This is a genomic window from Marinomonas sp. ATLA20 (assembly GCF_057180105.1).
Window position 1 is genome coordinate 1 of the sequence record NZ_JBXUKU010000019.1, and the last position, 57,671, is coordinate 57,671.

General features: G+C 45.8%; 50 protein-coding genes, 2 rRNA genes, 1 pseudogene and 1 riboswitch. Of the genes and pseudogenes, 39 read left to right on the forward strand and 14 right to left on the reverse strand.

The window, feature by feature from the left end:
* Positions 1-202, forward strand: a 23S ribosomal RNA gene (locus AC2A4J_RS19430); the annotation flags it as partial.
* Between the two features lie 170 nt (positions 203-372).
* Positions 373-487 (forward strand): 5S ribosomal RNA (gene rrf, locus AC2A4J_RS19435).
* A gap of 897 nt (positions 488-1,384) precedes the next feature.
* Here the strand turns inward: rrf and AC2A4J_RS19440 are convergent.
* Positions 1,385-2,911 carry a GtrA domain-containing protein gene (locus AC2A4J_RS19440; protein WP_484177171.1) on the reverse strand — a complete coding sequence of 509 codons (1,527 nt, stop codon included), beginning with the start codon at positions 2,909-2,911 and terminating at the stop codon, positions 1,385-1,387.
* A 146-nt stretch (positions 2,912-3,057) separates the two neighbouring features.
* Here AC2A4J_RS19440 and AC2A4J_RS19445 point away from each other — a divergent pair, with 146 nt between their 5' ends.
* Positions 3,058-4,053 carry a phosphotransferase gene (locus AC2A4J_RS19445; RefSeq protein ID WP_484177172.1) on the forward strand — a complete coding sequence of 332 codons (996 nt, stop codon included), beginning with the start codon at positions 3,058-3,060 and terminating at the stop codon, positions 4,051-4,053.
* On the opposite strand, the gene hrpB is transcribed toward AC2A4J_RS19445, so the two are convergent.
* The gene (gene hrpB / locus AC2A4J_RS19450; protein ID WP_484177173.1) at positions 4,039-6,567 is read right to left on the reverse strand and encodes an ATP-dependent helicase HrpB; all 2,529 of its coding nucleotides are present in this window, start codon (positions 6,565-6,567) and stop codon (positions 4,039-4,041) included. The two genes, AC2A4J_RS19445 and hrpB, sit on opposite strands and share 15 nt — an antisense overlap.
* 47 nt (positions 6,568-6,614) lie before the next feature.
* On the reverse strand, positions 6,615-6,911 hold the full coding sequence (locus AC2A4J_RS19455; protein WP_484177174.1) for a 2Fe-2S iron-sulfur cluster-binding protein: 297 nt from the start codon (positions 6,909-6,911) through the stop codon (positions 6,615-6,617).
* Positions 6,912-7,024: 113 nt separating this feature from the next.
* Here AC2A4J_RS19455 and AC2A4J_RS19460 point away from each other — a divergent pair, with 113 nt between their 5' ends.
* From AC2A4J_RS19460 to AC2A4J_RS19505, 10 genes are all read left to right on the forward strand, one after another.
* On the forward strand, positions 7,025-7,759 hold the full coding sequence (locus AC2A4J_RS19460; RefSeq protein WP_484177175.1) for a response regulator: 735 nt from the start codon (positions 7,025-7,027) through the stop codon (positions 7,757-7,759).
* Complete coding sequence (locus AC2A4J_RS19465; RefSeq protein WP_484177176.1) at positions 7,760-10,291, forward strand: PAS-domain containing protein; 2,532 nt, start codon at positions 7,760-7,762, stop codon at positions 10,289-10,291.
* A 154-nt stretch (positions 10,292-10,445) separates the two neighbouring features.
* Entirely contained in the window at positions 10,446-11,477 is a 1,032-nt protein-coding gene (locus AC2A4J_RS19470) for a substrate-binding domain-containing protein (RefSeq protein ID WP_484177177.1), read from the forward strand.
* 111 nt (positions 11,478-11,588) lie between these two features.
* Positions 11,589-12,671: an ABC transporter permease gene (locus AC2A4J_RS19475; protein WP_484177178.1), complete on the forward strand. Its 1,083-nt coding sequence runs from the start codon at positions 11,589-11,591 to the stop codon at positions 12,669-12,671.
* Positions 12,671-13,468 (forward strand): ATP-binding cassette domain-containing protein, encoded by a 798-nt coding sequence (locus AC2A4J_RS19480; protein ID WP_484177179.1) that lies wholly within the window; start codon positions 12,671-12,673, stop codon positions 13,466-13,468. Before AC2A4J_RS19475 ends, AC2A4J_RS19480 begins: the two co-directional genes overlap by 1 nt.
* A 67-nt stretch (positions 13,469-13,535) precedes the next feature.
* Positions 13,536-14,528: a substrate-binding domain-containing protein gene (locus AC2A4J_RS19485; protein WP_484177180.1), complete on the forward strand. Its 993-nt coding sequence runs from the start codon at positions 13,536-13,538 to the stop codon at positions 14,526-14,528.
* Positions 14,529-14,596: 68 nt separating this feature from the next.
* On the forward strand, positions 14,597-15,484 hold the full coding sequence (locus AC2A4J_RS19490; RefSeq protein WP_484177181.1) for an AEC family transporter: 888 nt from the start codon (positions 14,597-14,599) through the stop codon (positions 15,482-15,484).
* 24 nt (positions 15,485-15,508) lie between these two features.
* Positions 15,509-16,072 carry a mechanosensitive ion channel family protein gene (locus tag AC2A4J_RS19495; RefSeq protein WP_255827094.1) on the forward strand — a complete coding sequence of 188 codons (564 nt, stop codon included), beginning with the start codon at positions 15,509-15,511 and terminating at the stop codon, positions 16,070-16,072.
* Positions 16,073-16,159: 87 nt separating this feature from the next.
* Positions 16,160-16,435 carry a hypothetical protein gene (locus AC2A4J_RS19500; protein ID WP_072842024.1) on the forward strand — a complete coding sequence of 92 codons (276 nt, stop codon included), beginning with the start codon at positions 16,160-16,162 and terminating at the stop codon, positions 16,433-16,435.
* A gap of 126 nt (positions 16,436-16,561) precedes the next feature.
* The gene (locus AC2A4J_RS19505; RefSeq protein WP_255827093.1) at positions 16,562-17,392 is read left to right on the forward strand and encodes an ion transporter; all 831 of its coding nucleotides are present in this window, start codon (positions 16,562-16,564) and stop codon (positions 17,390-17,392) included.
* 24 nt (positions 17,393-17,416) lie between these two features.
* Here AC2A4J_RS19505 and AC2A4J_RS19510 read toward each other — a convergent pair whose 3' ends face one another.
* The gene (locus AC2A4J_RS19510; RefSeq protein ID WP_484177182.1) at positions 17,417-18,313 is read right to left on the reverse strand and encodes an EamA family transporter; all 897 of its coding nucleotides are present in this window, start codon (positions 18,311-18,313) and stop codon (positions 17,417-17,419) included.
* A 292-nt stretch (positions 18,314-18,605) separates the two neighbouring features.
* Here AC2A4J_RS19510 and AC2A4J_RS19515 point away from each other — a divergent pair, with 292 nt between their 5' ends.
* The 5 genes from AC2A4J_RS19515 (at position 18,606) to AC2A4J_RS19535 (ending at position 24,801) form a co-directional block, all read left to right on the forward strand.
* A complete protein-coding gene (locus tag AC2A4J_RS19515; protein ID WP_255827091.1) occupies positions 18,606-19,277 on the forward strand; it encodes a response regulator transcription factor in 672 nt (223 codons plus the stop codon).
* Positions 19,270-20,700, forward strand: a complete 1,431-nt coding sequence (locus AC2A4J_RS19520) for a sensor histidine kinase (RefSeq protein WP_255827090.1) — start codon at positions 19,270-19,272, stop codon at positions 20,698-20,700. Before AC2A4J_RS19515 ends, AC2A4J_RS19520 begins: the two co-directional genes overlap by 8 nt.
* Complete coding sequence (locus AC2A4J_RS19525) at positions 20,690-21,793, forward strand: ABC transporter substrate-binding protein (protein WP_484177183.1); 1,104 nt, start codon at positions 20,690-20,692, stop codon at positions 21,791-21,793. Before AC2A4J_RS19520 ends, AC2A4J_RS19525 begins: the two co-directional genes overlap by 11 nt.
* A gap of 106 nt (positions 21,794-21,899) precedes the next feature.
* A complete protein-coding gene (locus AC2A4J_RS19530; protein WP_255827088.1) occupies positions 21,900-22,838 on the forward strand; it encodes a TAXI family TRAP transporter solute-binding subunit in 939 nt (312 codons plus the stop codon).
* 10 nt (positions 22,839-22,848) lie between these two features.
* Positions 22,849-24,801, forward strand: coding sequence for a TRAP transporter permease (locus AC2A4J_RS19535; protein ID WP_484177184.1), 1,953 nt, complete (start codon positions 22,849-22,851; stop codon positions 24,799-24,801).
* Between the two features lie 92 nt (positions 24,802-24,893).
* On the opposite strand, the gene AC2A4J_RS19540 is transcribed toward AC2A4J_RS19535, so the two are convergent.
* The 3 genes from AC2A4J_RS19540 to AC2A4J_RS19550 are packed head-to-tail and all read right to left on the reverse strand — an operon-like array spanning position 24,894 to position 27,501.
* On the reverse strand, positions 24,894-25,031 hold the full coding sequence (locus tag AC2A4J_RS19540; RefSeq protein ID WP_181858564.1) for a hypothetical protein: 138 nt from the start codon (positions 25,029-25,031) through the stop codon (positions 24,894-24,896).
* On the reverse strand, positions 25,031-26,044 hold the full coding sequence (gene cydB, locus AC2A4J_RS19545) for a cytochrome d ubiquinol oxidase subunit II (RefSeq protein ID WP_484177185.1): 1,014 nt from the start codon (positions 26,042-26,044) through the stop codon (positions 25,031-25,033). Before cydB ends, AC2A4J_RS19540 begins: the two co-directional genes overlap by 1 nt.
* On the reverse strand, positions 26,041-27,501 hold the full coding sequence (locus AC2A4J_RS19550) for a cytochrome ubiquinol oxidase subunit I (protein WP_484177186.1): 1,461 nt from the start codon (positions 27,499-27,501) through the stop codon (positions 26,041-26,043). The genes cydB and AC2A4J_RS19550 overlap by 4 nt, the downstream gene beginning before the upstream one ends.
* A gap of 351 nt (positions 27,502-27,852) precedes the next feature.
* On the opposite strand from AC2A4J_RS19550, the gene AC2A4J_RS19555 reads away from it, so the two are divergent.
* Entirely contained in the window at positions 27,853-29,769 is a 1,917-nt protein-coding gene (locus tag AC2A4J_RS19555) for an ATP-binding protein (protein WP_484177187.1), read from the forward strand.
* The gene (locus AC2A4J_RS19560) at positions 29,756-31,120 is read left to right on the forward strand and encodes a sigma-54-dependent transcriptional regulator (protein ID WP_484177188.1); all 1,365 of its coding nucleotides are present in this window, start codon (positions 29,756-29,758) and stop codon (positions 31,118-31,120) included. The genes AC2A4J_RS19555 and AC2A4J_RS19560 overlap by 14 nt, the downstream gene beginning before the upstream one ends.
* A gap of 24 nt (positions 31,121-31,144) precedes the next feature.
* Here AC2A4J_RS19560 and AC2A4J_RS19565 read toward each other — a convergent pair whose 3' ends face one another.
* A complete protein-coding gene (locus AC2A4J_RS19565; protein WP_484177189.1) occupies positions 31,145-32,044 on the reverse strand; it encodes a LysR family transcriptional regulator in 900 nt (299 codons plus the stop codon).
* Positions 32,045-32,151: 107 nt separating this feature from the next.
* Between AC2A4J_RS19565 and AC2A4J_RS19570 the strand changes: the two genes are divergently transcribed.
* A complete protein-coding gene (locus tag AC2A4J_RS19570; RefSeq protein WP_484177190.1) occupies positions 32,152-33,555 on the forward strand; it encodes a M20 family metallopeptidase in 1,404 nt (467 codons plus the stop codon).
* A 121-nt stretch (positions 33,556-33,676) separates the two neighbouring features.
* On the opposite strand, the gene AC2A4J_RS19575 is transcribed toward AC2A4J_RS19570, so the two are convergent.
* Together AC2A4J_RS19575 and xseA are read right to left on the reverse strand one after the other, a co-directional pair.
* Complete coding sequence (locus AC2A4J_RS19575) at positions 33,677-34,972, reverse strand: MFS transporter (RefSeq protein ID WP_484177191.1); 1,296 nt, start codon at positions 34,970-34,972, stop codon at positions 33,677-33,679.
* Between the two features lie 280 nt (positions 34,973-35,252).
* Positions 35,253-36,593 (reverse strand): exodeoxyribonuclease VII large subunit, encoded by a 1,341-nt coding sequence (xseA, locus tag AC2A4J_RS19580; RefSeq protein ID WP_484177192.1) that lies wholly within the window; start codon positions 36,591-36,593, stop codon positions 35,253-35,255.
* 93 nt (positions 36,594-36,686) lie between these two features.
* Here xseA and guaB point away from each other — a divergent pair, with 93 nt between their 5' ends.
* Positions 36,687-38,153 (forward strand): IMP dehydrogenase, encoded by a 1,467-nt coding sequence (guaB, locus tag AC2A4J_RS19585; RefSeq protein WP_484177193.1) that lies wholly within the window; start codon positions 36,687-36,689, stop codon positions 38,151-38,153.
* 129 nt (positions 38,154-38,282) lie between these two features.
* Positions 38,283-39,860: a glutamine-hydrolyzing GMP synthase gene (gene guaA, locus AC2A4J_RS19590; RefSeq protein WP_484177194.1), complete on the forward strand. Its 1,578-nt coding sequence runs from the start codon at positions 38,283-38,285 to the stop codon at positions 39,858-39,860.
* A 72-nt stretch (positions 39,861-39,932) separates the two neighbouring features.
* Here guaA and AC2A4J_RS19595 read toward each other — a convergent pair whose 3' ends face one another.
* The gene (locus AC2A4J_RS19595) at positions 39,933-40,136 is read right to left on the reverse strand and encodes a hypothetical protein (protein WP_484177195.1); all 204 of its coding nucleotides are present in this window, start codon (positions 40,134-40,136) and stop codon (positions 39,933-39,935) included.
* Positions 40,137-40,683: 547 nt separating this feature from the next.
* Between AC2A4J_RS19595 and AC2A4J_RS19600 the strand changes: the two genes are divergently transcribed.
* The 3 genes and pseudogenes from AC2A4J_RS19600 to AC2A4J_RS19610 all read left to right on the forward strand — a co-directional run.
* Positions 40,684-41,238: a class I SAM-dependent methyltransferase gene (locus AC2A4J_RS19600; protein WP_484177212.1), complete on the forward strand. Its 555-nt coding sequence runs from the start codon at positions 40,684-40,686 to the stop codon at positions 41,236-41,238.
* Between the two features lie 198 nt (positions 41,239-41,436).
* Positions 41,437-42,528, forward strand: coding sequence for an NADH:flavin oxidoreductase (locus AC2A4J_RS19605; RefSeq protein ID WP_484177196.1), 1,092 nt, complete (start codon positions 41,437-41,439; stop codon positions 42,526-42,528).
* A gap of 43 nt (positions 42,529-42,571) precedes the next feature.
* Positions 42,572-42,889, forward strand: a pseudogene (locus tag AC2A4J_RS19610) (GMP synthase (glutamine-hydrolyzing)); the annotation flags it as partial.
* Between the two features lie 169 nt (positions 42,890-43,058).
* Here the strand turns inward: AC2A4J_RS19610 and AC2A4J_RS19615 are convergent.
* The gene (locus AC2A4J_RS19615; RefSeq protein ID WP_484177197.1) at positions 43,059-43,643 is read right to left on the reverse strand and encodes a TetR/AcrR family transcriptional regulator; all 585 of its coding nucleotides are present in this window, start codon (positions 43,641-43,643) and stop codon (positions 43,059-43,061) included.
* 105 nt (positions 43,644-43,748) lie between these two features.
* Here AC2A4J_RS19615 and AC2A4J_RS19620 point away from each other — a divergent pair, with 105 nt between their 5' ends.
* From AC2A4J_RS19620 to AC2A4J_RS19630, 3 genes are read left to right on the forward strand one after another with little or no spacing between them, the layout of a single operon-like run.
* Positions 43,749-44,975: an MFS transporter gene (locus tag AC2A4J_RS19620; protein ID WP_484177198.1), complete on the forward strand. Its 1,227-nt coding sequence runs from the start codon at positions 43,749-43,751 to the stop codon at positions 44,973-44,975.
* Positions 44,972-45,178, forward strand: a complete 207-nt coding sequence (locus AC2A4J_RS19625; protein ID WP_484177199.1) for a hypothetical protein — start codon at positions 44,972-44,974, stop codon at positions 45,176-45,178. The genes AC2A4J_RS19620 and AC2A4J_RS19625 overlap by 4 nt, the downstream gene beginning before the upstream one ends.
* Positions 45,175-46,545, forward strand: coding sequence for an amidase (locus AC2A4J_RS19630; protein ID WP_484177200.1), 1,371 nt, complete (start codon positions 45,175-45,177; stop codon positions 46,543-46,545). The genes AC2A4J_RS19625 and AC2A4J_RS19630 overlap by 4 nt, the downstream gene beginning before the upstream one ends.
* Before the next feature lie 309 nt (positions 46,546-46,854).
* Here AC2A4J_RS19630 and AC2A4J_RS19635 read toward each other — a convergent pair whose 3' ends face one another.
* Positions 46,855-47,811: an AraC family transcriptional regulator gene (locus AC2A4J_RS19635; protein ID WP_484177201.1), complete on the reverse strand. Its 957-nt coding sequence runs from the start codon at positions 47,809-47,811 to the stop codon at positions 46,855-46,857.
* A gap of 99 nt (positions 47,812-47,910) precedes the next feature.
* Between AC2A4J_RS19635 and AC2A4J_RS19640 the strand changes: the two genes are divergently transcribed.
* Positions 47,911-49,119 (forward strand): MFS transporter, encoded by a 1,209-nt coding sequence (locus AC2A4J_RS19640; protein ID WP_484177202.1) that lies wholly within the window; start codon positions 47,911-47,913, stop codon positions 49,117-49,119.
* 161 nt (positions 49,120-49,280) lie between these two features.
* Here the strand turns inward: AC2A4J_RS19640 and AC2A4J_RS19645 are convergent, their stop codons facing one another.
* A complete protein-coding gene (locus AC2A4J_RS19645) occupies positions 49,281-50,186 on the reverse strand; it encodes a LysR family transcriptional regulator (RefSeq protein WP_484177203.1) in 906 nt (301 codons plus the stop codon).
* 119 nt (positions 50,187-50,305) lie between these two features.
* Between AC2A4J_RS19645 and AC2A4J_RS19650 the strand changes: the two genes are divergently transcribed.
* The 9 genes from AC2A4J_RS19650 (at position 50,306) to thiM (ending at position 57,656) form a co-directional block, all read left to right on the forward strand.
* Positions 50,306-51,358, forward strand: a complete 1,053-nt coding sequence (locus tag AC2A4J_RS19650) for an aldo/keto reductase (RefSeq protein ID WP_484177204.1) — start codon at positions 50,306-50,308, stop codon at positions 51,356-51,358.
* A gap of 16 nt (positions 51,359-51,374) precedes the next feature.
* Positions 51,375-51,731 carry a DoxX family protein gene (locus AC2A4J_RS19655; RefSeq protein ID WP_484177205.1) on the forward strand — a complete coding sequence of 119 codons (357 nt, stop codon included), beginning with the start codon at positions 51,375-51,377 and terminating at the stop codon, positions 51,729-51,731.
* 67 nt (positions 51,732-51,798) lie between these two features.
* Entirely contained in the window at positions 51,799-52,401 is a 603-nt protein-coding gene (locus tag AC2A4J_RS19660) for a flavodoxin family protein (RefSeq protein ID WP_255827069.1), read from the forward strand.
* 144 nt (positions 52,402-52,545) lie between these two features.
* A riboswitch (TPP riboswitch) is annotated at positions 52,546-52,644 on the forward strand.
* 97 nt (positions 52,645-52,741) lie between these two features.
* A complete protein-coding gene (gene thiD / locus AC2A4J_RS19665; RefSeq protein WP_484177206.1) occupies positions 52,742-53,614 on the forward strand; it encodes a bifunctional hydroxymethylpyrimidine kinase/phosphomethylpyrimidine kinase in 873 nt (290 codons plus the stop codon).
* Positions 53,604-54,383: an ABC transporter ATP-binding protein gene (locus tag AC2A4J_RS19670; RefSeq protein ID WP_255827067.1), complete on the forward strand. Its 780-nt coding sequence runs from the start codon at positions 53,604-53,606 to the stop codon at positions 54,381-54,383. Before thiD ends, AC2A4J_RS19670 begins: the two co-directional genes overlap by 11 nt.
* Positions 54,376-55,176: an ABC transporter permease gene (locus AC2A4J_RS19675; RefSeq protein WP_370646852.1), complete on the forward strand. Its 801-nt coding sequence runs from the start codon at positions 54,376-54,378 to the stop codon at positions 55,174-55,176. Before AC2A4J_RS19670 ends, AC2A4J_RS19675 begins: the two co-directional genes overlap by 8 nt.
* A 21-nt stretch (positions 55,177-55,197) precedes the next feature.
* Positions 55,198-56,148 carry an ABC transporter substrate-binding protein gene (locus AC2A4J_RS19680; RefSeq protein WP_484177207.1) on the forward strand — a complete coding sequence of 317 codons (951 nt, stop codon included), beginning with the start codon at positions 55,198-55,200 and terminating at the stop codon, positions 56,146-56,148.
* A 34-nt stretch (positions 56,149-56,182) separates the two neighbouring features.
* Positions 56,183-56,845, forward strand: coding sequence for a thiaminase II (gene tenA / locus AC2A4J_RS19685; protein ID WP_484177208.1), 663 nt, complete (start codon positions 56,183-56,185; stop codon positions 56,843-56,845).
* Positions 56,846-56,864: 19 nt separating this feature from the next.
* Positions 56,865-57,656, forward strand: coding sequence for a hydroxyethylthiazole kinase (gene thiM, locus AC2A4J_RS19690; protein WP_484177209.1), 792 nt, complete (start codon positions 56,865-56,867; stop codon positions 57,654-57,656).
* Positions 57,657-57,671 lie beyond the last annotated feature (15 nt).

Genomic DNA, 57,671 nt, shown 5'->3' on the forward strand with positions numbered 1-57,671 from the left:
GCCAGTGGCATTGCCGGGTAGCTATGTTCGGACGGGATAACCGCTGAAAGCATCTAAGCGGGAAGCCTCCCTTAAGATAAGATCTCACTGGGACATAAGTCCCCTAAAGAGCCGTTCGAGACTAGGACGTTGATAGGTTGGGTGTGTAAGTGCTGTGAGGCATTGAGCTAACCAATACTAATTGCTCGTGAGGCTTGACCATATAACACCAAAGTAGTTTTAACGAAAACGTTAAAAAGACACATAATACGATCCGGTTTAATACTTGATACACGTTATTTCAAAAAAAGAATTGTTAAAGATCCAAGCACGTATTCGCGTGTTTTGGTGAGACTGACACAGTCCAGCCAGAACAAAACGCAAAACGAATTGCTTGACGATCATAGAGGCGTTGAACCACCTGATCCCATCCCGAACTCAGAAGTGAAAAGCGCCATCGCCGATGGTAGTGTGGGAGATCCCATGTGAGAGTAGGTCGTCGTCAAGCTTTAAATTAAGAGAAACCCCATCCTGCTACGCAGGGTGGGTTTTTTTCGTTTTGGGGAATCACCATCGACGATGGTCGTCCCGCAAGGGGATAAGCACGTGGGGCTCTTTATAGCAGACAAGCATGGTGACAGTAGGCATAAGTCGTTAAGCTTTATATTAAGAAAGCCCTGATAGCTAACGCTGTCAGGGCTTTTTTTCGTCTGAAGAAAACTGAAATACGAAGAGACGAAACCACCTGCTCCCATTCCGAACTCAGAAGTGACTCTTTACAAGCCACGGGCGCTCGCCATCGCCGATGGTAGTCCCGCAAGGGGATAAGCATCCCGCAAGGGGATAGATATGCGACAGTAGGCATAAGTCCATAGCGTTCCAAGAAGAGTGTCTAGCTGGAGCTTCAATCAGCGCGACTCTTGCGTTAAATTGATTTTGCTCCGATCAAAAAACAAACGAAATGAACAAAATAGGGACTATGGATACTTTAAAACTAAATCCAACTCAAACACAAGCAGCCGTTGATCAGTGAACCGCTCAGCTAGAAGCCTTAAACAAGCTCATGGAAATAGTGCTAACTAGCTTGATTAAGGCTGTATCTCGACGCTGCTTAATCCGGTAATAAAGCCAATGTCTATCGTGTTATCAAAAGATTCGGCATTGACGATTCATTGGCTCTGCAAGTCTGAATAGATCGAACCGATTGAGGCTTTTTAAACCGATCTTACTCAACATAATGAAGTATCTAAGTGGTGGACTCGTATAGCTTGGTTGAGATCTGTGTTTCTTTGTTAACAATGAGTGACAAGATGTGTTAAATCATCTTGGGGATAAGCGTTGTTTTTATACACATAGCCCAACTTGAAGTTGGGTTATGTGTATAAAAAATTAGAATGCCTCTAATTCAGATTTGAGTTTCAATAGAGCCTAGGCTTCTTGCAGCACTTCTATTTTCAGATTGATCTTGCTCGTCATCTTTTGCATAGATACGTTGCATATAAATTCCTGCAATTGCTAAGAAAACACCCGTTACGGCACTAATAAATGCAAGAGATGAAAACCATATTAAGGCAACAAGTCCGACGGTCGATTTAGGCACGTCGATGGCTTGTTCCTTATCACTAACATAAGCCGCCAGTCGATAGATTTGATTAGAATTTACTAGGCGGTTAATTTCGTGTTTTATGACGCTTTGTTCTTGGTTGATACCATAAATTTCTTTATCTATGGCTTTTACCTCTTGTTGAATTAGATCGTATTCAGACAATAAAGTATCTTTTTCTTTTGCAGCTCTATTTATTGAGCTGCTGCGTAATTGTTCTGCCTGTTGTGCTATTTTGTCAAAGCTTGCGCGGAAATTCTGTCGCTTTTGTTCAGTATCGAGAGAATGTTCGAGTATCTGTTTTTCTAGATAAGCAACCCGAGAGCGGCCTAAGTCGATACGTTTTTGGTAGTCTTGCCCTAGCACTTGTAATTGATTTTGTAGCTGTTTCTCACTTTGTGTTTGTTTGTCCAGTGCTCCGCTACCGGTAGATCTGTCAGCTACTGAGTAAAGTCGTTCTTCTTTATCAGCAATCAGCTTACGATATTTTGCTTCTACTTGACCACGGGTAAAGAACCCAGCTTCAGACAGTTGTTGTTGCATTTCTTCTTTTAAATCGTCTAGTTCTGCTTGAAGTTTTTGTTTTTCATTTTGTGTGCCAGCTACATAGTTATTGAGTAATCCTCTGAGGCGCTTCTGTAGTTCATCACGTTCTCGATCCCATGCCTCATAAATATCGCTTTCTTGAGTATGAAGCTCGTCTATCTCTAATTGATATTGTTTATTGTTATCTGATTCACGATTAAGTTGTGATATTTGCTGGTTAATGTGATCTCGTTCTTTGTCGAGCGCAATATAATAGGCATTGTTGGCCGATTGAACATTGATTCGATAATTATCGTCGACCTTTTCAGGGTTAATAATATTGATTTCTTTTTTTCTGTCTTCTAAAACACTTATTTTGTCTTGGAGTAGGAGGGATTCGTTTTTCTTGTCATCAATTGTGATATTCAAGCCGGAGAAGTTACGCTCGAAACCGTTTAGCATGGTTTCAAACGTAATCGTTGCTAGAAGAACTAGGCCGATAAAAAACAAGACGCGCCAAGAAAAGTGCTTGGCGTACATGAGCGCCGTGGCTACTGGGATTTTTGCTGCTTCAACAACTGCTACTAATACAAAAGGTAAGGCGGCTACGAGTATGCTGCTATAATCACCAAAAGTAAGAGCGCGGTCTGTTTTGTTCAATTCAGCATAAACTGAAAAAGACACAATAATTGAAATGAGGAAGCCAATAGTGACGGCTAGAATCTCGACAACCCAAGCGAATTTGACGAGCTTTACACCAATATTAAAAAGTTTTTGATTAGATAGCTTATTGTTGGATTCCATGAGAAGAAACGAGTTCCTTTGCATTTAGTTAATTATCTCGAAATTAAAGCATGTGAGTGTGAGAGGTACATGACTAAAATGGTGACCAAATGACGAGTGTGTTATTTATTTGTTACCTTTTGTAAAAATTATTTTGAAGAAGGTTTATGTCTCCGGAAATTTTTATTAAACGCGCTTTGCATGCTACTCAAGTTACTCGAGAGAGTTTAGTCCAGAGTTTATGGAGTGGTTATGGCGAGGTAGTTCGCTTTTCTGTTCAAGGCTCTGAAATCGCCAATAGTGTTGTACTTAAATCTATTCAGTTTGGTGAAATGAAGGCGCATCCACGAGGTTGGCAGTCGAGTTTTGCTCACGAACGTAAAGTTCATTCTTATCAGGTGGAAACAAACTGGTATCAAGGTTGGGCCGAGTGTTGCCAAGACAGTGAAAGAGTGGCGAGGTGTCTTGCGTCATGGCAACAAGAAGGTCAGGTGTATATCTTGTTAGAAGATTTAGATGAGGCTGGGTATTCTAGACGTTGTTCCACTTTAGAATTAGAAGAAGCGAGCGTTGTGCTTTATTGGTTAGCGAATTTTCATGCCCGTTTTTTACAGTCTGATCGACTGTATGACTGGCCAGAAGGATTGTGGCGGCGAGGTACTTATTGGCATTTACAGACACGCCCAGATGAATGGAAAGCCATGATGGATTCACCATTAAAGCAGTGCGCTGAAAAACTGGATGATGCAATCAATACAGCGTGTTACCAAACGCTTGTGCATGGTGATGCAAAGCTGGCTAACTTTTGTTTTACTGAAGATTTAAGTGCTGTCGCAGCGGTCGATTTTCAATATATTGGTCGTGGTATTGGTGTCCAAGATGTCGCGTATTTTTTAGGAAGCTGTCTAAGCGAGAATAAGCTAAGCCAGCATTTAGAATATCTTTTGGATATCTATTTTTCTGAGTTGTCTCGTTGCCTGATTGCTATGGGGGAATCACCGGATTTCGCCGAAGCTGTGGCTCAAGAGTGGCATGACTTATTTCCTATTACATGGGCAGACTTCCACCGCTTTATCATGGGGTGGTCACCTGCTCATCCGAAGAACACATCTTTTAGCCAACAACTTACCGAACAAGCATTAAAACAATTAAGACGATCTTAGTGCTCGGTTGGTTTTTGCCGTGGCTTGGGCGCTGAGAGGGTCTTCTGGCCATGGGTGTTTCGGATATCTTCCGCGCATTTCTTTGCGCACTTCTGGGTACGCTTCACGCCAAAAGAAGGCCAAGTCTTGTGTCACGGCAAGTGGTCTTTGCCCCGGTGAAAGCAGTTCGATACGTATGGTTTGATTAAGCACGGTTGGGCTATTTATGTAGCCAAACATTTCTTGCAGTTTAACCCTTAGGGTTGGCTGTTGCTCACAGTAATCAACGGCATGACTTGACCCAGATGGCACCGTGATGCGCGAGGGGACTTTTTGATTGAGAAATTGCTGTTGGTTCCAATCTAGTCGACTTAACAAAATATCGTTTAACGGGAGCTTGCTCATGGCTTGTTGATTGGTTACCTTGCCAAGATACGGCCCGAGCCATTGTTCTAAGTCATTTAATAAGGCGTCGTCAGAGCAATCTGACCAGAGGTTTTGTTTATCGTACATATAGGCAAATTGTAGGCGCGCTCTTAGTTGTTCACTGGAATCGTTCCAAGGCAAAACCGAAAGACCGCCTTGGCGAATGTGCTGACAAACTGCTTGGCTGATGTCTGCTTCTGATGGCTTGCTCAGTGTTTGTTTATCAATGCACAGTTTGCCAATCCAACGTTGTGATTCACTTAACAGGCGAGCGTCTTTTTTTGACCAAGCAAGATGGTTTTTGATGATTAATAAATCGGCAAAATCATCTATCAACGTGGAAAGCTTGATCGGGTAGGCGAGGAAAATACGATCTTCTTCTTGGCCATGATGGCCGCCGATATCCAGCGCAATAAGCCACTCGCTTTGCGCACAAGGGTCGAGTGACGATAGACTCGCCATGCGTCCATTGGCCAATTTATAGCGGGTCTTGTCATGATCTTGTCCAACGCGTTGAGCAATGCGGTCGGCAAAGGCTCGAATCAATAAAAAGGCGACTTCCTGTTGATTATTCGCCGAAGTTTGTTGAATGCTGATTTGCTGACTACGTTTTCGCCATTGTTGCTGAGCTTTTAAGTAGTTCTGTCTTGGTCGTTTGCTCTGGGCTTGATTATGACCAGCTAACCAATTTAATCGATCTGATAAATCGCTATGATGATTCGCAAAGGGATCGCCTTCCGACAGTATGGTGCAGATGGCGCTGGCTGCATCACTGTCACCATGTTGTTTACCATCTATAAGCAATCGAGCCAGCCTGGGGTCGATGCCGAGGTTGCTCATTTGCTCACCGAGATCACTCAACTCTAAAGAAGGTTGCGATGTTTGATTCTGTTCTAGGGCTTGTAAGTTAGTTAGCAAGTCGATCGATTGTTGCCAGTGGCTGTTTGGTGGCGGTGTAATCCAATCTAATTCAAGACGTTCTTGTACACCCCATTTCGCCAAATCCATCACCAAACTGCTGAGGTCGCTGATTTCTATTTGCGGCTGAGCCTGAGGCGCAAGCTGATGTTGCTGGCCTTCGCTCCACCAACGATAACAAATACCGTCTTCTGTACGTCCTGCTCGGCCCATACGTTGGGTCGTTTCTGCTTGAGTAGCGCGGCGAGTATGTAAACGTGTCGTCGCTGTGCTGGCATCAAAGCGCGCTTCTCGACTTAAGCCGCTGTCAATCACCACTCGGATACCATCAATAGTTAAACTGGTTTGCGCAATGGCAGTGGCGAGTACAATTTTTCGATTGGGCGCTGTCGTTGGCTCAATGACGGCTTCTTGTTCTTTTAAGCTTAATTCGCCATACAAAGGCAAGATGCTTAAATATGGTTCATGACCTAAACGTTGTTGTAACTGGCTGGCTGCTTGGCGAATTTCTTTTTGACCTGGCAGGAAAACCAACAGGCTGCCGCTTTCTTCATTAAAGGCTTGGCAAGTGAGACGCACCACTTCATCGGTGACTTGAAAGGTCTTAAGTGTCTTATTGCTGTAACGGGTGGTAATTGGAAAGCTACGTCCTTGGCTGGTTAGAGTCGGGCAACCAAGTCGTGTTTCGAGTGCTTCTGTGTCTAGCGTCGCAGACATGACCAATAGCTTGAGTGGGTCTTCGTCGCGATACAGCTCGCGTGCTTGTAAACATAAGGCAAAGGCTAAATCTGAGTGCAAATTACGTTCGTGAAATTCGTCAAAGATCACCAAAGCAATGTCATCTAAGCTGGGGTCATCGTGCAACATGCGGGTTAGCACGCCTTCGGTGACCACCAAAACTTGTGTCTGAGCACTTTCTTTTCCTTCGTGGCGAATCCGATAGCCAACCCGTTGTCCAAGTGGCTCTTGCAAGGTATCAGCAAGGCGCTTTGCGGCCGCTTTCGCAGCCAAACGTCTTGGTTCTAACATGATGATCTTGCGACCTTTTAGCCAAGCTTCATTCATTAAAGCCAGCGGCACTACCGTGGTTTTACCTGCACCGGGCGCGGCTTCTAAAATGGCCTCGTGGTGATGCAAAAGCTGGTTTTTTAGCTGGGGAATAAGTTGGTAAATCGGTAGTTCGTTAGACATAAGACCGCTCATTAATACGCTGTGATAATGATAACGTTTTTAAGTGGTTAACGCAGTCTCACTTTCGGTTTGCCAATAGCTATATCGGTTTTGCAGGTAGCGATGCAGGGAAGGAAAAAGCCATTTTGCTTTTCTTTGTTGTTTAAGCCATGCGGCAAGCGTTGAGCGTAATCAATTTCACCAGATAGCAAAGGGGTGAGACAAACGCCACATACGCCATTGGTACAGGCTTGTTTAATTGGAACGCCTGCGAATTTCAGGGCCGACATGATGGTTTCTTCAGGTTCTGCTTGAATGGATTGCTCAGGATCTAAGAAAGTCAGCTGGATGAGTTTCGACGTCACAAGAAGCTTTTCCTTTTGTTAATTGTCTATTAACTTTAACATGATATTAATAGCCCAATAATAGCCGCTTCTCTAGCTTTTAATAACAACGATAATGGATTCCAACCCAGACAATGACAGAACAACATAAAAAGACTTTATTGGTAGTGGATGACGATCAAGATATTCGTCAGTTGCTTTGTGACGCTTTATCGCAAAAAGGTTACAGGGTATTGGAAGCGGAAAATGGCACCCAAATGTGGCTTCATCTCGAAGCGGAACCTGTCGATTTGGTGCTGATGGATTTATACCTTCGAGAAGAAGATGGTTTGAATCTGGCTCGGGAAATTCGCGAGCGGTTTGTGATGCCAATCATGATGTTAACTGGCAAAGGCGATGAAACAGATCGAATCTTAGGGCTAGAGTTAGCTGCAGACGATTACATGATGAAGCCGTTTAATTTACGTGAATTGACGGCGCGAATTCATGCTTTGTTACGTCGTTCTTATCAAGTCCCACCAACAGCGGGAAGTACGATTAATCAAGATCACGACTGTTTGAAATTTGGCAGTTGGGCGTTGGATCTAACCGCACGCCTTTTACATGACCCAAGCGGCAAGTTGGTGACCTTGACCTTAGGTGAATTCTCGCTGTTAGAGGTATTAGCGCGTCATCCAGATCGTATCTTTTCTCGTGAGCAACTTATAGAGCAAAGCCGAGGCTTAGAAACTGAGGTATTTGATCGAACAGTTGATGTGCTGATTCTGCGCCTAAGGCGAAAAATAGAGAGCAACCCAAAAACGCCTGAGTTCATCAAGACTCAACGAGGGCTTGGTTATTTTTTCCAAGGCCCAGTACGGATTAATTAAATGCGTTTTACCAGTATTCGTCAAAAAGCCTCTTTGTCTATTTTAGCAATTAGCTTGGTGGCGTTTTTTATGGTGGGTATTGGCTGGCAATCCATGCGTGTCAGTGAAGCCTCTTTGTCAGAATTTGAGTCAGAAACACTACCTGAAATCTCGACCTCTTTAACGCTCGCCGAAGGCGTTGCGCAATTGGCCGCGATAGCACCTTATACCGCTGGTTCTGGGCGTCCTTTCCAATTACAGACCGAATCTGAGCGCATTCATCGTCGTATTCTTGAGCTTCGTGGAGTCGCTGATAGTTTGACGGATTCTGCCTTTCAACAGGATATCGATAAACGATTAGATGATCTGCAAACCACCCTTGAGGAGCTTGTTGCCTTGGTGCGGGAAGAGTTGTATCTACGAGAAGACAGCTTGGCACAACAGTTTCGGATTCGACAATTACCTTTGGATGAAAAGGACTCCGCGATTGTTAGTAGTCGCCAAGGGTTGGTTTGGTTATTGCAATTACTTGAGTCACCTAGCTTGGTTCCGGAAAGTATGCTGGAAAGTTTAAAACTTTCTAAGCAAAACGATCAGGTGGCAAGCATTGCTGAAGACTTGCTGATGGCACATCGTCGTTTGAATCAAATACAAGAGCGCAAAAATTATTTGCTGATTGCAATTCGAGCTAAGTCGGAACAATTGAGTAAGCATGTCAGTGATTTCGTTGGTGGATTGCAAAAGAAAGTGAGCCGCCAACGTCAGGAGGTATCGACCTTTGTAGCCCGTGGTCAGAACTGGATTATCGGAATCTCTGTGTTTCTTTTATTGGGTCTGACGCGTTTGTATTGGTACAGTCAGCGGATGACGAAAGATTTAGGTGTGGTTACCAACGACATGGAACAACTGTCTTTGGGGCGTGTAGATTCAAAGCATACGGGAATACGCCGTAACGATGAAATTGGTACCTTGGCTGATACCTTTGAGGTCTTTCGTCGAGATGCTTTAAGGCGTTTGGAAGTCACTGCCGAGCTATCGGAACAAAAACGTTTGCTTGAAACCATCTTCGATAATATGAACGATGGCTTGAGTGTATTTTCCGCAAAAGGGGCTTTGGTAGCTTGGAACGTGGGTTATCAGAAGTTGTTTGATTTGTCGGACGATGACTTGCATGTCGGTATGGCGATTGATGACGTACAAAACCTGATTAATCAAGGCCAACATAAAAACCTTAACCTAGAAAACCAGCAAGTTCATATGGAAGAAGTGAACGTTTCTCGTCATTTGCGTTTTCAAAGTTTTGAGCGTCATTTTGATTCGGGGAAAATTATCGAGTTTCGTTCCAAGCCAATGCCAGAAGGCGGCTTTGTTACCTTATACACGGATTTAACTGAACGTAAGAGTGTTGAAAGCCAGCTTCGTCAGGCGCAAAAAATGGAGATGTTAGGGCAGTTAACAGGCGGCGTTGCTCATGACTTTAATAATCTATTAGCGGCGATTATGGGGAATCTACAAATGCTGTCTGACTCTCGCCCACAGACAGAAGATCAAGCGCGATACATAGAACGCGCTTTGGTCGTTTCTGAGAAAAGCAGCAACTTGGTACAGCGCTTATTGGCCTTTAGTCGTCGTCAGCAACTCTTTCCCGTATCAATTGGGATTGATGACTTGATTGAAGGCATGCTCGATCTGGTTGAGTACAGTGTGGGTTCGCATATTGTCGTCGAAAGTGATTTGCAATGCCCTGATGTGGTGAGCTTGATAGATCCCTCTCAGCTAGAAAATGCCTTGTTGAATTTGTCCTTAAATAGCGCCAGCGCCATGCCGGATGGAGGGCGTTTAGCCTTTTCAACTAAGTTGTGTACCTTGCCAGACAGCGACGTGCCAGCCATTCGTATTCGAGTGGAAGACTCGGGTGACGGTATAGATGACGACGTAATTGGCCGCATATTTGAGCCTTTCTTCACTACTAAGCCTGTCGGCAAAGGCAGTGGTTTGGGTTTGAGCATGATCTATGGCTTTGTGAAACAAAGTGGTGGTGAAATCAAAGTCACCTCCGAAAAAGGCAAGTGGACGCGTGTTTGCTTGTTTTTGCCTCAACAAATTACATCGCCTGACTTGATTTTAGATAGTGGCGAAGCGGCTGAAGAGAAAGGCCTCAATCAAGGCGTGATAATCTTGCCCGAATTGAGCTTGGTGTGGCTGGTAGAAGACGACGAAGAAGTATGTCGAGTCATGCGTGAACAATTAGAAAAAATGGGCTTTATGGTGCAAACCTTTGAATGCGCCGAAGCGGTGATGAATGCTTTGAATAAAGCCATTGTGCCGGATGCTATTGTGTCGGATGTTAACTTAGCTGGAACCATGAGCGGTGTTGAGCTGGCACACAATCTGAATTCTGATTTATCTGGTTTTACTGGGCCAATATTGCTGATGTCTGGTTTGCCAAAAGACGAATTAAAACAAAAATATCAATTAAAAGACGACGATTTATTTATTTCAAAACCTTTTACTATCAAAGAGTTGAGCAATATATTTAAAATCGAGCGTTGAAATATTACAAATATTACAAAAAAAGATTAAATGATGAAATTATTCATTAGTTTTTTATCTTCATAGTGTTTTATCAAAGCAGAGTCGGGGCTGGATCTGTTTTTGAATGGCATCACTGCCAATAATAAAAACAAAAATTGGAGTTATAAAAACAATGAAATTCATGCATCGTATTCCGTACAAAAAATTGGCTTGTCTAGTGGCTGCAGGCACACTGTCCACTGTCGCTATGGCAGAAACCCCAATCATCGGTTTGATCACCAAAACCAACACCAACCCATTCTTCGTAAAAATGAAAGAAGGCGCACAGCAAAAAGCTACAGAGCTTGGTGTTGAATTGCGCACTTTCGCTGGTCGTTACGATGGCGATAATGAAACTCAAGTTCAAGCGGTAGAAAACTTAATTGCCGCGGGCGCGAAAGGCATTCTTATTACACCAAGCGACACCGCAGGTATTGTTCCGACGATTCAAAAAGCACGTGATGCAGGTTTGCTTGTTATCGCGTTAGATACGCCTTTAAGCCCTGCTAGTGCAGCAGACATGACCTTTGCAACGGATAATTTCAAAGCCGGTGAAATGATTGGTATGTGGGCAAAAGCAAAAATGGGTGATAAGGCTAAAGATGCGAAAATTGGTCTGCTAGATTTGAGCACCAGCCAAATTACCGTAGACGTTGCACGTGACCAAGGATTCTTACAAGGTTTCGGTATCGACCTTAAAGACCCAAAACGCATGGGCGATGAAACAGACCCTCGCATTGTTGGTAATGATGTGACACAAGGCTCTGAAGAAGGCGGTCGTCGCGCGATGGAAAACCTACTTCAAAAAGACCCAGAAATTAACTTGGTTTACACCATTAATGAACCTGCTGCTGCGGGTGCGTATGAAGCATTGAAATCGTTCGGACTTGAAAAAGACGTGTTGATTGTTTCTGTCGATGGCGGTTGTCCAGGTGTGCGTAATATCAAAGATGGCGTGATCGGCGCTACCTCTATGCAATTCCCTCTTAAAATGGCCTCTGAAGGCGTCACTGCGATTGTTGAGTTTGCTAAATCTGGCTCACGTCCTTCGGCATCAAATGGTCTAGATTTCTTCGATACCGGCGTTCAGCTCATTACTGATGAGCCAGTAAAAGGCGTTCAATCTGTTTCGTCTAAAACTGGCTTGAGCATGTGTTGGGGCTAATCAATCTCTTATGATAGATGGGTGTGAAGGCGCCCTTATTTGCCGTTAGTCGAGCTTTTGGCTAACGGCACTTTTTCTATCTAGCGCAATGTTTCCTCTCTGGAGTAGTCTATGAGTTCTACCAACACAAAACCGTCTACAGCGGTGCTTGATCACGACAAAGTTGCGGATCAAGCCAGTACCTATGTTGCCAAGTTCGAGCGTAAAGAAACCTTTGTGCAGCGTTTCCAAAAGTTTCTTCATCATTATCCAATTGCAGCGCCAAGTATTGTTCTTTTATTGGCCATTTTTTGCTTTAGTTTGATTGTCGGTGATCGCTTTTTATCACCTTTTAATCTGTCTTTAATTCTGCAACAGGTCACTATTATTGGTGTGATAGGTGTTGCTCAAACGTTAATTATTTTAACCGCGGGTATCGATTTATCTGTGGGTGCCATCATGGTGTTAGCGTCCGTAGTCATGGGGCGCATGGCGATGGATTATGGCTTTGAAGCTTGGCTTGCCTTGTTGATCGGCATTGGCGTTGGTGCGATTGCAGGGTTTATTAATGGTTTGCTGATTACGCGCATGAAGTTGCCGCCTTTTATCGCAACGCTTGGTTCATGGAACGTGTTTTTCGCCTTGAACTTGTGGTATTCAAAAAGTGAAACCATTCGTTCTCAAGATATCAGTGCGGCGGCGCCTTTATTGCAGTGGTTAGGTGAAACCATCAACGTCTTTGGTGCCAGATTAACCTATGGTTCTTTGTTGATGTTGGCGATCTTCTTTGTGATTTGGTATGCGCTAAACTGGACTCCATGGGGACGTCACGTTTATGCCACGGGCGACGATCCTGCTGCGGCAAAATTGGCAGGTATCCGTACGGATCGTATTTTGTTGTCTGTGTATATTTTGGCTGGCGTGGTGTGTGCCATCGGTGCGTGGGTCTTGATTGGTCGTATTGGTTCGGTTAGTCCTCAAGCGGGTTACACCACAAACTTAGACAGTATTACAGCAGTGGTTATTGGTGGTTGTAGTTTGTTTGGTGGTCGAGGCTCTATCTATGGCACCTTGATTGGCGCCTTAGTGGTTGGCGTATTTCGTAATGGTTTGGCACTCGCGGGTGTTGATGTGTTATGGCAAGAGTTCACCGTCGGTATTTTGATTATTGTTGCCGTTGGTGTCGATCAGTGGATCCGAAGAGGGACAGCATAATGGTAGCTCAATACGATAAAACTCCCGTGTTACAAACAAAGAATTTGGTAAAACGTTATGGCAGTGTAACGGCGATTGATCATGCTGATTTTGAACTCTATCCTGGTGAAATATTAGCGGTCATTGGCGATAACGGTGCCGGTAAATCTTCATTGATAAAAGCCTTGTCTGGCGCTTTGATTCCGGACGAAGGGGAAATCTTGTTGGATGGCAAGCCGGTGCATTTTTCTTCACCAATGGAGGCTCGTGCGTTAGGCATCGAAACGGTTTATCAGAATTTGGCGGTCTCGCCAGCCCTAAACATTGCTGATAACTTGTTCTTAGGGCGAGAGTTATTGAAGCCGGGTATTTTAGGTTCTGTCTTTCGTATGCTGGATAAGAAAGAAATGGAGCGACGCGCTAAGGATAAAATGACCGAGCTGGGTTTGATGACCATTCAAAATATTAGTCAAGCCGTTGAGTCGCTTTCAGGTGGTCAGCGCCAAGGTGTGGCGGTTGCTCGCTCAGCTTTGTTCGGCAGTAAAGTGGTGATTATGGATGAGCCAACAGCGGCACTTGGGGTCAAAGAGTCTCGCCGAGTATTGAACTTGATCAAGGAAGTTCGTGACCGTGGACTGCCCATTATCTTGATCAGCCACAATATGCCGCATGTATTCGAAGTGGCCGACCGTATCCATATCCATCGGTTGGGTAAGCGCGCGGCGATTGTGACACCTCAGACCCATAGCATGTCGGACGCCGTCGCCATTATGACGGGTGCTATGGCGGTTGGTGAGTCAGAGGAAGAAGCGGCCTAAGCCAAACCGCTATTTTTATCTGCCATCAGGTAGGGCAAAATAGCGGCCTTTCATCAGGGGAAACAACATGAGCCTAATTAAACAGTCAATGTCGAGTTTTCAGAAAGCACGACAGCTTTGGAAAGGCTATCGCCTAATGCCAAGCCTATTGGCGGTTTCGATTGTCGCCGTTTCGCTTTCTCCTTTGGCCTCTCAATCCTCAGAGCCGGAATCTTCAGAGCGGCAACCCCTTAAATCAATTGGTATTAGCGTAGCCGATTTGGGGAATCCTTATTTTGTTCAGCTGGTGGAGACTGTATCTGCAAAAGCGGAGGAGTTAGCGGGTGCGCCCGTTAAAATGCTGATTCGCTCAGATGCGTATGATTGGCAACGACAAATAGGTCAAATCAATGACTTCATCGAGCAAAAAGTCGATTTGATCGTCTTAACCGCCGCGGATGAATACAAGGTTGCCGCTGTTGTCGCTAAAGCACAAAGAGCAGGTATTAAAGTGATCGCGGTGGATGTGAATGCACAAGGTGCAGACGCCACCATTACCACAGATAATGTACAGGCTGGTGCTATTGCTTGTGAAAAACTGGTCGAGAAGATTGGTTACCAAGGTAACTTCGTCATTATTAATGGTGTCTTAGTATCGTCTGTTATAGAGCGAGTTGCCGGCTGTAAATCCGCATTGAATAAATACCCGCAAATTACCCTGTTGAGTGACCGAATGAACGGTACTGGCAGCGTTGAAGGCGGAATGGAAGCCATGACGTATTTGATGGAAGAATACCCTCACATTGACGCGGTATTTACCATTAATGATCCAACGGCATTTGGTGCTTTACAGGCGTCGCAACAAGCCAAACGTGACGAATTTGTGCTGGCATCGATTGACGGTGCGCCATTTGCGGCCGAGATTATTAAGCAAAAGGGGAATCCTTGGATTGCTACTGCTGTCCAGCGTCCTATTCCTATGGCGGAAAAAGCCATTGAAATTGGTATGGATTTATTAAAAGGCAAAGACGTTGCTCAGCGTTTTATTTTGATTCCTTCAACGTTAATAGAGAAAAACTAATTTTTAATCCATCTTGGTCTTTTGTTGACAGGGCGTTAAGCTAATGCCCTTCGTGAAAGAGGCTATTAATGGACACTTCGACGTTATTTTTACAAATTTTTAATACGGTTTTCCCTTTGGCCAGTATCGTGCTGGTGGCGTTTTTATATGCACGAGTTCGCCCTACGGACATGACGGTGGCGAACCGCTTAAATATCAGTGTTTTTTGCCCCGCGCTTATTTTTTCTGTTATGGCCTCGAAAGAGTTCCATATTGCCTTATATGTGGATTTGATCCTTGCCGCTACTGTGGTGGTATTGGGGTCAGGTTTACTGGTTTGGCCGTTATGTAAGTGGCTAAAAATTTCGCCTAAAACCTTAGTTCCTCCAATGATGTTTAACAACAGCGGCAACTTGGGGATTCCTTTGATTGTACTGGCTTTTGGTGAATCCGCTTTGCCGATCGCGGTAGTGCTATTCCTCACCGAAAACTTGCTACATTTTACCGTTGGTATGTATTTACTTAATCCAAAAACCAACCTTCTTAATGTGCTGAAAATGCCGATGATCATCGCGACGATATTAGGTTTAATATGGAGCCTACAAGGTTGGACGGTTATGCCAGCAGTCAAAGTATCCGTTGATATGATGGGGCAAATCGCTATTCCTCTGATGCTATTTGCGCTCGGCGTTCGTATGACGAATGTCGACTTTAGTGAATGGAAATTGGGTGTGATTAGCGGCTTTTTGTGTCCATTAAGTGGTCTGGTTATTGCTGTCATTTGGTATTACGTCGTTGGTATGTCACCAGAGAATTTCGCCTACTTACTTATCTTTGCTTGTTTGCCGCCAGCGGTGTTGAATTACATGGTGGCCGAGCTTTATCAGCAGGAGCCTCATAAAGTGGCGTCCATCGTGTTGATCAGTAATTTGATGAGTGTGGGGATTATTCCTGGTGTGTTGTTCTATGTTTTATAAATTCGTTTTAGGAGAAAAAGCGTAATGGTGCAGATTGGCTTAATCGCTTTATTAGTGGTGGCTTATGTCATTGTGTCTCGTATTTTAAAGTCGACGGTAAGGTTGTTGGGGCAAAAGAGTTTCGCCAACGAAGTGCGAATAACCTACGTTTCGAAAATGCTAAATCTTGGTTTTACCGCGACTTTTGTTATGTTGGTTTGCTTGGTACTAGGGATTGGTTATGGACAGTTAGCGATCTTTTTCTCGTCTGTTTTTGCCGTTGTAGGCGTGGCGCTATTCGCTCAGTGGTCCATTTTAAGCAACATCACAGCGAGTTTAATTATCTTTTTCAGTTTTCCTTATCGAGTAGGAGATTGGGTAAAGGTGGTCGATAAAGACGATGAGATTTTGGGGCAAATTATGGAAATATCGTCTTTTCATGTGATCATTCATCGGCTATCTGGCGATGTAGTGACTTACCCTAATAGCTTGATTCTACAAAAAGCAGTCGTGCGTTTTGAAAGCCGAGAAGCCGCACAGGCAATGAGTCAATTTAAAGAGTCAGGAACCCCAGAAGATAAAGTAGAGCAGCAAAGTACTATTTCTTAAAGTTGAGCAAAAAGTAAACAATTTTTTAAGATTTCAGATCTTTGTGTCATACTAAGATGCTTTGATCTTTAAGAAAGGAAATCTCTCGTGAAATCCGATCCTGAGTCTTTGTTAAAAAACAATGATGCGCTGATTCATTCCGATGCGCTGAAAGTAAAATCTCATGCCCAACGCCCGCAAGAAGACTGGGTGCTACACACTTTAATGATCGAAGGCTACGATGTCCCATTTCGCTTTAAACGCCAAGGCAAATATCGCACCTTACGCGGTGCTCGTGTGAATCTCACCTATTATCCGACTCAAGAAATGGTCGCGGGAATTCCAGTTGAAATTATGAAAGTGGTGCGCGTTAAGCGGACTTAACCATCAAGTGCTGTAACTTATCTCGCTTCTGCTTTTATTCTTTATGATATGAACTTAATATGGCGGCTCCTGTCAGTGTTTCAGGTGTTTATTGTCGAGATCGTTGCATATTAGGTGTAGAAAAGCATGGAAATGAATCATTCTGAAAGTTGGTTTGCCAAGATAAAGCGCATAGAGCGCAGCCCGTGGTTTCAGGGCTTTATTATTGGCATTATTGTGGTCGCCGCATTAACGGTTGGCGCTAAAACCTATTCTTTGCCTTACGGTATTGATAAAGCCATTAATTTTCTCGACAACTTTATTACTGTTTTCTTTTTAGTTGAGCTCTCACTTCGTTTTATCGCCTGTGATGATAAGCGTCGCTTTTTTAAAGATCCTTGGAATATCTTTGATACCGTGATTGTTGTTGGCAGTTTGATGCCAATTTCAGAGACCGAGATGATTCTTGTCGCGCGTCTACTGCGTGTGTTCCGAGTGTTACGTCTGGTGTCGATTATTCCTGACCTGCGCTTTCTGATTAATGCTTTACTAAAAGCCATCCCAAAAATGGGCTACATTGCCTTGTTGATGTTTATCATTTTTTACATCTTCGCAGCGGTCGGCTCGATCTTTTTCCATCAAGTAAATGAAACGCTTTGGGGTGATATTGCCATCTCAATGCTGACATTATTTCGTGTAGCAACGTTCGAAGATTGGACGGATGTGATGTACGAAACCATGGAAGTGTATCCGTTTAGCTGGGTTTTCTACATCATCTTCATATTCCTAACCGCCTTTGTGTTTTTGAACATGATGGTGGGTGTGATGTTAGATGTCATGACCCGCGAAACAGCAGAAGAAGAGCACGAGAATCAAGAGAGCAATCACCAAGCCTTGGTAACACAAATTTCTGAGTTACAAGCTCAAGTCGCACGTCTTGCGGATAAAATCGACGCGCAACAAGATCGAAAAGATTAACCTACCTTCAATTTCAAAACGACTTCAAGCGGTGCGCTGGCTAACTTTCTTTAACCAGCGGCCGCCGAATGTGTTTAGCATTAGCCCTACTAATACGATCAAAATCCCTATCCATTGCATAGCGCTAACCGTTTCAGACAGAAAAATTTCAGCTGATGTTAATCCGACCACAGGTACGCCCAAGGTCAACGGTGCTACGGTTGCTGCAGGGTAACGAGACAACAAATAGCTCCACAAACCATAGCCAGCCAAGGTAGCAAAGAGCGATAGGTAGGCAAGTGACGCTATGGATTTAAAGCTTAGTTCAATGATGTTGCTCCACATGACATCGCCGCCATCAATAAAGTAGGCGCATATAAAGAAAGGGATTGGCGGAATCCAGCTCGACCAAACGATTAAGTTTAGGTTGGCATCGTAGCCTTTGCGGCTAATGATTTTGGTGAAAATATTTCCCATTGCCCAGCTAGATCCTGCGGCTAAAGTTAAGCCAAAGCCAAGCGCCGTCATGGTGGAGTCTTCATTGTCCAATCCGATGACCGCCAAGCCTCCAATGGCAATGCCAATGGCGAGTACTTGGTAAGGTCGCACGGCTTCCTTTAGCAACAAAATAGCGAATAATAGAGTGAAAATGGCTTGGGACTGCAACACCAAAGAAGCTAGGCCAGCGGGCATTCCGAAAGATATAGCGCTGAATAAAAAAGCAAATTGGCCGAAGTTCAATGATAAGGCATAACCAATACACCAAAGCAGCGGTGTATTAGGGCGAGAGAAAAAGAAGCAACCAATCATACCTATAACGAGGAAGCGTAATCCGCCCAACATCATCGGCGTGAGCTCGTCCAGCCCCCAACGCATGACAATAAAGTTAAAGCCCCAGGCGATGATGATAATCAGCGCCAAAAACATATCTTTGCGAATCATGTTGAGTCCTTAACTTTGTCATAGTGAGGCGAAAATAAGCCAACTACTTTACGTGTTTTCGATAAGCTTGCACATGGACAGATAAAGGAAGAATGGAGAACACAGATCATGAGAGTCTCTTATTGTTGAGACATACACGGTATTCATTTTTCAGCAAATCCATTAATAGAAGTGATAGTCCATTCATTCATGTTGGAATATAGTCTAAATTGACAAGGTTCCGAGTGCAAACCGAGTACCGCACATTCAATCTGCCCTATAACAATAAAGAAGTCACAAGAGCATCAGTATCATGCGTATTTTAGTAGTAGAAGATGATCGTATTTTAGGCGAAGCCATTAGCCAAAGAATCAGTCGAATGGGGCATGGTCTTGATCTTGCGCAAACTGGTTTACAGGCAAATCAAATGTTGGCATTGCAAGAATACGATCTCATGCTATTGGATCTAAATTTGCCGGATATGACAGGGGCTCAAATATTACAAACGCTTCGAAAAAAACACTCTAATACGCCGGTGATTGTGCTGACTGCCCGTGATGAAGTAAAAGATCGCATAGAGCTTTTGGATCTAGGTGCTGATGATTATATGACCAAGCCCGTGGACTTTGGTGAGCTTGAAGCTCGTTGTCGTGCTTTGCTCCGTCGTAGCCAAGGGCAAGCACAAAATACGATAGAATACGGCAATGTTAGTTTAGACCTGCAAGCATGCACTGTGACTATTGGCGATCACCTGGTCGAGTTAAAGCAGCGAGAGTTTCGTTTATTAGAAGTGTTCATCAGCCACACCGGAAGAGTGTTAAGCAAAGAAGTCTTGATAGAACATATTTATAATTTTAATGAAAACCCGAACCCTAGTGTCATTGAAATTTACGTAGCTCGTTTGAGGAAGTCTCTGCAAAGCAGTGACATCAACATCAGAACCATTCGAGGCCTTGGCTACTTGTTGGAAAAGCATCATGGCTAAGGCAACTACCTCGATTCGCCGGCAATTGATTCTAATGGTTGCGACAGTGTTGATAGTGATTAACGCAGTGGCTCTTTGGAGTGCGCATATTTATGCAAATAGAGCGGCGAAAGAGTCTTATGATCGGCTTCTTTATGGCTCTGCTTTACAGATGGCCGAAAATATCAACATATTGGATTCGCAGTATTTTATCGATTTGCCCGTTTCGGCATTTGAAACCTTAGCCTTATCTACCTCAGATCGCGCCTTTTATTCCATTATGAATGGACAATATCAGGTGCTGACAGGTTATAACGATCTTCCTAATATTCCGTTTACCCAGTTGCTTCAGCAATCCAGCGAGAAAGAAAAATTTATTCCTATTTATTATGAAGCTATGTATCACGATGAGATGGTGCGATTTATTGCGTTAGGGAAACGCTTGTTAGAGGGAGACAGTGTTAACGATGTTTTTATCATCGTCGGACAAACATTGGATGCTCGACGTGCTGCGGCGACGGAAATCAGCCAAATGGCATTGCAATTTGTAACCTTATTTTTCTTTATCACGTTACTTCTATTACTTTTTGTTATTTGGCGAGTATTACAACCCTTGCAAACGATCAAGCAAGCCATTACTGAGCGCTCGTCTCAAGAGCTGTCTCCTTTAGATGCGAATGTACCCAGTGAGATAGCGCCATTACTAAAAAGCATTAATTATTTTATGGCCCAGCTGGATAGCACGTTAAACCGACTAAAACGTTTTACAGCAGAAGCGGCCCATCAGATCCGTACGCCTTTGGCTGGTCTAAATTCACAGGCGCAAAACGCAATAGATGAAACCGATGAAGTGTTACGGCAAAAGCAACTACAGCATATTTTAGAAAGCAGTAACCTATTGACCAATACGGTCAATCAGCTTCTTAGTCGCGCTACGTTGACACATCGTTATCAGAGTCATCCTTTTAGCCCTGTGTCTTTGGACTATGTGATCAAAGAAACTTGCCGTGAGCTGGTGGTTTGGGCGTTAGAGCGAGAAGTGGAGATTGAATACGTTGGCGATATCCAAGCAACAATTAATGGAGATGAGTTTGCACTCAAGCAAATGCTGCAAAATGTCATCGAAAATGCCATTAAATACAGCCCAAAAGGTGGTGTGGTGGAAGTTGAGTTGATGATTGTTTTTGAACAATCCGTCCCCTTAATTGTGCTACAAATTCGAGACCAAGGGGTGGGTGTACCGGATCAGGATAAGGAGCATATTTTCGAGTACTTTTATCGTAGTCCTGACAATTTTGCATCAGGTTCCGGAATCGGTTTATCTATTGCTAAAGACGTGGCGGAGCACCATGACGCTAGATTTCACTTAAAAGACAATCAGCCAACCGGATTAATTGTAGAAGTCATTTTCCCTCAACGAAAAGGGCTATCGTATGAAAGTTAGTTGTCTGTTAGGGCTTGGTTTAATTTTGGTTAGCCGTATGGTGTTTGCTGATGCCGTGCGACAAGATTCTTATGTCGCTTTTCCAAGTCTGAATAAACAACCCACGTATAAGGAGGATGTGCTCGTTATTTATGGTGCCGTAAATCATCAAGCAATTGAGCCATTGTTTAGGGCATACCAAGAAAAGTATCCGAATGTAGCCATTCATTACACTGAGTCGAATACTCGTCATTTATACGAGCAATTTATCTCTCAGTCTAACGTTAGGCCTGATGTGATGCTTAGCCCAGCGATGGATCTTCAGTTTAAGTTGGCTAACGATGGTTACGCCTTGAGTTATAACTCGCCAGAGCTTGTTAATGTTCCTAAGGGCTCACATTGGCGAAATGAGTTGTTTGGTTTTACCTACGAACCAATCGTGACGGCGATAAACAGCGATATTCTGGCTGGTGACGAGTTGCCCCAAAGTCGTGAGCAGTTATTGAATTTGATCCGGAATAAAAATCATCTTTTAGACGATAAAATGGGCTTATTTAATATTGAGCAATCTGGATTGGGTTATCTAACATGGGCCTATGACGGTCAGCAATCCCGTAGTTATGGTCGGTTATTGGAAGCGTTCGGGAGGCACCAAGCTCGGCTTTATATGGATACTTCCTCCATGCTAAATGCGCTTTTAAAAGGCCAGATATTCATCGCTTATAATCTTGTCGGCGCCTATTCCTATCAGTGGTCGCAACAGTATGCATGGATCAAAACCATCATGCCGACAGATTATACGACGATCATCATGCGCACCGCATTTATCCCTCGTGATGCTCAGCAGCCGACATTGGCGAAGCGCTTCATTGATCTTTTATTGTCTCCAGAAGGGCAGCATGTACTTGCTAATCAATCAGGCATTACGCCAATAAGTGCAAAGGCTAAAGGTCCATATAGTCGAGATGAATTGAGTAAATTGCCACATGGAATTTTTCGTCCAATTCCTCTTGGCTTAGAATTGCTTATTCAAACAGACGATGCCAAAAAACAACTTATTTATCATGAATGGGACAATGCTATGTTTGCTGAGCCTAACAATATTTCTCAATAGTTTTTATTTTTTTATGAAGTATTCAAGACCCATGAAAGGTTCATGAAAGGTTTCCTCGCTAGAGTGTTCTAAGCAATAACAAAACAAAAATAAGTTGGAGAATACTATGTTTAAAAAACTGCTTATAGCGAGTGCCTTGTGTGCGACTTTAATTAATAGCCCTGTTCAAGCGGCAGAACGTGTATCCATTGGAACTGGTGGAACGGGCGGCTTGTTTTATGTGATTGGCGCAGGGATTTCTGAAACTCTAAATAAACACATGGACAATACGACGGCACGAGCTGAAGTAACGGGTGCGTCTGTGGAAAACAATCACCGCGTTGCAGCGGGCCAAATGACAATGGGATTATCTTCTTCTTCAACTTTGTTTGAAGCAAAAAATGGCCAAGGCCCATTTAAAGTAAGCGGACCTTTGGACGTGGCTGGTATTGCTTATTTATATCCAGCAGTGCTGCAGGTCGCAACGATTTCCGGAAAAGGAGTCGACTCCTTTGAAGGCTTGAAAGGCAAGCGTGTCAGCATGGGGCCTCCAGGAAGTAATGCCGCGGTTTTAGCAACTCGTTTGTTACAGGAATATGGTGTCTTTGACGATATCACACCACGTTTTCTTTCTTATAACGAAGGGGTAAAAGCCTTGGTAAACGGCCAAGTTGATGCGACAGTGGTTTTGGCAGGTGCTCCGACTTCCTCTTTGATTGATCTCGACTCACAAACCGACATGAAATTGTTGTCGGCTGATATTAATAAACTCGATAGTTTGATCCAAAAATACCCTTTCTACCAAGCTTACTCTCTGCCTGCTGGAACCTACCCAGATCAAACCAAACAGGTTTTGATGATTAATGATCCTGCTATTTTGTTCACAAGCGGTAAAGAAGATCAGAGCAAAATTTACAACATCACCAAAGCGATTTTTTCTCATTTAGATGAGCTAGGTCAAATTCACCCACAGGCAAAAGCAATTTCGTTAGAAACCGCAAAACACACTCCTGTTGCATTGCACCCAGGCGCGAAAAAATATTATGACGAAGTAAGCGCAAACTAGGAGATCCATTATGTTGAACTCAGATTCCAGCAATGGCTTTCAAAGTTTGCTCCTTGAATCAAAATTCGCTGGTGGCAAGGAACGTCTAGCAGTCTCTTTATTGTTTAGTGTGATCGCCGCTGGAATCGCCGGTCTTGTGCTGTATGGTGCGTATTATGGAGGAATTACCGCGTTGCTATTGAGATCGTCGTTTTTCTCTTTAGTGGCGGGGGCTGCCATGCTGTTTTACGCGCTAAGATACAAGAGTGCCATGGGCCGTGGTGTGTTTTATCTATTGGCCCTATTGGCTCTAATTCCGGGGCCTTACTTGTGGCATTACTACATTGATATTGTCATGCGCGGCGCTATGTCGGTTGAGCAAGATAGGTTGATCTTTATTGCTCTGATTGTGGTGGTGTTTGTCTTTGTCCGTATTGCGGTAGGTAGGGCGTTGATTATTTTAATGACCCTCGCTTTTCTTTATGCGTATTTTGGCTATTTGATCCCTGGTAAATATGGTCATGGTGGCTATGATCTAAGCCGTCTGACGTCAACTCTGATGTTATCGACTGAAGGGGTTTATGGTGTGCCAATGGGGGTCGCCGTTGAGTATATTTTCCTATTCGGCTTGTTTGGTGCCATTTTAACTAAAATTGGTACGGGCGAGGTTTTTGTTGATTTGGCCCGTGGTTTGACTGGACGTGTACAAGGTGGCCCTGGCTTATCTGCGGCTTTGTCTAGCGCATTGCTTGGCTCCCTTAATGGCAGCGCTGTGGCCAACGTAGTGACCACAGGTACTTTTACTATTCCGTTGATGAAACGCGTGGGCTACAGCGCAAAACTGGCTGGAGCGATCGAAGCCGCTGCGTCTTCGGCGGGGCAAATTATGCCACCGGTTATGGGGGCTGCTGCTTTCTTGATGGCAGAAATGATTGGGATTCCTTATGCCGAAGTCGCAATGGCCGCCTTGGTTCCCGCACTTTTGTATATTTTGGCGTTGATGATTTCAGTACGCCTAGAAGCTGGACGCCTTAATTTAGAAAGGGATACCGAAGCGGGCTTACAATTGTTATTAAGAACGCTGAGAACAAAGAGCTATCTTTTGCTTCCGCTGGTGGTTTTGATCGGTCTAATGATTTCAGGTAAATCACCAACCCAAGCGGCCGTTATGGGGATCTTGGCTGGTTTGCTCGTTTGTCCTTGGAAAAAAGCCACTCGTATAAATGTGGTCGATTTGATTGCGGCTTGTAAGGAAACCTTGTCTTCGACGCTACCGATTGTAGCGGCTGTTGCAGCCGCTGGCGTGATTATCGGTATTCTGAATTTGACCGGTATGGGCTTGATGTTGTCTGGTTTGATTATTGAACTGGGTGATGGCAATTTATGGGCCGTCTTATTACTCACCGCATTGGCGTCTTTTGTTTTGGGTATGGGATTACCAACATCAGCGGCGTATTTGTTACTCGCGGTATTGGTTGCGCCTGCGATGACACAACTTGGTATGGAAACCCTGTCGGCGCACATGTTCATTTTCTACTTTGGTTTAGTGTCTGCCATTACTCCACCTGTTGCATTAGCAGCTTACGCGGCGGCGACAATTTCTGGTGCCGAACCGAATGAAACGGCCGTTGAATCCATGCGACTAGGTTTTGTTAAGCTTTTGGTTCCGTTCTTATTCGTGACCATGCCGGGGATTTTATTGATTGGGACAACGGCGAGTGTGATCGCAGCGATCTTGTTTGCTACCCTGGCAACAGCATCGATGAGCATCGGCTTTTCTGGCTGGTTACGTGAGAATTTATCTTGGGTAACTCGTTTACTATATGTTGTTGCCGCGGTACTTATTGCTTGGCCTGCGGCTGCTACGGACACTTCCTTGTTCGTGGTCAGTGCGCGAGTATTGGGTGTGGTGGTGTTTGCCGTTTTGCTTGTGAAAGCGAGCATGGGCGCGAAAGCTGATACGCTTAAAGCGGCTAAAGTGTAACCATTATTGTCGTAATCTTTTACTGAATAATGCTAAAAAGCCCCACACTTAAAGTTGTAAAGTGTGGGGCTTTTTTATGCGAATAGTATTGCTCAAGGCAACCCTGTCATTAGCAGTTTAATTCCATAAGATGCGGTTAATATGGCAATAAAGCCGATGCCGTACAGCAGCAAAAACCATTGCCACGATTTGAGTTTGGCTGCTTTTTCTTTCAGGCTTTTGAGTGACATTAGTAACCCTCCTGATAATCTTCTACCTTACCTGCAAAGACGCGGTAACCCCATAAAGTGTAGGCACAAATCAAGGGCACGAAGATGCATATACCTGGCAGTAAGAAGAGTAAGCTGCTGTCTGGGGAGGCGGCTTCCATAAAGGTTAGCTGTCTTGGTATTAAGTAAGGGAACAAACCCACGACAAGCCCCGCAAAGCCAAGCAAAAATAGCGTTGCAGCGTACCAAAATGGTCGACCTTCATGGTGAGTGATGCCAGCGGAATGGCTGTTTAAATCTTTCCAAGCCAATACCGCGACCACTAAGGTAATGATAGGTAAAGGCGATAGCCATAAAAAATTTAAGCCAGAGAACCAACGTTGACGAATGTCTACTTGGCTAGCCACCGTCCACAGGCTGACGATGACCATGGCTAAAATAGTGATTAGTAAAAGTTTTTTACCTAATTTTGCCGCGTGCTCTTGAATGCGGCCGCGACTTTTCATAAACAGATAACAAGCGGCCAGCAAGGCATAACCTGCCATTACAGAAAAGCCTGTTAGGATAGAAAAGGGCGTTAGCCAGTGTAGGCTAGATAAGCTATCGACACCGACTGGTACGCCTTGAACAATCGATCCTAGTAACATGCCTTGGCAAAACGCAGCGATAGCCGAACCCGCACTAAAGGCGAAATCCCAATAAGGTCGAGACGTATCGGACTTAAACCGATACTCGAACGCCACACCACGAAAGATCAACGCAAACAGCATAAGCATGATAGGCAGATAAAAAGTCGAAGTAATGCCAGCATAAGCGGCGGGAAACGCCGCAAACAACACCACACCACCAAATACTAACCAAGTTTCGTTGCCATCCCAAACGTGTGAAATAGAACGCATTAAATGGTCGCGCTCGCCTTCTTGGTTAAACCAAGGGTAGAGAATGCCAATCCCTAAGTCGAAGCCATCAAGTAGCACGTACATAAAGATGGCAAAGCCTAAGACAAGGAAGTAGAAAAAAGCCAAATCCATCATTTATCTCCTTGTGCTTGTGCTTGTGAAGTTTGATCGTTTGCTTGCTGTTCTATTAATTGTTGTTCTTTCGTTGTTAGCGACTTTACCCAAGCCAATGCATAGCCCGGTGCTTTCATACCAATCAGTTGCTGTTCGAGAGCTTCCATTGACGGCGGCCCTTTTTTAATCAACTTGCGCATGAAGTAGAGATAAACACCAATCAGTAAGCTGTAAATGATGACAAACATGGTCAAGGTAAACAGCACTCTTTCTGGAGGAAGAGGCGATACAATCTCCGATGTTCTAACTAGGTTGTAGACAATCCAAGGCTGACGGCCGATTTCCACCACATACCAACCTGCCAATACCGCAATAACTCCCATCGGCGTAAAGAATGTGACGAGTGACAAGAAGGCTTTGTTTTCATATAAACGGCCTTTACGACGTAATAAGAGCGCGAGCGCCGCGATGCCCATCATGCCAAAACCAATACCCACCATGACACGGAAAGACCAAAACACTAACGGCACATTAGGTCTGTCTTCTGGCGGTACGGCTTTTAGACCTTGTACAGCGCCATCCCAAGAGTGAGTCAAAATCAAGCTACCAAGGTTTGGAATGCCGACTTGATAATCGTTTGATTCCGTTTTCATGTTCGGCATAGCGAACAGTAGCAGCGGCACGTTTTCTTCTTCCGCTGGCCAAATGCCTTCCATCGCAGCGAGCTTGGTTGGCTGGTGCTCTCTTACGTTCAAACCGTGCATATCACCGATCCATGCTTGCAGTGGCGTTAGTACCAAGGCAAACCACATGCACATGGACAAGCCTTTTTTCGCAAAAGGAATGTTTTTCTTTTTTAGTAAGTAGTAAGCACTGATGCCCGCTACTACAAACGTCGCGGTGATTAACGACGCAACTAGCATGTGCGTGAGTCGATAAGGCATAGACGGATTGAAGATGACTTCCATCCAGCTTGAGACTTCGAATTTACCATTGATGATCTTGTAACCTGCGGGGGTTTGCATCCATGAGTTCGCCACAATGATCCAAAACGCAGAAATCCAAGTACCTACCATAACGGTGACAGTGGCGAAGAAATGCAACTTGCGGCCGACGCGCTGCCAACCAAATAGCATGACGCCAAGGAAACCGGCTTCCATGAAGAAAGCAGTGAGCACTTCATAAGCCATCAGCGGCCCAAGTACCGCGCCAGTAATCTCCGAAAATTTGGAGAAGTTAGTACCAAATTCATAGGATAAAACAATGCCAGATACCACGCCCATGCCAAACGTAATGGCAAACGGCTTGATCCAAAATTTGGCCAATTGCAAGTAGTAAGGGTTGTGTGTTTTTAGCCACAGCCCTTCCCAAATGGCAATCAGCGTCGCCAAACCAATGGTGATACTGGGAAAAATAATGTGAAAGCTCACCGTAAAGGCGAACTGTATGCGAGATAAAATGGCGACGTCGAGGTCCATATTGGCTCCCTTGGGTGTCAGTAAGCGTTAAGAGATTTCGTTTAAAGCTAGGCGTTTCACTTAATTTTTAGCGTACGCATTTGCTGTAAAGCGAGAGGTAATAGCGCCAAGCCTACAATGCTAAAAAGTGCGATGACCTCGGTCAGTAAAAATCCAGTATTCATGGTGTGAGCCCTATCAGTTGAGAATAGATTGATATAAATCAAGAATTACTCAAGGTATAGCAAAGGACAGGCCAATTATTTTTGATTTTCATCTATTTGATTTTAAAGGATAAAATTATAGCTTTGCTTGTGATGTAAAAAGGGTTTACGATTTTCTCACTTTTTGGTGTAAACGAGGTTTACGATTTTGACATTATCGTTGATGTTTGAAGTCGCCATGCTGCTGACCAGTGTGTGCGGTGTCTTGGTCGCTGCTTGGTTGTTGTGGCGAGCGCGAAAGCAGAGTGATCTTCAAGCCTTAGCTGGCTTCGCGATTATGATGGCGATTTGGTGCTTCGGGCATGTGGTGTTGTTCCAAGGCTATGAGCAAGTTGGCATCCACATTATTCTCGCTAATCCGTTGATGCCGACTTTTTTCCTACATTTTGCCATTCGCTTTGTGAACTCTGGCCCAGTCAAAGAGCCGATGCTTGAACGCTTATATCAAGCGGTGCCTTGGCTTTATCTCACCAGTTTCGTGGTGGTGTTACAGAGCTGGTGGATCGGCGCGGGCGATGCTATCAGTACCTTGGATACACGTTCCTTTTTTATCTTTACCGAGGCGGGGACATGGAATCTTGCCTATACGGTGTTGATCGGCATCTTGGCTCATGGGGTGTTGTTGTTTGGTTGGTATCGACATTCTGGTAATAAGAAACGCTCCATTCTCGCCATGTTTGGCGTTGGCGCTTGGGGCCTGTTGTTAGCGACCAGTTTTGTGTTTCCTTCTTTTGGCATTAGCTGGTTTCCCTATCCCATGCTCTTACTGCCAACCTATTTGCTATTGTTGGTTTATGCGGTAGTTCGCTATCAAATTTTGTCGGTCAATGCCTTTGCCAATCGGGCCTTGCTTTGGGTTGCCATGATGTTGGTGATTCTCTGTGTGATCGCGGTCATCAGCGTGGTGTCTGGTCGTATTGGTTTGCAGGCGCTGGCCAATGTACCCAGTTGGCAACTCTGGTTGTATTCCTTGCTGATTTTGGTGGTTGCGGCGGTGATTTATCAGCCTTTAAGCCGTTTGGTTTCTCGGCTGATTTACCCCGGCGCGTTATTAAATGAAGCTGTGTTAGATACCTGGTCAACCCAATTGAGAGAGGCTCGGGGTTGGGCAGAATTGACGAATGTTGGTGAGCAGTTACTTTCGCGACAAATAAGACAAAATGTAGCGATTCAATTGCAACATGGCGACTATCCGGTAAAAGGGCAGAATAACGCGTTGGCTATACAGGTGTCTCGATCGGAGTCTGATTGGCACTTTGTATTAATTGGTTGGGAAGATGCCAGCCCAGGTATGCGTCTTACGGCGGAAGTGTTTGCGTCCTTATTTTCGACCAGTTGCGGCTTGCTTGAACGCTCGTTGGCCTTGGCGGTGGCCGAGCGAAAACGCATGGACGAACAGCATCTTGTCGAGCTGGGCAGCTTGTCTGCGGCGATGGCCCATGAGCTGCGCAATCCTCTGAATATCATCTCTATGGCGGCTTATGACGCACCAGCCGAAACGCGCCAACACATTCAAACTCAGCTGAAACGCGCCGATCGTTTGGTGAGTGATATGTTGGTGTATTCGGGTGGGCTGTCATTGCAAATAGTTGCCACACCATTGCGATCATTGATTGCAAGCGTATTGGCGCAAGCCCAGCTTGAAGGCGTGAGTTATGAGCTTGATATAGATGAAACGCTGGAGCTGGAAGCAGACTCGCAACGGTTGCAGCAGGTGTTCATCAACCTGATTGATAATGCCGTGTCCTTTTTACGCTCCACGCCCGATAGCAAGTTGTTTATTGAAGCCAAAGAAGAGGGCCAACAGCTTGTGATTCGCGTCCACAACAACGGACCAGCAATCGATGTAAGCTTACAAGGTGAAGCCTTGTTTCAACCCTTTGTGACTAAGCGAGCGGGCGGCAGTGGTCTTGGTTTAGCCATTGTGCGCCGTATTGTTGATGCCCATGGTGGCAAGATTTGGCACCGCTCTGATTTGGCTTGGTCGGTGACGTTTGAACTTATTTTACCTCGCCATTTTTCTGGCGCAGCGCTTTCAAATAGAGAATTCCATGACACAAAATAAAATATTACTGGTTGATGACGAACCCGCATTTCGTGAATTGGCGAGCCGTTGGTTGGCCAACCAAGATTACCATGTGAAAACGGCGGCGAGTTTAGCCGAAGCCAAATTGGCGTTAGCGGACTTTGATGCGGACTTGGTGTTATTGGATTTATCTATGCCGCCGCATTTTGATCCGCAAGTGACCTTGGAGGCGATGGATGAATTCGCTGGCCGCCCAGTGATTATTATTACTGGCCATGCGGATCGTGACTTGGCGCTTAAAGCCATCGAGCTTGGCGCATGGGATTTTATTGCTAAGCCGATTGATCCTGATATGTTGGCCGTGGTGGTGCGCCGAGCGATCACCAAAACCACCTTAGAACGAGAGCTGACTCAGCTCAAGCAAGTTAGTAATTCCTCCCAAGGTGCGTCTGCGTATATCGGTCATTCGATGAGTTCGCAAAAGGTCAGGGCGCTGGTGGAGCGAATTGCGCCGACGGATGTACGCGTCTTAGTGACTGGGCCATCGGGTACAGGCAAAGAGGTCATTTCTCGTACCTTGCATGACTTGAGTCATCGCGCAGCCAAGCCGTTTGTTTCTGTGCATTGCGGCGCGATTCCGGCGGATTTATTAGAAAGCGAGTTGTTCGGTTACGTGAAAGGCGCCTTTACTGGGGCGGAAAAAGACAAAGTCGGTTTATTGAGTTTGGCCGATAGCGGTACCTTGTTTTTGGATGAAATCGGCGAAATGCCATTAGCCATGCAGGTCAAGTTGCTGCGGGTGTTGCAGGAAGGCACTTTCTTTCCGGTGGGAGGACGAGAGCAGAAGCACATCGACATTCGAGTGATCTCTGCGACCAATGCCGATTTAGTTGAGAAGGTTCGCGAAGGCAGCTTCCGAGAGGATCTGTATTACCGCATTAAAGGTGTCAATATTGAAACCCAAGCGTTGTCGGAGCGACTCGAAGATGTTCCTGTGTTACTCCAGTCATTTCTACAGCGTTTGCAAAGTCAGCAAGCTAAGCAGCTCCAACTCAGCCCTGAAGCCGTACAATGGTTTCGCGATCAAACCTGGCCCGGTAACGTTCGTGAGTTAAAAAACGCCCTAGAAAGCGTCGCGTCTATTTGCCCACAAGGGCAAATTACCATGGAAGACATTCAGCTGCTTTACCCCAGCGGTGAACCTGTTCGTCACGCCATGACAAGCGTAACAACAACCGATGCGACCTTAGATGAACAAGTTAGAGACCTTGAAATTCGACTGATTACCCAAGCCTTAGAAAAAAGCCAAGGCAACCGTACCCAAGCCGCCAAGCAACTGGGGATTTCAAGACAGGGGCTGATTAAAAAAATTGAGCGGTATGGGTTGTAGGCGAATATCCGCACCAATGCAGTATCAGTCTTGCTTTTTAAGCGACTCGGTAAGGTGGCTTAAAAAATACCTTACGATGACGGGTAGCTTTCTTCTTGACATAATTTGTACCTGCAGGCTGCGCTGGGCTAGTGATGGTTCTCGCATTGGGCGTATCACCAGACCATCTTGTTTTGCTCGTCTTGCAACGGTTAGTTCCCCACAAAGGGCGATGGCGTTTTGGCTTTCGTTCACAAAAGTGTAAATGGAACCCGCAGAGTCACTAGACAAGGCAGGGATGATTTGTACGCCTTCGATATGACAAGCTATATCAAATAAATAACTGAGCGTTGTTCCTGATCCGGATGTGGCAATAGGGTATTCGGTTAAATCCCGAATACTGATGTCATGCTGACTGGCGAGAGGATGGTTTTTGGATAACAGGGCGACGATTGGTGAAGGTACTTGCAACGAGACTTCAACACCTTGCTCTGGTTGCAAATTAAAAGTGAATGCAGCATCGACACTGCCGTCTCTAACAAGCTCTGTTGCTCTACTCGAATCGACAACTTGTAGTGAAAAGCGAGCACTTGGATATTCCAAGCGAAATTCCGCCATAACATGAGGGATAAAGTCCCAAGCCATGCCTTCAGGGCAAGCCAGTGCAATAGATTGTTGCTGGATATTGCTGATGCCCTTCATTTCCGACATCACGTTTTTAAATTCCAGCGTATTGCGCAGTGAATACGTGTACAAAATGTCGCCCGCTGGCGTTAAAGACATACCTCTGGCTTTACGTTCAAACAAAGACAACTGAAGCTTTTCTTCTAGTTGGGTTATTTGTCGACTGATCGCCGAAACTGCAACGTGGAGTTCTTCCGATGCAGCGGATAAGGAGCCTGTTTTCGCAACAGCATGAAAATATTTTAACGAGATGTCATTCATAAGCTTTCTATTTTATAGAAGGTTTTATTGTGTAATTGATAATTGTTGTAAAGCTTATTACATCTTAAGCTAAATACCATAGTAAATCTGTGTATTTTGGAGAAAAAATGTCCCAAGCAATGAGTCAAAATGGCCGTCAAACTGCCTTACAACAGGCCGCTTCGACTATTAAAAATGGTCAGTTTATTGAAACGTTAACGCGCCGTGTGGCGTTTGCTTCAGAGAGCCAAAACCCAGAAGCCAGTGCTGAACTCATGAAATATCTAACGAATGAGATTCAGCCGACCTTAGCGAAATTAGGCTTTGAGTGTGAAATTTTTCCAAACCCTATCGAGTCTTGTCCGCCGTTATTAATCGCTAAGCGTATTGAAAATGATTCTTTGCCGACGTTGTTAACGTATGGTCATGGTGATGTTACCAATGGGCAGACAGAATTATGGCAGGCGGGTACTCATCCTTGGAAATTATCGCAGATCGGAGAAAAGATCTTGGGTCGTGGTACGGCGGATAACAAAGGCCAACATACGATTAACCTGCTAGCGCTCGAATCGGTATTGGACGCCCGTAACGGTAAATTGGGCTACAACGTTAAAATACTATTTGAGATGAGTGAAGAAGTTGGTTCTAAAGGTTTAGAGCTCTTTTGTCGCGAGCAAAAAAAATCGTTAAAAGCGGATCTATTTTTAGCATCTGATGGTCCAAGATTAAATGCGCAAACACCGACTATCTTTCTTGGGTCTCGAGGTGTTTGCCAGTTTCGCTTACGTTGTGAAACTGGCAATGGAGCGCGTCATTCTGGCAATTGGGGCGGTGTTATTACCAACCCTGTGACACGTTTGCAGCATGCACTTGCTAGCTTGACGACGGCGGATGGACGAATCACCGCTGAGAGCTTACGAGCACCGTTACCAAGTGGTTTGACTGCTGAGATGATGCAAGCGTTAACCGTTGGCGGTTATGCTGGTGACCCAACATTGAATGATCAATGGGGGGAAAAAGAGCTTACCGCGGGTGAACGATTGTTTGGTTGCAATACACTAGAAGTCATTGCTATTGGCGCTGGCGATATCAACAAACCTATTGGGGCGATTCCTGATGTTGCCGAAGCAGTATGTCATTTACGTATTGTGCCGGGCACGGATTGGCAAAACCTTGTCTCTAATCTATCCGCCTTTCTTGAAGAGAAAGGTTTGGGAGATGTTAAGGTCATTTTTGAGGGAGGGTACAACGCGACGCGCCTAGACCCAACTCACCCTTGGGTTGGATTTGTTCAGCGTTCTATGGAAACCTCGTTAGAGCAGGCGGTGACGGTTTTACCCAACTTAGGCGGTACTATTCCAAATCATTGTTTCGCGGATGTATTAGAACTACCGACTGTGTGGATGCCACATTCTTATCCATCTTGTAAGCAGCACGCACCTGATGAACATCTTCTTGAAAGTGTGGTTCAGCAAGGGCTTTTGGCTGCGGCTGGTTTATTTTGGGATTTAGGCGAACATTGGCCCGAATAAATAAGCGCATGTTAATGTCTAAAACGGTGGTCCAATGCGGCCACCGTTTTTTTTGGTAACGCTCAAGGCAAAAAAAACGCCACATTAAAGTGGCGTTAGAAAAGCAAAATGGGTTTGTTATCTAATTGATTTTGAAATGTCTACGTATGCCAAACAAGGCGAGTAGGCTAACGAAACTCGTGAATAACAAGTAATAGCTTGGTGCAAGTTGGTCGCCTGATGCGCTGATAGACCAGACAAGTAAGAAGGGCGTGAAGCTACCAAAAAGTGTCGTACTGATGTTATAGCTTAAGGCCATGCCTGTTGCTCTGACACGAGTTGGGAACATTTCCGACATCAAGGCCGGTAGGCCACCAAAATACATGGATTTCAATACGCTCAGCCAAAAGAGAACGCTGGCAAGCATGATCAATGTTGGGTGATTAGATAATATGAAAAAAGCAGGCCAAACCGTCAGGAAGAAGAGCACGCCAGCCGCAATCATAAGGCGGGTACGTCCAATACGGTCGGATAGGATGCCAACGAAAGGAGTGAGGAACATGAGCACGGTATAGCTGATCAGGGTGCCGCCGTAGCCAATAGAATTACTCAAGCCTAGATATTTTGTGGCATAGGTCGGCATGAAAATGATCGAATAAGTCACTGATGTAGACAGTATCATGGCACCGATATTAAATAGAATGCCAAGCTTGTTATTCGCAAACAATTCCACTAATGGCACTTTTTCTTCTTTCGATTCGGTGAATTCACCCGCTTCTTCAATATGTCGGCGAATGTACAAACCGACAGGGCCAATTAACAAACCAAAGAAGAAAGGAATACGCCAGCCCCAGCTTTCCAGCTGCCCCGTGGTTAAGGTCGTCGTTAGTAATAATCCAAATCCCGCACCTAATAAACCGCTAAGGCCTTGGCTAGCAAACATAAAGCTAGAGATAAAGCCTTTGCGTTCAGGGTAATGCTCGACCAGCATGGCAGTCGCGCTACCAAACTCTCCCCCAGCAGAGAAGCCTTGTAGAAGTCTAGCGAGCAAAATCCCTAATGGTGCCAGTAAGCCGATGGTTTCATAGGTGGGCATGATTGCAATAAGGAAGGTTCCGGCCATCATTAGCCAGATCGTTAGCAACATGGCTGCTTTACGGCCTATCTTGTCTGCGTAGCTACCAATAACCATCGCACCAATTGGGCGAATAAGATATGACATGGCAAAGGTGAAAAGCGCCAGCATGAGTGACAAAGTTTCGTTATCAGTAGGGAAGAAGAGTTTTGAAATAGTGCGAGCAAAAAATGCGTAGACGATTAGATCAAACCATTCCAATGCGTTGCCAATAGAAGAGGCAACAATGAGTTTTAATAACTTTTTGTCTGCTGGTTTGTGAGTTGAGGCTTGTCCGCCCTCAGCATGGTAAGTGTCCGACATCAATGTGGCTCCATTATAATATTTTTTATCTTGCTAGTTAGTCTTCAATCGATACTAGGGAATGAAAAGTATTTGCACAATTATTCATTTATTAAAAGATCTTTGCTTTTTTTAGAAAGCTCGGGGTGACTATTTTGGGGCGTCAGCAAAGGTTGAGAGCGTTTTTATTGGCGTGCTTTAGAAATTTATACGGGGTGTGCATTTTGAGTAAGGTGATCGCGGTAGGGGAGAGAAGCGCACACTAGTATTAATAGAGTATGCGCTCTGTTGATTTAGGTGCTTAGCGCTCTGTTACGTCACACGAAATGACCCCATCTTGAACTCGGACGGAAATTGCATCGCCTTTTTCAACGTCATGAATAGAGCGAATAACTTGCTTGTCTTTTGATGCAATGGCATAGCCTCTAGCCAAAGTATTAAGCGGGCTGACGAGGTTGAGTTTGTCTATAAGACGAGCAAAGGCGGTTTGCTTGTTGGCTAGTGTGTTGCTTAATGCGCGAGCAAGGCGGGCATCGATGTCTTTGAGCTTTTGTCTGTCCTGATCGATACGGCGAGTCGGGCTGTTTCTTTCCAGTCGATGAGCGAGGTTGGCGGTTTGGTTTTGTTGCTCCAGCACCTTGCGTTGCATGCTTTGTTGTAAGCGATGCTTAAGCTGGTCTAGCTGAGTTTGCTGTTGCTCGATTCGCTCCTTTGGATGGCGAATACGCTTGGTCATAAAGTCGAGCTGTTGTTGGCTTTGTTCGAGAATGCGTGACATGCGTCGAACCAGTTGCTTTTCTTGCTGCTCGATTTGTCTAATCAATTGATTGCGGTCAGGGCTTAAAAGCTCCGCAGCGGCGGTTGGGGTAGCGGCTCGAACATCGGCCACAAAATCCGCAATGGTGAAGTCAGTTTCATGACCAACAGCCGATACAATAGGAGTTTGGGCAGCAAAAATGGCGCGTGCTAAGGTTTCGTCGTTAAAACTCCATAAGTCTTCCAGTGAACCACCACCACGGCCGAGAATAATGGCGTCAAAGTGCCCACTGCTATCGGCGCGTTGCAATTGCCGCAAGATGTTTTTAGAAGCGTCTTGGCCTTGCACTAAGGAAGGCAGAATGGTGAGTTCTGTCAACGGAAAGCGTCGACGAAAGGCAATGATCATATCGCGAACCGCTGCGCCGACTGGCGAGGTGATGATGGCAACACGTTCTGGTTGGGTCGGCAGTGGTTTTTTATGCTCTGGTGCGAAAAGGCCTTCGGTTTGTAAGTTGTTTTTTAAGCGTTCAAACGCCTGTTGTAATGCACCTTCACCTGCCGACTCCATGCTTTCGACACTGAGTTGGCAGTCGCCTCTTGGACCATAGAAAGTGACGCGAGCACGCAAGCGAACCATGTCACCATCTTTGGGTTTGAATCGTACGGCTGCGTTTTTACCTTTGAACATGGCGCAGCGGATTTGTGCACGGTCATCTTTGAGTGAAAAGTACCAATGTCCAGAGCCTGGCTTGGCGAGGTTGGATATCTCACCTTCGACTAAAATCCACGGCAAACTGGCTTCAAGTAGTTGTTGTATCTGTCTATTTAGCTGCGATACGGTAAAAGCCGTTTCTTGTGACGCAGAAGTTGTAAAATTTTTCATCAATCTCTCGTGGTTTTGATTTACCGAATGCAACTAAAGGAGTAGAATTACTTGCCATCTTAACACCCTTGTTGGCATTGGAAACTCCCCATTATGTTACGAATCGTGCAAGAAGCTTTAACGTTTGACGACGTACTGCTTATCCCCGGCTATTCCGAAGTTCTTCCTAAGGATGTTAGCCTCAAAACGAAAATCACTAAAGACATTGAGCTAAATATCCCGCTTACGTCTTCAGCGATGGATACCGTTACTGAACATCGCATGGCGATTGCTCTGGCTCAAGAAGGTGGCATAGGCATTGTGCACAAAAACTTGACTATCGAAGAGCAAGCTCGCGAAGTTCGCCGAGTGAAAAAATTCGAAAGTGGTATCGTTCGTGACCTTGTAACCATTAATCCTGAAGCCAGCGTTCAAGACCTTATGGATTTGACCGCGGCGAATAGCATCTCAAGTGTGCCTGTTGTTCAAGGTTCCGATTTGGTTGGTATTGTTACCAGTCGTGATGTGCGTTTTGTTAAAGATTTTGACAAAAAAGTCTCTGACATTATGACACCAAAAGATCGTCTTATTACTGCGCTTGAAGGTGCTTCTTCTGGCTCTATCCGCAAGTTGCTACATGAAAATCGCATTGAGAAAGTGCTGATTGTTAATGAGCAATTTGAGTTGCGTGGCATGGTGACGGTGACTGACTTTAATAAAGCCACGACTTTCCCACATGCTTGTAAAGACGATCAAGGTCGTTTACGTGTTGGTGCCGCTGTTGGTACTGGCGCAGATACCGGCGATCGAGTGAAAGCCTTGTCTGATGCTGGCGTTGATATCATTGTTGTTGATACGGCGCATGGTCATTCTAAAGGTGTTATTGATCGCGTTCGTTGGGTAAAAGAACATTTCCCTCATATTCAAGTTATTGGCGGTAATATCGCGACAGCGGAAGCGGCAATTGCTCTAGCTGATGCGGGCGCAGATGGCGTGAAAGTGGGTATTGGCCCTGGTTCTATCTGTACTACGCGTATCGTTTCTGGTGTGGGTGTTCCTCAAATCAGTGCGGTGGCAAATGTTGCTGAAGTAATGGATCCTCGTGGTATCCCTGTTATCGCTGATGGCGGTGTGCGTTTTTCTGGTGATATCAGTAAAGCGATTGCAGCTGGCGCGAGCGTTATCATGGTGGGTGGTCTGCTTGCTGGTACTGATGAGGCGCCAGGTGAAGTAGTCTTGTTCCAAGGTCGTGCCTATAAAGCCTACCGAGGCATGGGGTCTTTGGGTGCAATGTCCCAAGCGCAAGGCTCTAGTGACCGCTACTTCCAAGACTCAAGCAGCGTTGAAAAGTTGGTTCCAGAAGGCATTGAAGGCCGTGTACCTTCTAAAGGTCCAATGGTGGCTGTTGTTCACCAGCTTATGGGTGGGGTTCGTTCTTCCATGGGTTACACTGGCTCCGCTGATATTGAAACCATGCGTACCAAAACGCAGTTTTCTAAAATTACCGGTGCAGGTATGCGTGAAAGCCACGTCCATGATGTGACTATCACTCAAGAGGCACCAAATTATCACGTCGGTTAAGGCGAGATAAATTGAAACCGAGATGGGGCGTTTAAGACGCCCCATCTTTATTTATTGCTCTTACTATTTTATTGATTACTTCTACGATAAGACTGAATTCTTTGAGTAGAGTGAAAGGAATGGCTAATAATGTCGCAAGATATCCACGCTCATAAAATTCTTATTCTTGATTTCGGTTCTCAGTACACTCAGCTGATTGCACGTCGTGTTCGTGAAATTGGTGTTTACTGTGAAGTTCGCGCTTTTGATATGGAAGATCAAGAAGTCATCGACTTTGATCCAAAAGGTATCATTCTTGCTGGTGGCCCTGAATCCGTTCCAGAGCCTGGTTCTCCTCGTGCTCCAGAAGCAGTATTTACATTGGGTGTGCCGGTATTTGGTATTTGTTACGGCATGCAAACCATGGCAGAACAATTGGGCGGTAAAGTTCAAGGTTCTGAAATTCGTGAGTTTGGTTACGCGCAAATTCGTAAGCACGAAGGTCCTGCACTGTTTGATGAAATTCAAGATCACATTGCAAACAATGGTGTTGCCTTGCTTGATGTTTGGATGAGCCATGGCGATAAAGTGATTGAAATGCCTGAAGACTTCACTTTGATGGCATCCACGGATAGCTGCCCAATCGCAGCGATGGCGAACGAAGCTAAGAAATTCTACGGTGTACAGTTCCACCCAGAAGTAACGCATACGTTACAAGGTGGTCGCATTCTATCTCGTTTCATCGTAGATATTTGTGGTTGCGACACTTTATGGACGCCTGCCAACATCGCACAAGATGCAATTGAACGCATGCAAGAGCAAGTGGGTGACAGTAAAGTATTGTTGGCCTTGTCTGGTGGTGTGGATTCTTCAGTGGTAGCGGCATTGCTTCATAAAGCGATTGGCGACCAATTGACGTGTGTATTCGTAGATAACGGTTTGCTTCGTTTGAACGAAGGCGATCAAGTAATGAAAATGTTTGCAGACAACATGGGCGTTAAAGTCATCCGTGTTGATGCGGAAGACTTGTTCCTTGGCAAATTAGCAAACGAAGCGGATCCTGAGAAAAAACGTAAGATCATTGGTAATACCTTTATTGAGATCTTCGACGAAGAATCATCTAAATTGGATGGCATCGACTTCCTAGCGCAAGGTACGATTTACCCTGACGTAATCGAATCCGCAGCGGGTAAAACTGGTGGCGCGCACGTGATCAAGTCCCACCACAACGTAGGTGGCTTGCCAGAAGACATGAAAATGGCCTTGGTTGAACCACTTCGTGAGTTGTTCAAAGACGAAGTGCGTAAACTGGGTCTTGAACTAGGCCTGCCATACGACATGGTTTACCGTCATCCTTTCCCAGGACCAGGTCTTGGTGTGCGTATCCTAGGTGAAGTTAAAAAAGAGTACGCCGACATCCTACGTCGCGCGGACGCTATCTTCATCGAAGAGCTACGTAACGCTGGCTGGTACGAGAAAACAAGCCAAGCTTTTGCGGTATTCCTTCCAGTTAAATCTGTTGGCGTAGTAGGCGACGGCCGCCGTTACGAATACGTGGTAGCACTTCGTGCAGTTGAAACCATCGACTTCATGACAGCTCGTTGGGCGCATCTGCCATACGAACTGCTAGAGAAAGTGTCTGGTCGTATCATCAACGAAATCGAACACATCTCCCGCGTGACTTACGACGTATCGTCCAAGCCTCCTGCTACTATCGAGTGGGAATAATTCAGCTAGGTACGTCTTAACTGAATAAATAGAAACATTCTAAAGCCCGCTTTCCAGCGGGCTTTTTGTTATCTAATGTAATGGCCAAATCATTTGGTACTGTCTAGCGGCTTCAAATATGCTGTTTTGCTGCGTTACATGTATCGCTAACGTCTTGCCGTTTTTTCGCAAGCTGACTCTCGAAGCCTTGGCCAGGTCTTCTATCTTTACCTTAGAGAATAGCGCCAGAAAGCTAGCCTCGGCATCGCGTAATGAGGCGTCAAGCTGTGCGTCCATTACTTTCTCGACTAGGCATTCGGATGAGGTTGAATTGGCGCCAAGGTTGAGTGGAGGGAGACGAGCTAACAGTTTCGTAGTGCCACTTCAGTCAAGGGTGAGTGGCTTTCAGGTGCCACCGTGTCCCTTTTCAGCGGTGACGATGCCTCGACCGCATAGCCAACCCATCATACGCAGGCCGCGAGGCTTAGAGTGAGATCCTTCATATTAGCTACGAGCACCCTATCACCGCTTTAGTAGCATACAAATTCATTTTGAAACATTTAAAGTTACATGTATTGAAGTGTGCTACTCTTTCAAGTAACATTTGATATTACATTATGGCTTTTAAGGGACCATTGGTTGTGAACTACGATGCCATCATTATTGGGACGAGCTTTGTAGGTCTTTCGGCTTCCAGCCCCTCGTAGTCGGTATGCAATGTCTTCGTATCGGTCACTGATTTTTGATCCCAAATTTATCGAAACTATCTGAAGGAGAGAGCAGAATGCAGGCTGAATCTATTTGGAACGACCTTTATGCTAAGGGCTCGCAGACCTCGTCAGGCATGCCCGGTCTGGCACTGTCTCAGTTCGCGGGACCGCTTCGTCCCGGCAGGGCGCTGGAGCTTGGATGCGCCAGGGGCGACGATGCTATCTGGCTGGCTCGGAAGGGTTGGCACGTGACGGCGGTCGATGTCTCGTCGGTCGCGCTTGGAATCGCCTCCCGCAACGCCGAAGCGGCTGGCCTCATGGAGCACATTCGGTTCGAGGAGCATAATCTCGCCCTATCTTTTCCGGAGGGGAGCTTCGATCTGGTCACCGCCAGCTTCCTACATTCGCCTCAGGAATGGCCGCGAGGCGATGTTTTGGGGCGAGCTGCTAGGGCCGTGGCTCCCGGGGGGCATATTCTGATAGTAGAGCACGCTTCGCGTGCGCCTTGGTCTTGGTCCCCCGAGAATACCCGTTTTCCCTCGGCACACGAAACGTTCACGACGATGCAGCTCGCCCCCGAGGAATGGGCGCACCATTGCCTCTGTTCCATTGCCCGAACTGCTACAGGGCCGGAAGGACAAACCGCAACTGTTACTGACAACGTTCTCTTCCTGCAACGACTGAGCTAAGCAAACCGGAGATCCTTGAAATGACAGATACATCGACCTCGGATCGGAACCGCGCCACGGCCTTATGTATAAGGCTATCGCGCTGCGTTCGGGGTCTCGGCAGGCCTCTTTCTCATCGCTCTCGCCATCACTCTGGTTCTGCCGCGGCGCGCTTCCAAGCGAACAGCTGACTAGCATACTAAATAGAAGGACACTTTCATGACCATTGATACCAAATCACACTCTAACCTGTTCGCCCCGCTCAGCTTGCCGCGCGGCCCGAAGATAAAGAACCGTTTTGTTCTCGCCCCGTTGACCAATACCCAAAGCCGCGAGGACGGAACGCTGTCCGACGATGAATACCGCTGGCTCACGATGCGCGCAGAGGGTGGTTTCGGCCTAGTGACAACCTGTGCCAGCCACGTTTCGTCCGCGGGCAAGGCTTTCTTGGGTCAGCTGGGCTGTTTCGATGACCGCCATCTGCCCGGCCTTGAACGCCTTGCTGCGGGGTTGCGAGCACAGGGTGCGGTTTCGTCTTTGCAGCTCCAGCACGGAGGCATCCGCTCACTTTCAGACGGAAGTGAGCTAGCTGGCCCCTCTGCCCATTCCGAAACCGGTGCAAGGGCGATGAGCGAGGCCGAAATTGAAAACATTATCGCAGAGTTCGTCGCCGCCGCTCGACGCGCCGAGCGGGCCGGGTTTGATGGCGTACAAATCCACGGCGGGCACGGTTACCTCATTGCTCAGTTCCTGTCGCCCGAGTTGAACCGACGTAGCGACCGTTGGGGCGGCTCCCCCGAGAACCGAGCCCGCTTCCTCTTCGAGATTCTGCATCGCATTCGCGCTGCCTGCCAACCAGATTTCCAGATTGGCATCCGCATATCGACCGAGCGCTTCGGGCTGGTCCTATCTGAAATGGTCGACCTCGCGTCTCGGCTCTTCGCGGACGGAGGTATGGACTACCTCGACCTGTCTTTGTGGGATATCACTAAGGAGCCTGAAGAAAAAGCATATAAGGGCAGAACCCTTATGTCGCTGTTTGCTGATCTGCCTAGAGGTGACTGTGCGCTCGGGGTTGCCGGTGGAATCATGACTGCAGCGCGCGGAGAATGGGCTCTGTCCGAGGGTGCAGATTACGTGGCAATTGGCAAGGCGGGTATACTTGTCCATGACCTTCCCGAATGCATAAGGAAGGAGGCTCGCTATACCTCACCCGCATTGCCGGTTTCGCCAGAGTACTTACGACAGGAAGGGCTCAGTACAGCATTCATCGACTACCTACGTGGGCAGCGGAGTTTCGTCGAGGACTGAATGCAGCCGTAATCGCAGCTGTCTTTTGGTCATAAGTTTGCGTGCCGACATCCTTCGTCGTGCGGGCGTTATCTTTATCGAAGAGCTACGTAACGCGGGCTGGTACGAAAAAACAAGCCAAGCCTTTGCCGTTTTCCTACCAGTTAAATCTGTAGGTGTGGTTGGTGATGGTCGTCGCTACGAATACGTTGTAGCGCTACGTGCTGTTGAAACCATCGACTTCATGACGGCCCGCTGGGCGCTCCTTCCATACGATCTTTTAGAGAAAGTATCCAGTCGAATCATCAATGAGATCGAACACATCTCACGCGTGACTTACGACGTATCGTCTAAGTCTCCTGCGACGATAGAGCGGGAGTAGGTTGAGTCGTAAGCAGCTAATCTAACTCTTATAAAATAAAAGGCCAGTCAGTAATACTGACTGGCCTTTTTTATGTTCATCTCTAACTAGCCGACTTGTTGTGTTAACTATGTGTTGAGTCATTTATTGCCCTAAGAGAAACTGAGTTCGCCTTTTAAGGTGAGAGATTTTATTCGATCAACGGCTCGCAGCTATGTTGGATAGTTGCCAAAGTTATACTGATAAGAGTCTCAATATCTTGATCTTTAGGCGTCGTATCATTAAAAAGCATGCCGTACATGATAGGTGCAATGATGAATTGTACGATTTGGTCAACCGTCACGCTTTTTTCTTGTCGAGCCTCCGCTCTTTTTGTGATCACTTTTAGTTGTTCGCGTATGTAGTCATCACATTTCCCTGTACATTCGTGGCCTTGTGTTCCCAGCACTTCTCTCAGCATCGCTTTGCCCGGATCCGATGTCATTTCATCAATAAACGATTTCATCCAATTGGTGAGATCGTTGTAAAAGTCGCCAAAATCGGTGGGGATTTGTTCTGGTTGCAAACGTTCTAGAGCGACATCAGCTAATAAGTTATCCAATGTACCCCAGCGTCGGTAAATAGTGGTTGGGTTCACGCCAGCACGAGCTGCGATGTTTGGCACAGTAAGACGTTCTTGAGCAGACTCTTTTTGGAGGTCTAAAACCGCTTTATGCACCGCGGCTTGGACTCGTGCGCTCCGTCCTCCCGGTCGAGGGGATGTTTTATCGTTCATGACGTTCTCTTTCATCTTTAAAAAATACTAAAGCAAATAATTTGCTTTAGTATTTGGGTGGAGTTACTATTCTCTAAAGCAAATATTTTGCATTAAGGGGGTGTTATGTCAACTAATATGTTTTTGGGGTCGGATCATTGTGGTTCTTGGAGGTTATCACCCTCCGCAACGACCATTTTGTATACCGTCATTTTAATGGTTTTTTTGGCCGTATCCAGCGCGCCAACACCGTTATATCATTTGTATCAAACTCGATGGGGCTTTAGCGCGACGACATTAACGACCGTGTTTGCAGTGTATGCTGTGGGATTGTTGTTAGCGTTACTTTTTGCTGGACGTTTGTCGGACTTTGTCGGTCGTCGTCCGGTTATCTTGTCTGCGCTTTTATTAGAAATAGTGGCTATGGTGGCTTTTTGGTTCGCAAATGACGCCACTATGTTGATCATCGCTCGGGCGATCCAAGGGATGGCAACAGGGCTAGTCACGGCTTCCGTTGGCGCAGCTATATTGGACCTCAGCCGTGAAAAAGGTGCATTAATAAACAGCATTTCGCCTATGTGTGGAATGGGACTTGGCGCTATAGGAAGTACGGCCTTAATGGTTTATGCGCCATTACCGACTCAGCTTGTGTTTGGTGTGTTGCTGCTAATTTTGCTTGTTGCGGCGTTACTTGTTGGCTTTGCACCTGAAACGTCTAAGAAAGCCAAAGGGGCGTTGGCGAGTTTGAAGCCTAAGCTTACCGTACCTATTAAAGCGCGCCGGGCGTTTCTTTTTGTTACGCCTTTGAATATGGCTGTGTGGATGCTAGGTGGATTTTATTTATCACTCATGCCTTCACTTATCATTAATATTTTGCACATCAATTCACCTTGGTTGGGTGGTTGGGTAGTGGCAGCGCTAACGTTAACAGGAGGGTTGGCGGTCATTTTGGCACGTAATCTTACGTCTTTTAGTACTATTTTTTCGGGGGCGACTGCGTTGTTGGGCGGTTTAGTTGTGATTTTGTTTGGGGCGAATACGGGAAGCGGCCTGATGCTCATGCTCGGCTCTGTTTTGGCAGGATTTGGCTTTGGAGCGGGATTTTTAGGATCTGTACGTAGTGTATTGCCTTTGGCTGAACCGAGTCAAAGAGCATCATTAATGGGCGTTTTTTATACGGAAAGCTATTTGGCGAATAGCTTGCCAACCATTGCTATTGGTTACTTGGCACAAAAAACGAATCTCTTAACCGCCGTGAATGTATACGGTGTGTTGATTAGTTCGTTGGTGTTGTTGGCTATCCTTTTATTGTTTTTAAAGCACAGAGCTGGGCGTAGGAGTGTGTTGTCATGAGTTTAATGGTTGTTAAACCTTTATCTATAGAAGAAACAATCGCTTTATCTAAAAGTTTGCACTTGGATTTACCTGAAGAGCGAGCTGTGGTGATTGCCAATGTAGTCGCTCACATTAGAAGTGTGATCGGAAAATTAGATGATCTGTCTTTTGATGAGACATGTGTGCCAGCTTTTCAGTATTCAGTGGAGGGTAGAGAGTGAGAGAAGTGATCAATATGACGCTTACTGAGGTGAGTGCTCTAGTGGCTGCGCAGGAGTTATCCCCAGTTGAGTTGGTTGATAGAGCGATACAGTGCATACGTCAAAACGAGCCACAGATTAATGCGTTTGTTTCTGTTTGGGAGGAAGAGGCGCGCCAACAGGCTAAGCAAGCGGAAGAGGATATTGCTAAAGGACGTTACCGTGGGCCATTACATGGCATCCCTATCGCGTTAAAAGATCTTTATAATATGGCGGGTAAACCAACCACGGCGAGCTCTCAACAGCGCCATGGACATTTGGCTGGCTCGAACAGTGACGTAGCGCAAGCATTACAACAAAGCGGTGCCATCATCATTGGTAAAACCCATACCCATGAATTTGCGTTTGGATTGACCACACCACAAACGGCTAATCCGAGAGATATTTTGCGAACGCCCGGTGGTTCTAGTGGCGGCTCTGCCGCGGCAGTGGCGTATGGTGGTGTGTGGGGAGCTATGGGGACGGACACTGGAGGCTCCATTCGTGTTCCTTCTGCTCTGTGTGGCATTGTCGGATTTAAACCGACTTATGGGGTAGTTTCTACTAAGGGGATCACCCCCTTATCTTGGTCTTTGGATCATGCCGGGGCGATGGCGAGAAGCGTGGAGGACATCCATTTGATGTGTCAGGCTATTATTAATATAGCGGAAAATGATGTTCAAAATTATAAAAAAATTGAATCAGTAGACATATCAAACATTACCATAGGGATCCCTAGGAATTATTATTTTGATCATGTAGCGGAACCTATTGCGGCGGCGGTGCGCCAAGCGGTGGATTTACTGGTGCAGCAAGGGGCAACCTTGGTCGAAGTGGATATTCCTTTGAGCGATTATTTAATCCCCACTCAATGGGGAATCATGGTCGCCGAAGCAGCGTCGGTTCATGGAGAAATGATACGACAATCTCCCGAGCTGTATGGGGATGATGTGCGTACGTTGATTGAGTCAGGGCAATTGCTGCCAGCAACGGATTATCTCAAGGCGCAGCGAGCAAGAAGTATGATTCAGAAAGCTTGGCAAGACATGTTTTCTGATATAGATGTCTTACTCACTCCGACGGTTCCTCAAACTGCGGCCTTGAAAAATCAAGAGGCATTTCTAAGGGAGGATGGCAGTCAAGAAAGTGTCAGTGATGCTTATGTACGATTATGTGCCCCGAGTAATGTAACAGGGCTGCCGTCATTGACATTACCTTTTGGAGAAGATGTGGATGGATTACCTATTGGTGTGCAGCTACTTGGTGGGGCTTTTATGGACTATAGAGTGCTGCAAATTGGTAAGGTAATTGAAGATGAGTTTCTCCGCACAAATAGTCTAGAACAATAAAAAAATACGAATAGCATAGATGATAGTACCCAGAAATAATGGCTTATTTGCTAGTTGTTATATAGGTGTACTCTCGTTTCAATGATATTTGAGTGGGAGTAAACCTAGCCGTTGCTAGTTAATCAGATGTCATGAAGCTAATGAAATACCAGTCAGTACTCCTGCCTGGTATTTTTTATTACAACATTACTGGGTTCATAGGGGGAAAATAGTAATGAGACGTTTGTTTTTCGTGATAAATATGACTAACGGGCAAGCAAACTAATAGTTGGCTGCGTTATAGTTGGAAGATTGAGAGTTAGTATTTAATTATATGGATAAATATCGACTCGCGCCTGGGGGATGTCCAGTAATGCGTTTGAAAGCTCGGCTAAATGCCGCTTGGGAAGTGTAACCTAAACGTTGAGCGACAACGTCGATGGAGATTTTTTCGTTAGTTAACCATTGGTGAGCAAGGCGCATTCGTAGCGTGGTTGTGTAACGTAATGGTGGCATGCCAATGGTATCTTGAAATCGTTGGGCAAAGATCGATCGTGAAATATGAGACTCAGCTGCTAACGATGAAACTGTCCATTGTTTACCCGGTTGGCGATGCAACGCTAGTATTGCAGGGGCGAGACGTGGATCTCGTAGCGCAGAGATAAGGCCCGAAGCATTCTCACAGCCATTTTCCACCCATCCGCGTACGATCATTGATGCTCCCACTTCGGCTAATCTAGCCAGTATTCCTGCAAAGCCTATACGACCGGAGCAAATTTCTCGTTTCATGGCGTCTAATATCCCCACTAAATCCGGATATTTCTGTCCATGTGTATCTGCGACCATCACGTCAGGCATGAGTTTTCTAAGCTCATACATACCACCGAGATCGAATTCCATACAACCGTAGAAAATGATAGCGCTTGGTATTGAATGAGTGCTTGGACATGTATCTACCCCACTAACACTATCTCCTAGTGGATCAGAGGTAAACTCGCTGATTTCTTGACCTGAGATCTGTGTGCTTGATATTAGTTGATGGTCGAGCCCTTGAGGTATGAATACTGCACTACCTGCCGATAATTCGTGAGTGCCTTCTTTTGTTCTGAGTAACGCTGTCCCCACAGCTACATAATGAAAGTAAGCGTGTCCCGGTCTTGAATTAAATGCTAAGCCAAAAGTAGGTCCAGTCTGAATGCGGCGGTATTGAACGCCGCTCAAGCGCATGCCTGTTAATAGTTCACTTATGAGTTCCGAGGATATAGCAAATTGCTGACTTTCTTTCATTTAGGGGTTTCAATCAAAAATTAGGGAGTATTAATCATAGATCATCCGAACCTTAGACTCTAGACTTCCTACATGTTTTTTATGTCTAGGAATCTTGAAATGAATGATGAAGTAATGGAGCCAGTATCAACTGACAAGGCTGACGAAGTGCCGTCAACGCCTGCATGGATGGCAGTTTTTTCCTTAGCGATGGGAGTGTTTGGTCTGTTAACCGCTGAGTATCTTCCTGCCAGTCTACTTACGCCAATGGCCTCCGATCTTGGTGTTTCGGAAGCGCTAGCAGGTCAAGCTGTGACAGTGACCGCTGTAGTTGCTTTGTTTGCTGGTCTGTCAGTACCACGACTAACTCGCAATTTAGATAGACGAGTGGTTTTGTTAAGTTTTACCGTATTGATGATTGCTTCTAATTTATTGGTCACCTTGTCTACCAATCTAGTGTTTCTACTGGTAATGCGTATCTTATTAGGCTTTGCGCTTGGAGGGTTTTGGTCTATGGCGGCGGCGGTTGCAATGCGTTTAGTGCCAAAAAAACTTGTTCCCCGGGCTCTTTCTATCATCTTCAGTGGTATTGCAGTGGGGACCGTGGTTTCTATCCCTCTTGGTAGTTACCTAGGGGGACTTTATGGTTGGCGCAGTGCTTTCTATGCCGCAGCAGCCGTGGGCGTTTTGACGTTGATTTTTCAGCTTTTCACATTGCCGAGTATGGCGCCGCGTAAAGCCGTTCAGAATGAATCAGTGCTGGGGTTGTTACGACGTCCCGGTATCTTCATCGGAATGCTGGGGTGTGTATTAGCTCACACGGGGCAGTACGCCTTGTTTACCTATATTCGGCCTGCTTTAGAGAGTGTTTCTAATATTGGTGTAGATGGCTTGTCTTTGATGCTTCTAGGGTTTGGTGTTGCTAATTTCCTTGGAACGTTGTTAGCTGGCGAGTTAATGCAGCGTAGTTTACATGCTACTTTAGTCATTAAGCCTGCATTGGTCGGTATAGCGGCATTCGGAATTATCCTGCTTCCTCTTGGAAATATTGGATTGATGGTGTTAGTTGCGCTTTGGGGGTTGGCATTTGGTGGTGTGCCCGTTGCGTGGTCAAGCTGGGTTGCTCAGGTGCTTCCTGATCACGCTGAAACGGCGGGAGGCATGGTGGTTGCAGCCGTGCAGTCATCGATTGCATTGGGTGCTGCCGTAGGAGGGCTGATTTTTGGTCTGAGTGGCATTGTAGGGGTTTTTATTACTGGTGCTAGTATTTTGTTGCTTGCTGCCCTTTTCATAAGCTTGCGAGTTCGAACAGATTTATTTAACGGATAGCTTATCTGAGTAAAGAGAGCGGATATTTTGTTCATTAACGATAGAGTGGGAATAACCCCTACTCATTAATAGCTTAATAAAGCGGCTCTCTTTACTGTAAGGAGGGCTGTTTTTGTATGTGTTGGCTGTTTAAAAAATTCTGGAGTACTGTCGTCGTTAAACTAATCAAGATAGGGCTTTAATACGTCCTCTAGCCATGCGATAAAAATTCGTACTCGACGAGACAAATTTTGCCTGTGTGCTACGACAATAGAAACCGGCAATGGCTCTGGTCGTAGCGTTGGAAGTACTTCAACGAGAGATCCGTCTTTTAGAAATGGGGTTAGGCTGGATAAGCCTGCTTGTATCAATCCAAGTCCAGCGAGCCCTGCTTCATGATAAGTTTGAACATTGTTTACCCGCAATGAGCCGGGCAAATTGAGTGTTTTGTAACTTTCACCATCGTGATATTCCCATCCAAATGGGCGATTTCCTAATGTCGGAGTGTAGTGAACAAGACGATGATCTTGTGTGGTTAGATCTTCTAAAGTATGAGGTGTTCCATATTTTTCTAAGTACGCTGGACTTGCCGCGTTTACCATTTTTAACGCGCCAATATGTCGCGCCACAAGAGAATCATCGAGAATCTCACCTACTCTAAGCACACAATCCATACCTTCTTGAGCCACATCAACTCTACGGTCGGTGCTGGAAATTTCCAGCTCAATACCTGGATACTTTGCCATAAATTCTGGTAATGCAGGAATGACGTTTGCGCGGGCGAATTCTGTTGGTAAATCTGCGCGTATTCGTCCATCGAGCAGTGCGTCATCGTCTGAAAACATCAAACTCAACTCTTCTGCATCAGCGAGTAAAGCGCAAGCTCGTAGATAAAAATTTCGCCCGTTTTCTGTTAGCTGAACCTTACGAGTTGAGCGGTGCAAAAGGCGTGTCCCAACCTGTCTTTCTAATTGGCGCACGACGTTAGATGCTCGGCCTTTTTGTATGCCAAGGCTTTCTGCTGCGTGAGTGAAACTACCCATTTCTGAGATGCGTACAAATATGGCGAGATTTTCAAGATTATGCATTGTGTCTCTTTTTGATAACAATGGGTTTTTATTGGAGTAGTTTATCGTAAAAATGCCACAAGGTAGAGTGGAATCTTAGAGAGTCAGGCGGGCTGGTTCTACGTATTTGGGAGAATGACATGCGCTATAACCAACTGGGTAATACAGGGTTGTTTGTGTCAGAAATGTGCCTTGGAACCATGACATTTGGTCCGACAGGTCAACAAGGTCTTTACCATGATATTGCAGGAATGGATCAGGCGACAGCGGACAGCATTGTGGAGTGTTGCTTTTCTGCTGGTGTTAACTTCTTTGATACAGCGGATGTTTATACAAATGGGCACTCTGAGAAAATGCTCGGCCAAGCTTTAAAGAATCTAAATGTGCCTCGTAAAGATGTGGTGATTGCGACTAAGGTTTTTAACCCATCAGGAGCGGGTCCGAATGATAGAGGTGCTTCTCGAGGCCATATTTTGGATTCGGTAGAAGCAAGTTTGGAGCGCTTGCAAATGGACTACATCGACCTTTATCAAATTCATGCTAACGATCCTATCACGCCTATTGAAGAAACTCTGCGAACACTTGATGACCTTGTTTCGCGCGGCTTGATTCGTTATATCGGTTTGTCTAATTGGACAGCTTGGCGTATCGCGAAAGCACAGGGTATTGCTGAGCGAGAGGGTTTTACGCGATTTGAAACTGTGCAAGGCTATTTTTCTTTGGCTGGGAGAGATTTAGAGCGTGAAATGGCTCCCATGTTAATGGAAGAAAAGATGGGATTACTGGCTTGGTCTCCTTTGGCTGGCGGGCTGCTATCAGGAAAATTTTCGCCAGACTCAAAAGGCGAAGGGCGGCGTGCCAATTTTGACTTTCCTCCTGTGGATAGGGACAAAGTTTGGGCGTGTGTTGATGCTATGCGACCGATTGCAGCAAAACATGATGCTTCTATTGCTGCCGTGGCGCTTGCTTATGTATTGAGTAAGCCTTTTGTAACGTCTGTGATTACAGGAGCAAAACGCCTCGATCAAATAGAGCAGAACCTTGCAGCAGTAGAGATCCAGTTAGATCAGCAAGATCTAGCTATTCTGGACTCTGTTAGTCGTCTGGTTCCGGAATATCCTGGCTGGATGCTTGAACGTACCGCGCCTACTCGCATGCCGTCCGGTAAGCAAACTACGCCAACATTGCGATAGCTAGGGGAGTAGTCAGATGAAACTGTTTTCTTACCAATTTTTTATGACTTGGTTGTTGGTCGCTTTTTTTGTCTTTGCGGGATTGTTGAATGTGTTTCCTCCTGCTCCCTTGCTTGAAGACTACAGCCGTTGGGGTTACCCCGATGGTTTCCATTACATCACCGCGGCACTTGAGCTTTTAAGTGCTTATTGGCAAACCAAGTCGTCGCTTAAATTGCGGCAGGCGGGTCTTGCTTTAGGTGGTTTGGTTTTAGTGGGGGCGCTTATTACGCTCGTACTATATCAGCAGTGGCTGCATGTCATTTTTCCATTGTTGGTTTTGGTAGTTCTGTTATTTCAATTTAGGCAAAAGCCTTTGCGTTGTGTTCTGTGATGAAAAGTCGGGCGTTTTTTGTTTTGTCTTTAGGGCAAGTTTTATCAATCAAATTAAGAGGTGTGTTATGAGTTTTTCTTCAGAGTTGAAAGGGGTAGTCATCTATCATTCTGGTTATGGCCATACTCGACGAGTGGCAGAAGCCGTTGCGGATGGGGCGAACGCTAAACTGCTACCGATTGATGCAAATGGTGAATTAAGCGAAACAGCGTGGTCTGATATTAGCAAAGCGCACTTTGTGATTTTAGGATCTCCAACCTATATGGGCGGGCCAAGTTGGCAGTTCAAGAAGTTTGCTGATGCATCATCAAAGCCGTGGTTCGAAGATCAATGGAAAAACAAAGTGTTCGGCGGTTTTACCAACAGCTCTAGTATCAATGGTGACAAGCTATCGACTCTGCAATACTTCACTTTATTTGCGGCTCAGCATAGAGGTATTTGGGTCGGTATGGGAATGAAGTCTTCTAATACAAAAGCGTCACAGCGTGATGATATCAACCGAATGGGGTCATTTCTTGGTCCAATGGCACAAGTTGCTGCCGATGCTGGACCTGAAGAAATGTCGCAAGGGGATCTCGATACCGCGCGCCTTTATGGGGTACGTGTTGCAGGTCTAAGTGCGAAATTTTATTCGTTTGAGACAGAGCTTAGTTTGCGAGAAATTTCATAGCGTTATGTGGCTGTTGTAAATCCTTGTTACGGTACATTACTTCTGAAATCAAACGGCCCTCTTTAGTGTAAAGAGGGCCGTTTTTGTATGTGTCGGCTGTTTAAAAAAGAATACCTTTCACCTGAATGTCCTGTTATTCTTTCTGTGAAATAGTCGGGGGGCCAATGCATTGGCTGAGATCGAAAGAGACCCGCAGAACCTGATTCAGTTAGCACTGGCGTAGGGAACTATTTGCACTTTGCCTTTAGCCGAGCAATTACGGCTATCTTATGCGAGTCCGATCTTTGATCCCTCCAGAATGGCCAAAGTCAGTTCCTATACGTCTTTAATAGGAACGATAATGGCACCATCTACACAGCAACACCTTAAACAGCAAAAAACGAATCAAACCGCGTCAAAAAATATTCCTATTGTGCTTACCATTGCAGGGTCAGACAGTGGCGGCGGTGCGGGTATTCAAGCGGATATTAAGGCTATGTCCGCCACGGGTAGCTTTGCCTGTTCTGTCATTACCGCGATTACTTCACAAAATACGCTAGGCGTTTCGGCTATTTATCCGATTCCGCTTGACCATGTCGCGAGTCAACTAGACGCCGTTTTTACTGATCTTAATGTTGTTGCGGTGAAAATAGGCATGCTGGCTGATGTCAGCATCATCAAGGTCGTGGCCGCTAAATTACGCCAATACGAGCCGAAATATATCGTGATTGATCCTGTGATGGTGGCTACTAGCGGTGATTTATTGCTAAAGCACTCGGCAATATCCGCGTTAAAAGAGACATTACTCCCTCTTGCTGACATTGTTACACCCAACCTACCTGAAGCGGCCGCGCTAACCGGTCATGCCGTGCCTCAATCTGAAGTCGAAATGAACGATATGATGGCGGATTTACGTGCATTGGGCGCTAAGGCGGTTTTGCTAAAAGGAGGGCATTTAGAGGCGGACGAAAATAGTAACGACCTTTTGATCACACAAGATGACTTTGAATTATTAAGCGCTAAACGGCTAGTCACAAAAAATACCCATGGAACAGGCTGCACACTGTCTTCTGCGATTGCCTCTTACCTTGCTCAGGGCAATAGCCTGCAGCAATCCGTTCAGTTAGGTAAACAGTATATTACCGGCGCGATTGCCCATGCGGATGAGTTAGATATCGGTCAAGGCCACGGCCCAGTTCATCACTTCTTTGCAGGCCATCAAGATGTGCGCTAAAGCCATCATCGGCATAAAGATTCGTCATGGGGGCCTTCAATACAAAGGCACTCCGGTACCAACGCTAGCAGGGATGAATATGACCATTCCGGCGAATCAGTGGACGGTGCTGCTGGGTCGTAGTGGCAGCGGTAAAACGACGATATTGCGTTATCTTGCTGGTCTACTAGACGATCAAGTGGAATGGCAAGGTGAGATTGCGGTTAGTGGCAATAACGTATCTGCTGAGAATATAGTATTGCATGACCATATTGCGTATATGGCACAGCAAGATTTGCTCCTTCCCTGGCTAAATGTGTTGGACAACGTGTGTTTAAGCTCACGCTTTGCCAATGCCGCTCCTAACAAAGAACACGATAAGCAGCGCGCACTGATTTTGCTTGAGCAAGTCGGCCTTGCAGATAATGCCTATATGACTCCCGCCCAACTGTCCGGTGGTATGCGTCAACGGGTGGCGCTTGCTCGTACTTTAATGCAAGACAAACCGCTGGTGTTGATGGACGAACCCTTTTCAGCGCTTGATGCGGTTACTCGGCACAAGTTGCAGACGTTGTCCGCCTCCTTGTTAAAAGACAAAACGGTTGTATTGATCACTCATGATCCGCAAGAGGCAGTGCGTTTGGCAGATCAATTGTATGTTCTTCAAGGTGCGCCAGCCCAAGCTCAGCAGTTGGATGTTCCTGAGTCGTCGCCACCTCGAAAACTCGATGCTGAATGCGCTGCTTTGCAACAAGCTATTTTGGATCAGTTGGAGAAAGACTATGAGTGATATGGCTCAGTACCATTCTGTGTCGACACGCCTTAGTAAGAAAGAGCGTATTACGTATTCGGCGCTACGGTTGGTGATCAGCACGGCAGTGATTCTTGGTCTTTGGCAAATTGTGGTGGTGGCTTTTCAGATGCCAAGCTTTATTTTGCCGTCGCCAATCGCGGTGCTCGATCGTTTAGGAACCCGCTATGATGTGCTGCTCAAGCATACTTGGGTTACCGCGCAAGAAATTTTGCTCGGTCTCGGTTTAGGGTTAACCATGGGCTTATTGTTTGCCTTGATGATGTTGATGTTTCAGCCGCTTAAGCGTTGGCTGCTCCCCATACTCATTGCTAGCCAAGCCATTCCTGTGTTTGCTATCGCGCCCGTGATGATGCTCTGGTTAGGCTATGGCATTGCCTCAAAAGTGGTCATTGCGGCCATTATTATCTTCTTTCCGGTGACGACCTGTTGTTATGACGGCCTGCGTAACACACCTACCGGTTATCTTGACCTTGCTAAAACCATGGGCGCCTCGAAGTGGCAATTGTTGCGGCATATTCAATTGCCTGCGGCTTTGCCGACGCTCGCTTCAGGCATTCGTGTTGCCGTTGTTATTGCGCCGATTGGTGCGGTGGTTGGCGAATGGGTAGGGTCAAGCGAAGGCTTGGGTTATCTGATGCTGCAAGCGAATGCGCGGATGATTATTGATGAGATGTTTGCCGCCTTATTTATTCTCGCGGTGCTCTCGATCATCTTGTATTTCAGCACGGACATAGTATTGAAAAAAGCCATCCCTTGGCAAAATAAGTAGAACCATAAAAGGAAAAAATCGATGAATAAAAATACATTGCTGAGTGCCATTGCTCTGTTTGCGGTGCTGGTTTCGAATAATGTTATGGCGGCAGAAAAGAAGCTAACGTTAATGCTGGATTGGTTTGTTAATCCAGGTCATGGCCCTATCATTATTGCCAAAGAGCGTGGCTACTTTGAACAGGCAGGCCTGCAGGTGAAAATCGAAGAGCCTGCTGATCCAAGTACGCCTGCTAAGTTGGTTGCTGCTGGTAAAGTGGACTTGGCCGTGTCATATCAACCAAATTTGACCATGGATGTATCTGCTGGTTTACCTTTAATCCGTGCTTCAACATTGGTCGCGACACCATTGAATACTCTGTTGGTGCTTGATAATGGAAAAAACGACTCCCTTGCGGATCTTGAAGGGAAAAGCATTGGCATCTCTATTGCTGGGAACGAAGAAGCGACGCTTGGCACCATGCTTGGGCAAGAAGGCGTTAAATTTTCTGATGTGAACATTATTAATGTGGGTTGGGCGCTCTCGTCGTCTCTTGCCTCAGGCAAAGTCGATGCGATTTGGGGCGGTTTTCGTAACTTTGAAATCAATCAGCTCGCGTTAGAAGGATACAAAGCCAAAGCCTTTTACCCAGAAGAGCACGGTGTGCCTTCTTATGATGAGCTGATCTTTGTCGCTAACGCCAACACCTACAATAAAAAAGACATAGAAGCCTTTAATAAAGCCATTCAGCAAGCCACGACGTATATCGTCAATCATCCAAATGCAGCGTGGGAACAGTTTGTTGCTTATGCCCCTGATACGCTTAATAACGAGTTAAACAAGCGCGCTTGGAATGATTCCTTGAGCCGCTTTGCGCTACGACCAGCCGCGGTAGATCTAAAACGCTATGACGATTACGCCCAGTTCTTGTTCGACCATAAAGTCATTAATACGTTACCGAAAGCGAAAGATTACGTACCGACCTTTAACTAATGCCTAAAGCGGCTAACTCTAAGAGATTTGTCATATGAATTACCAAGATTTGATCGCCGCCTGCCAGGAAGATTGGACGGCCTACACAGAACACACTTTTGTACAGCAATTAGCAAAAGGTACTCTTGAACAACCGTGCTTTTTGCATTATCTAAAGCAAGACTTTTTGTTTCTCAAGCAATATGCCCGTGCGTATGCATTGGCAATTTACAAAGCGCGTACGTTAGACGATATGCGTCGCGCCTTGCCGACTGTGTACAACCTGTTAGATTCAGAAACCGCCCATCATGTGGAATATTGCGCACAATGGGGATTAACAGAAGCGGATCTTGAAAACGAACCGGAAGATTTTGGCACGGTGGCTTACACGCGTTATGTGTTGGATGCGGGTATGACTGGCGATTTAGTCGATCTTTATGCGGCATTAGCGCCATGTTCTGTTGGTTATGGCGTGATTGGTAAGGCGTTACTTGAAGATGAAAATACTGTCATTGAAGGTAACCCTTATGCGAGCTGGATCAAGCTTTATAGTGGTGACGACTACCAATCGAGTGTTATGACAGGAATGGAGCACTTTAATAAGCTGTTGTCCGAGATTGATATAAACAGCCAGCGTGGACAGAATTTAGTTGATGTATTTAAGACGGCTACCCGCATGGAAATCGCTTTTTGGCAACAAGGCTTAAACGCTAAGTAACATTGATAGGAGCATGAAGATGTTAGTTGAACAAATCACTCAAGCGCTTACTGCCGTAAGAGAACAAAAGCCTTTAGTCGTGAACATTACCAACTATGTGGTGATGAACAATACGGCTAATGCGCTGCTAGCGATTGGGGCGTCTCCCATTATGGCGCACTCTAAGCAAGAAATGGCAGAGATGATGGCGTTTGCTGGGGCGTTGGTGATCAACATCGGTACGCTAGATAGCGCTTGGATTCCACGTATGACGTTTGCTGTCGAACAAGCCAATGCGAATGGCAAAGTGGTCGTACTTGACCCCGTCGGTTGCGGAGCCAGCATATTGCGGACTGACACCTCTCGCGAAATAGCGCGCTTGGCCGATCAACTGATTATTCGAGGCAACGCATCGGAAATCATCGCACTGGCCAACGAACAAGCGAAAAGCAAAGGCGTGGATGCACTAGATAGCAGCGATACCGCACTGAGCGCGGCGCATTTCTTGGTGAAGGAGTATGGCGCCCGTGTCGTTATTTCCGGAGAGACCGATTACATAGTGACAAGTGAGCAAACGGTTAAGCTCAACAATGGCCATGCCATGATGCCTTGTGTGACCGGAATGGGTTGTACATTGAGCGCTCTGACGGCGGCCTTTGCGGCGGTGGGCGAAGAAACCGGTGTGGCGGCTGCAGCTGTGCTTGGTGTTGTCGGAGAAATTGCGGCCGAGCAAGCGCGTGGGCCAGGTAGCTTACAGCTGACCATTATTGATGAGTTGTATTTGTTGGATGAAGCCACATTAGCTAAGCGACTCAAGCTTCAGGTGAGTTAATAGGTTAGCCTGTTA

What these genes read in the sequence shown, in the direction of transcription:
- AC2A4J_RS19440 (WP_484177171.1), bottom strand. Translation starts at nt 2,911, where the DNA reads ATGGAATCCAACAATAAGCTATCTAATCAAAAACTTTTTAATATTGGT.
- AC2A4J_RS19445 (WP_484177172.1), top strand. Translation starts at nt 3,058, where the DNA reads ATGTCTCCGGAAATTTTTATTAAACGCGCTTTGCATGCTACTCAAGTT.
- hrpB (WP_484177173.1), bottom strand. Translation starts at nt 6,567, where the DNA reads ATGTCTAACGAACTACCGATTTACCAACTTATTCCCCAGCTAAAAAAC.
- AC2A4J_RS19460 (WP_484177175.1), top strand. Translation starts at nt 7,025, where the DNA reads ATGACAGAACAACATAAAAAGACTTTATTGGTAGTGGATGACGATCAA.
- AC2A4J_RS19465 (WP_484177176.1), top strand. Translation starts at nt 7,760, where the DNA reads ATGCGTTTTACCAGTATTCGTCAAAAAGCCTCTTTGTCTATTTTAGCA.
- AC2A4J_RS19470 (WP_484177177.1), top strand. Translation starts at nt 10,446, where the DNA reads ATGAAATTCATGCATCGTATTCCGTACAAAAAATTGGCTTGTCTAGTG.
- AC2A4J_RS19475 (WP_484177178.1), top strand. Translation starts at nt 11,589, where the DNA reads ATGAGTTCTACCAACACAAAACCGTCTACAGCGGTGCTTGATCACGAC.
- AC2A4J_RS19480 (WP_484177179.1), top strand. Translation starts at nt 12,671, where the DNA reads ATGGTAGCTCAATACGATAAAACTCCCGTGTTACAAACAAAGAATTTG.
- AC2A4J_RS19485 (WP_484177180.1), top strand. Translation starts at nt 13,536, where the DNA reads ATGAGCCTAATTAAACAGTCAATGTCGAGTTTTCAGAAAGCACGACAG.
- AC2A4J_RS19490 (WP_484177181.1), top strand. Translation starts at nt 14,597, where the DNA reads ATGGACACTTCGACGTTATTTTTACAAATTTTTAATACGGTTTTCCCT.
- AC2A4J_RS19495 (WP_255827094.1), top strand. Translation starts at nt 15,509, where the DNA reads ATGGTGCAGATTGGCTTAATCGCTTTATTAGTGGTGGCTTATGTCATT.
- AC2A4J_RS19505 (WP_255827093.1), top strand. Translation starts at nt 16,562, where the DNA reads ATGGAAATGAATCATTCTGAAAGTTGGTTTGCCAAGATAAAGCGCATA.
- AC2A4J_RS19510 (WP_484177182.1), bottom strand. Translation starts at nt 18,313, where the DNA reads ATGATTCGCAAAGATATGTTTTTGGCGCTGATTATCATCATCGCCTGG.
- AC2A4J_RS19515 (WP_255827091.1), top strand. Translation starts at nt 18,606, where the DNA reads ATGCGTATTTTAGTAGTAGAAGATGATCGTATTTTAGGCGAAGCCATT.
- AC2A4J_RS19520 (WP_255827090.1), top strand. Translation starts at nt 19,270, where the DNA reads ATGGCTAAGGCAACTACCTCGATTCGCCGGCAATTGATTCTAATGGTT.
- AC2A4J_RS19525 (WP_484177183.1), top strand. Translation starts at nt 20,690, where the DNA reads ATGAAAGTTAGTTGTCTGTTAGGGCTTGGTTTAATTTTGGTTAGCCGT.
- AC2A4J_RS19530 (WP_255827088.1), top strand. Translation starts at nt 21,900, where the DNA reads ATGTTTAAAAAACTGCTTATAGCGAGTGCCTTGTGTGCGACTTTAATT.
- AC2A4J_RS19535 (WP_484177184.1), top strand. Translation starts at nt 22,849, where the DNA reads ATGTTGAACTCAGATTCCAGCAATGGCTTTCAAAGTTTGCTCCTTGAA.
- AC2A4J_RS19540 (WP_181858564.1), bottom strand. Translation starts at nt 25,031, where the DNA reads ATGTCACTCAAAAGCCTGAAAGAAAAAGCAGCCAAACTCAAATCGTGG.
- cydB (WP_484177185.1), bottom strand. Translation starts at nt 26,044, where the DNA reads ATGATGGATTTGGCTTTTTTCTACTTCCTTGTCTTAGGCTTTGCCATC.
- AC2A4J_RS19550 (WP_484177186.1), bottom strand. Translation starts at nt 27,501, where the DNA reads ATGGACCTCGACGTCGCCATTTTATCTCGCATACAGTTCGCCTTTACG.
- AC2A4J_RS19560 (WP_484177188.1), top strand. Translation starts at nt 29,756, where the DNA reads ATGACACAAAATAAAATATTACTGGTTGATGACGAACCCGCATTTCGT.
- AC2A4J_RS19565 (WP_484177189.1), bottom strand. Translation starts at nt 32,044, where the DNA reads ATGAATGACATCTCGTTAAAATATTTTCATGCTGTTGCGAAAACAGGC.
- AC2A4J_RS19570 (WP_484177190.1), top strand. Translation starts at nt 32,152, where the DNA reads ATGTCCCAAGCAATGAGTCAAAATGGCCGTCAAACTGCCTTACAACAG.
- AC2A4J_RS19575 (WP_484177191.1), bottom strand. Translation starts at nt 34,972, where the DNA reads ATGTCGGACACTTACCATGCTGAGGGCGGACAAGCCTCAACTCACAAA.
- xseA (WP_484177192.1), bottom strand. Translation starts at nt 36,593, where the DNA reads ATGAAAAATTTTACAACTTCTGCGTCACAAGAAACGGCTTTTACCGTA.
- guaB (WP_484177193.1), top strand. Translation starts at nt 36,687, where the DNA reads ATGTTACGAATCGTGCAAGAAGCTTTAACGTTTGACGACGTACTGCTT.
- guaA (WP_484177194.1), top strand. Translation starts at nt 38,283, where the DNA reads ATGTCGCAAGATATCCACGCTCATAAAATTCTTATTCTTGATTTCGGT.
- AC2A4J_RS19595 (WP_484177195.1), bottom strand. Translation starts at nt 40,136, where the DNA reads ATGGACGCACAGCTTGACGCCTCATTACGCGATGCCGAGGCTAGCTTT.
- AC2A4J_RS19600 (WP_484177212.1), top strand. Translation starts at nt 40,684, where the DNA reads ATGCCCGGTCTGGCACTGTCTCAGTTCGCGGGACCGCTTCGTCCCGGC.
- AC2A4J_RS19605 (WP_484177196.1), top strand. Translation starts at nt 41,437, where the DNA reads ATGACCATTGATACCAAATCACACTCTAACCTGTTCGCCCCGCTCAGC.
- AC2A4J_RS19615 (WP_484177197.1), bottom strand. Translation starts at nt 43,643, where the DNA reads ATGAACGATAAAACATCCCCTCGACCGGGAGGACGGAGCGCACGAGTC.
- AC2A4J_RS19620 (WP_484177198.1), top strand. Translation starts at nt 43,749, where the DNA reads ATGTCAACTAATATGTTTTTGGGGTCGGATCATTGTGGTTCTTGGAGG.
- AC2A4J_RS19625 (WP_484177199.1), top strand. Translation starts at nt 44,972, where the DNA reads ATGAGTTTAATGGTTGTTAAACCTTTATCTATAGAAGAAACAATCGCT.
- AC2A4J_RS19635 (WP_484177201.1), bottom strand. Translation starts at nt 47,811, where the DNA reads ATGAAAGAAAGTCAGCAATTTGCTATATCCTCGGAACTCATAAGTGAA.
- AC2A4J_RS19640 (WP_484177202.1), top strand. Translation starts at nt 47,911, where the DNA reads ATGAATGATGAAGTAATGGAGCCAGTATCAACTGACAAGGCTGACGAA.
- AC2A4J_RS19645 (WP_484177203.1), bottom strand. Translation starts at nt 50,186, where the DNA reads ATGCATAATCTTGAAAATCTCGCCATATTTGTACGCATCTCAGAAATG.
- AC2A4J_RS19650 (WP_484177204.1), top strand. Translation starts at nt 50,306, where the DNA reads ATGCGCTATAACCAACTGGGTAATACAGGGTTGTTTGTGTCAGAAATG.
- AC2A4J_RS19655 (WP_484177205.1), top strand. Translation starts at nt 51,375, where the DNA reads ATGAAACTGTTTTCTTACCAATTTTTTATGACTTGGTTGTTGGTCGCT.
- AC2A4J_RS19660 (WP_255827069.1), top strand. Translation starts at nt 51,799, where the DNA reads ATGAGTTTTTCTTCAGAGTTGAAAGGGGTAGTCATCTATCATTCTGGT.
- thiD (WP_484177206.1), top strand. Translation starts at nt 52,742, where the DNA reads ATGGCACCATCTACACAGCAACACCTTAAACAGCAAAAAACGAATCAA.
- AC2A4J_RS19670 (WP_255827067.1), top strand. Translation starts at nt 53,604, where the DNA reads ATGTGCGCTAAAGCCATCATCGGCATAAAGATTCGTCATGGGGGCCTT.
- AC2A4J_RS19675 (WP_370646852.1), top strand. Translation starts at nt 54,376, where the DNA reads ATGAGTGATATGGCTCAGTACCATTCTGTGTCGACACGCCTTAGTAAG.
- AC2A4J_RS19680 (WP_484177207.1), top strand. Translation starts at nt 55,198, where the DNA reads ATGAATAAAAATACATTGCTGAGTGCCATTGCTCTGTTTGCGGTGCTG.
- tenA (WP_484177208.1), top strand. Translation starts at nt 56,183, where the DNA reads ATGAATTACCAAGATTTGATCGCCGCCTGCCAGGAAGATTGGACGGCC.
- thiM (WP_484177209.1), top strand. Translation starts at nt 56,865, where the DNA reads ATGTTAGTTGAACAAATCACTCAAGCGCTTACTGCCGTAAGAGAACAA.